We start from the raw sequence: 57,521 nt of genomic DNA, 5'->3' as shown, positions 1-57,521 counted from the left end.
GGCGGGCCAGCTGCGGTGCGGTGAGGGCGACGAAGCCGATGGGCCCCGCCGCGCCGGTCGCCGTCGCGGCGAGCACCACGCCGAGCACAGTGAGGCCGAGCCTGACCCGGTCCACCCTTACGCCCAGAGCCGCCGCGGTGTCCGGATCGAGGCCGAGCGGCCGCAGCGCCCGGCTCGCCCACACCAGCGCCGGCAGACACAGCACCATGACGGTCGCGAGCGGCCCGGCCTGCTCCCACCCACGCCCGTTGAGACTCCCGGTCAGCCACAACTTGACCTGCTCGGCGGCCTCCAGCTCGCTGTCGGTGACATAGAGCTGCACGACAGCGGAGAGCGCGACACCGATCCCCACCCCCGTCAGCACGAACCGACTCGGCTGCATCCCGCGCCGCCACGCCAGCACGTACACGAGCGCCGCCGCCGCGAGCCCGCCCGCGACGGAGACGACCGGCATCGCACCGGGGGAGGCGACCACGCCGGTCGCCAACGCCACCACGGTCGCGGCCGCCGCCCCATGCCCGACCCCGATCACATCCGGACTGGCCAACGGATTCCGCGTCACGCTCTGCACCAACGCCCCCGCCACCCCGAGCGCGGCCCCCACCAGCCCCCCGACCACGATCCGCGGCACCCGCAACTCATTCACGACAAGCTCATGGGCCCCCGCCCCGCTCCGAACGGTCCGCCACACCTCCCCCGGCGACACGAACGTCTGCCCCACACACGCGGACACGACCATGACACCCCCGAGCACCAGGAGCAGGACGACACCGACAACAGCGGACCGACGATGCAGAAGAAGCGAAACACCGGGCCAGGGACGGAGCGGGCTCCATCCACGGGGGGCCGATCCCGCCCAGCAGCGGTCACTGGGCCCCGTCAAGCTGCGCGCACCCCGCCCCGCCAAGCTGCGGGCATGCGTGCCGCCTGGGGCGGCACGGGTGGGCGCAGGCGGCACCCCGTCAGCGCCGGGTTGCGCGTCCCACCCCCGGCTGGCATCAGCGCGCGGCGCCCCGTCAGCGCCGGGCTGCGAGTCGTGCCTCTGGTCGGCACCAACACGCCGCACCCCGTCACGCCGGGCCCCGCGCCCCACCCCCGGCCGGCCCCACCGCCGCGCCCCGCTCAAGACACCGCACCTCTCCGACGTACCAGCACCACCAGCACCGGCACCCCCACCAACGCGGTCATCACCCCGGCCGGCACCTCCGCAGGAGCCCGCACCACCCGCCCCACCACGTCCGCACCGAGCAGCAACCCCGCCCCGAGCAACGCGGACAACGGCAGCACGCTCCGATACCCACCCCGAGGCACAAGCCGTCGCGCGACATGCGGCACCGCAAGCCCCACGAACGCGATCGGCCCCGCCGCGGCAACCGCCGCCGCGGTCAGCAGCGTTGCCCCCAAAGCCGCCGCCACCCGCACAACCCCCACCCGGTGCCCCAACGCCCGCGCGGTCTCGTCCCCCAGCGCCAGCGCATCCAGCCCCCGCGCACAGCCCACCACCAGCACCGCACCCCCCACGAGGAACGGCAGCATCTGCCCCACGGTCCCGGCGTCCCGCCCACTGAGCGCCCCCACCTGCCAGAACCGGAACTGGTCCAACGTCGAGGAACTGGACGTGAGGACGACGGTCGTACCCCCCGCGGCCATCGCCGACAACGCGGTCCCGGCCAACGCCAGCTTCACCGGCGACGCCCCACCCCGCCCGCGCGCGGAAATGCCGTACACCAGACACGCGGCCAGCACGGCCCCGGCGAAGGCGTACCAGACGTACCCCCCGAACCCGTTCGCGAGCCCGAGGACGAGCGCGAGCACCACCCCGGCCGCCGCCCCCTGGCTGAGCCCGAGGATCCCGGGGTCGGCGAGCGGATTCCGGGTGACCGCCTGCAACGCCGCCCCGGCCATCCCGAGCGCGGCCCCGGCGGTCAGCCCCACTTCGGTCCGCGGCAGCCGCAACGACCGTACGACGAGCGCGTCGGCCGAACCCCCGCCGTGCAGCAGCGCGTCGACGACCGCGGACGGCGGCACCGCGCGGGTGCCGACGGCGAGGCTGAGCACGCCGACGGCGGCCACGAGGAGCGTGACCGCCGGCCAGACGAGACAGACGCGCCAGACGCGACGGGGCTTCACTTGCCTATGTGCTCGGCGAGCTGTCGTACGACCAGACGCGCGGCGGTGGGACCGGCGTTGAGGTACCAGGGGTCGTCGTCGACCTTCACCGCGTGCCCGGCCGTCACGGCCTTCATCGACTTCCACAGCGGCCCGGCCAGCACGCTCGCCGCGTCGGTCTCGCCCGCGTCACCCTGCACCGAGTAGAAGATCCAGTCCCCGTCGGCGACATCGACGCTCTCCGGCCCGATGTCCTCCGAAATGCCGTTGAACTGCTGCGACTTGGGCCGCGACAGCCCCATGTCGACGGCGATGGACCCGGTGAAGGAGGAGATGCCGAACATCCGCGTACGGTCGGGCGTGAACCGCACCATCGAGACGGTGGGATCCCCGAGGTCCGCTCCCTTTTCGCCGGCCTGGGCGGTGATGTCCCGCACCAGCTCCTGCGCCTGCTGCCCCTTGCCGACCGCATCGCCGACCAGCAGCAGATCCCGCTTCCAGTTGATGCCGTTGCCGGCGGTGACGACGGTCGGCGCGATCTTCGACAGCTTGGGGTAGAGGTCGCCGAGCGAGTCGTTGACCAGGATCAGATCGGGCTTCGCCGCGGCGAGTGTCTCCAGATTGGGCGCCTGCCGGGTCCCCGCGTCGGTCATCGCGGCGAGCTTCTTCTTGTACGACGGGAAGGCGTCCGCCAGATAGTCCGGTACGAGCCCGGCGTTGTCACCGCGGGTGGCGGCCGTCGGGACGACACCGAGGGAGAGCAGGTCGTCGAGCTGCCCGGTGCTGAGGACGGCGATCTTCTCCGGCTCGCTCTTGATGGTCGTACTGCCCTGGAAGTGCTTGACCGTCCGCGGGAAGGCGCCGTCCTCGTCGGTGTCGGAGCCCATGCCGTCGGCGAGAGCGCTCGGCGCGGCGGACGGCCCGTCGGTGTCCGAGGAGGCGCCGATGACGGGGTTGCGCGCCCCGTCGGCAGCCGTCTTGGCATCGTTGTCGGAGGCCGAGGAGCAGCCCGCCATCAGCCCTCCGACGAGGGTCGCGGCCATGACGGCCTTCCACTTCAACGTACGCACGATCTTCTCCGACCTGAACAGGGCACAGTCACCGACTCGCTAAGGCAAGCCTTACCTTAAATGACCTCGGAGTATCTTGGTGCGTGAGGCTGCGTGAGGAGGCCCACACGATGACCGTCGAGCTGAACCACACCATCGTCGCCGCACACGACAAGAAGGCGTCGGCCCAGTTCCTCGCCGACATCCTGGGACTGGAAGTCGGCCCGCCCTACGGCCCGTTCATCCCGGTGCAGATCCCCAACGGCGTGACCCTCGACTACCTGGAGACATCCGGCGAGATCACCCCGCAGCACTACGCCTTCCTCGTCTCCGAGGACGACTTCGACACGATCTTCGCCCGCATCCAGGACGCCGGCCTGGCCTACTGGGCCGACCCGTTCCACAGCCGTCCCGCCGAGATCAACCACAACGACGGCGGCCGCGGCACGTACTTCGACGACCCGAACGGCCACAACCTGGAAATCATCACGAGGCCGTACGGCAGCGGCGGCTGAGGCTGCCGCAGCCCCACTTGGTCGCCTCCATACTTGGTCGCCTCCATCGCCCGAAAGGAACTTGGCCGAGAGGTCAGAAAAAAAGTTCGGCCGATGATGTCGAGAACCCGCGACCGGCTCCGTCCCCGCAGTGAACGCGACCACGATGGGTTGCACCGGTACCAAGGAGAACCACCATGGCCAAGTACCTGCTGCTCAAGCACTACCGCGGCGCCCCGGCTGCGGCCAACGACGTGCCCATGGACCGGTGGACGCAGGAGGAGATCTCGGCCCACCTGAAGTACATGCAGGACTTCGCGGACCGGCTCGAGAAGACCGGCGAGTACGTCGACGGCCAGGCGCTGGCTCCCGAGGGCACCTGGGTGCGCTACGACGGTGAGGGGCGCCCGCCGGTCACCGACGGGCCGTTCGCCGAGACCAAGGACCTCATCGCCGGCTGGATGGTGATCGACGTCGACACGTACGAGCGTGCCGTCGAGCTGGCCGGGGAGCTGTCGGCCGCTCCCGGGGCGGGCGGCAAGCCGATCCACGAGTGGCTCGAACTGCGCCCGTTCTACGGCGTGCAGCCCACCATCACGGAGTGACCGAGTGACTTCTGAGGTGAACGAGGTCCTGCTCAGGAGCCTCACGCCGAGCGTGCTCGGGATCCTCGTCCGCCGCGGAGCAGAGTTCGCGGCGGCCGAGGACGCCGTGCAGGACGCCCTCGTCGAGGCGGTCCGCGTATGGCCGGCCGACCCTCCGCGGGACGCGAAGGGCTGGCTGGTCACCGTGGCCTGGCGCAAGTTCCTCGACGCGAGCCGGGCGGAGGCCTCCCGTCGGCGGCGCGAGGACCTCGTAGACGAGGAACCGGCGCCGGGGCCCGCACCCTCCACGGACGACACACTCCACCTCTACTTCCTGTGCGCCCACCCCTCGCTCACCCCGTCGTCCGCGGTCGCGCTCACACTGCGCGCCGTCGGCGGGCTGACCACCCGCCAGATCGCCCAGGCCTACCTGGTTCCCGAGGCGACCATGGCGCAGCGCATCAGCCGGGCCAAACGCACCGTCTCCGGCGTGCGGTTCGACCGGCCCGGCGATGTCGCCACCGTGCTGCGCGTCCTCTACCTGGTCTTCAACGAGGGCTACTCCGGCGATGTCGACCTCGCCGCCGAGGCCATCCGGCTCACCCGGCAGCTCGCGGCCGCGATCGACCACCCCGAGGTGGCGGGGCTGCTCGCGCTGATGCTGCTCCACCACGCCCGGCGCGCAGCCCGGACCGCGCCCGACGGCAGCCTGGTGCCGCTCGCCGAGCAGGACCGCGGCCGGTGGGACACGAAGTCGATCGCCGAGGGCGTCGAGATCCTCCAGACCGCCCTCGCCCGCGACCGGCTGGGCGAGTTCCAGGCCCAGGCCGCCGTCGCGGCCCTCCACGCCGACGCGCTCACCGCCGAGGAGACCGACTGGGTGCAGATCGTCGAGTGGTACGACGAGCTCGCGCGCCTGACCGACAGCCCGGTCGTCCTCCTCAACCGCGCCGTCGCCGTCGGCGAGGCCGACGGACCGCGCGCCGGTCTGGCGGCACTCGCGGCGCTGGACGACTGCCTGCCCCGCCACACCGCGGTGGCCGCCTACCTCCACGAACGCGCCGGCGACCTCACGACGGCGGCCCAGCTGTACACCGAGGCCGCCCAGAAGGCCCCCAACCTCCCCGAACACAACCACCTCACCCGCCAGGCCGCCCGCCTCAACGCGGGGCGGGGGCGCTGAGGGGGCGGGCGCGGAGACGCGCGCGGAGACGGGTGCGGAATCGACGGGGACGCTCACGCGTTGAGGCCAGTGGGTAGGGGATGCCGGTGGTGTGTGGGCCGAGCAGCCCGAGCGACCGAGCTGACTGATACCCGAGTGACCGAGCTGAGAGATATTGGAGGGGTCGCAATGGCTGCGCAGACGCAGAGGGCCGTGCTGGCGGGCGGATGCTTCTGGGGGATGCAGGACCTGATCCGCCGGCTTCCGGGAGTGACCGCGACCCGGGTCGGATACACCGGTGGTGACGTGCCGAACGCGACCTACCGGAACCACGGCACGCACGCCGAGGCCATTGAGATCCTTTTCGACCCCGAGAAGACCGACTTCCGCGCGCTGCTGGAGTTCTTCTTCCAGATCCACGACCCGAGCACCAAGAACCGCCAGGGCAACGACATCGGCCTCAGCTACCGCTCGGCGATCTACTACGTGGACGACGAGCAGAAGCGGATCGCCGAGGACACGATCGCGGATGTGGACGCCTCCGGACTGTGGCCGGGCAAGGTCGTCACCGAGGTGGAGCCGGTCGGGCCCTTCTGGGAGGCCGAGCCCGAGCACCAGGACTACCTGGAGCGTTACCCCGACGGCTACACCTGCCACTTCCCGCGCCCGGGATGGCGGCTGCCCGCCCGCGCGGAGAGCTGACCGGCGGAGGCCGGGGCGGCTGAACCGGGGGCGACGTGCAGGCGCGTCGCCCCCGGTGTTGCGTCAGCGCGGCAGCGTCGCCGGGGTGCCGCCGTTCGCCTCGTAGCCCGCCACCGCCAGCGCCCGGTACACCGCGAACTCCGCCGCCGGGTCGCCGGACAGGGTCCAGGGCAGGGCACCCACATGGCCGTCGACGTGTATCAGCTGGTTCATGGCCTCGGCCCAGCGCTCGGAGCGGACCAGGAAGAAGACCAGCAGATGGCGGACGTGGGCCAGCATCGGGTCGTCGTGGCGGGCCGAGTGCACCGCGAACAGCGCGCCGTGGACCGCCTTCGTCACGACCTCGCTCTGGTAGAAGCCGCTGACCAGGTTCACCTCGGGGAGGTGCTCGAAGACCGCGAAGAGCGGCATGGCGGCGAGGAGTGAGCCCCGCGGCGCCCGGGCCGCCGCCGCCTCCGTGAACGACATCGCCAGCTCGCGCGAGCCGTGCCACTTCTCGCACCAGTAGTGCAGGGCGGCCAGGTGGGCGCCCATGTGGGACGGTGCGCGGTCCAGGATCTTCAGCCAGAGCTGCTCGAACTCCGCGCGGGGGTACGCCAGTCCGCGGGCCACCGACAGCTCGATGATGTACGGGACGGGGTCACCGGGAGCAAGCAGGGCCGCGTCGCCGCACGCCGCCTTCGCCTCCTCCATGATGATCCGGAACTCGTCCGTGCCGGGCGTCGAGGTCCGCCACGCCTGCTGCACCAGGAACTCCGCCTGCACCGCGGCGCCGCCCGCGTCCTTGGGCGCCTCGGCCCGCCACACCCGCAGCCACTGTCCGCCCGGCGTCTCGCCGACCCCGCCCGGCCGCTGGGCCAGCTCCAGCGACGCGGCGCCCGCGAAGGCCTGCACACGCTGCCAGCGCCGCTCGCCCTCCGCCTCCGTGCCCGCGAGGAGCTGCGACGCCGACCGGTGGTCCTGCGTGCGCTGCACCAGGTCCAGGACGTCCAGCAGGTCCTGGTCGGGGCCGGGCATGCGGATGTCCAGCTCCTCCTGCCGCACGAATCCGTAGTTCTCGGGGTCCGCGGCGTCAGGGTGGCCCGGCGCGACCTGTTCGATCATGCCGCGCCTGCGCCGCAGGAACGGAAGCAGCACGAAGCCGAGCAGGACCAGCGACATCAGGACCCAGAGAATCTCCATGCCTCCAGCGTTCCAGACGCCGCCGACAATTGGCGAACCTGCTCCGCAGCCCTGTGGAAAACTCGCGCGCCCGGCCACGCACGGCCCGCGGACAACACACGGCATTCCGGCGGAGCGCTTAGGCTCGGTACCCATGAGCGACAGGCACATCAGTCAGCACTTCGAGACCCTCGCGATCCACGCGGGCAACACCGCCGATCCCCTCACCGGCGCGGTGGTCCCGCCGATCTACCAGGTCTCGACCTACAAGCAGGACGGCGTCGGCGGTCTGCGCGGCGGCTACGAGTACAGCCGCAGCGCCAACCCGACCAGGACCGCCCTCGAGGAGAACCTCGCCGCCCTGGAGGGCGGCCGCCGGGGCCTCGCTTTCGCGTCCGGACTGGCGGCCGAGGACTGCCTGCTGCGTACGCTGCTCAGCCCCGGCGACCACGTGGTCATCCCGAACGACGCGTACGGCGGCACGTTCCGCCTCTTCGCGAAGGTCGTCTCCCGGTGGGGCGTGGAGTGGTCGGTCGCCGACACCAGCGATCCGGCCGCCGTACGGGCCGCCATCACCCCGAAGACCAAGGCCGTGTGGGTGGAGACCCCCTCCAACCCGCTCCTCGGCATCACCGACATCGCCGCCGTCGCCCAGATCGCCCACGGAGCGGGCGCCCGGCTCGTCGTCGACAACACCTTCGCCACGCCCTACTTGCAGCAGCCTCTGTCGCTGGGCGCCGACGTCGTGGTGCACTCACTGACCAAGTACATGGGTGGCCACTCGGACGTCGTCGGCGGTGCGCTGATCGTCGGCGACACGGCCCTGGGCGACGAGTTGGCCTTCCACCAGAACGCGATGGGTGCGGTCGCCGGGCCCTTCGACTCCTGGCTGGTGCTGCGCGGCACCAAGACGCTGTCGGTGCGCATGGACCGGCACAGCGAGAACGCCACGAAGATCGCCGACATGCTGACCCGGCACGCGCGCGTGACGCACGTGCTGTATCCCGGGCTGCCCGATCACCCCGGTCACGAGGTCGCCGCCAAGCAGATGCGGGCGTTCGGCGGCATGGTCTCCTTCCAGGTCGAGGGCGGCGAGGAGGCGGCCGTCGAGGTCTGCAACCGCGCCAAGGTGTTCACGCTCGGCGAGTCCCTGGGCGGCGTCGAGTCGCTGATCGAGCACCCCGGCCGGATGACCCACGCGTCCGTCGCCGGCTCGGCCCTGGAGGTGCCCGCCGACCTCGTGCGCCTCTCCGTGGGCATCGAGAACGTCGACGACCTCCTCGAAGACCTCCAGCAGGCGCTGGGCAAGTAGGTCGGGGTCACCAGCCCGTGAGCGGTGGAGTCGTCTCCGACGGCGGCTCCACCCACGGGCGGGCCGTCAGCGCCCACACCAGGAACGCCACCGACGCCGCGAACAGCAGCAGCCACATCACCCGCCGGGCCACGATCCTGCGGCGCAGCATGCGGCCGCCGCGCCGCACGACGTCCGCGTAGAGCTCGGGCGGCACGGGCGGCGGGCTCTGCTCCAGGAGCTGCCGTGCGGCGGCTTCACGATCGGGGCGGATCATGACTGCGTCACCTTCGCTCCCAGGGCCGCAGGTGCCGGTCCGCGTGGTGGATGGAGCAGTGTCGTCGTCGCGCGGTTGCAGATCGCGCGGACGCGTTCCGTGGGCAGGCCCAGCAGTGCCGCCGTCTGCTCCTCGGCGACCCCCTCGTACAGCCTGAGGACCAGGATCAGCCGTTCCTGCGGAGTGAGGTGGGCGAGCCGGCTGCCGGGGTGCGGGCGGGCGCGGCCGAGTCCGCCGTACTGGTGCCAGGCCCCGCGCGCGAAGCGGGTGGCGAGGTACAGGCGGGTGCGGTCGTACGGGTCCTCGCCGCGCAGCCGGTCCCAGGACGCGTAGGTGTGGGCGAGGGCCAGGGTGAGCAGGCGTCGCGCGCGTGGGTTGTCGCCCGGGGCCTCCGCCGTGAGGAGCGTGGCGGCATGCAGCAGCCGCCCTGCCGCGCCCGCGACGAACGCCTCGAACTCCCGGGCCCGGCGGGCGCCCTGGGACGCCTGCCCTTGTCGCACCACGCCTCCCGCCCCTGAGGAATGACGGGGTCCGGGCCACGTACGGCCGGCGAAGCCGGGTACGACGACGAGGCCCCGGTCTCATATGAGGCCAGGGGTGGCCCCACGGTCAAGACTCAGGCGGCACGCGCGCGTGGACGCGGCGCGGCAGAGGGCGGTACGCGGTTCAGGAGGCCGTCGGCGGCTCGGCGCCCGGCAGGCCCTGGAGGGCCATCCGCGCGGAGAGCGCGCTGTTGAAGCGCGTGAGGAGCGTGCAGAACGCCTCGCGCTCCTCCGGCGTCCAGTCGTGTGTCAGCTCGTCCATCAACTGACGCCGTGACGAGCGCACTTCCTCCAGCCGCGACAGTCCGCGCGGGGACAGCTGGAGCACCACGGCCCGTCCGTCCTCCGGATGAGAGGTGCGCTTGACGAGCCCGGTGTCGACGAGCGGTGCCACCTGCCGGGTCACCGTGGACGAGTCGATCCCCATGCTCGCGGCGAGCGCCTTGACGCCCATGGGGCCTTCCTTGTCGAGACGGTTGAGCAGCAGGTATGCGGCGCGGTCCATGGAGTTGCGCACCTGCCCGACGCCGCCGAGCCGGGTCTGCTCGGCACGGCGGGCGAACACCGCCACCTCGTGCTGGAGCGCGTCCAGGAGACCGCTGTCACCGACGGTCGTCATGTCCATCGACATTTCAGGTGTTGTGGGCATGGCCGGGGGCTCACTTCATGAAAGGGGTGCTGGGTTGGGGGACAGGGTACGCGGCCGGGCGGCGGGTCGTACCGGCGCTGCGCAAACCGGTCTCGGAGGTTGGTCACAGCTCAGTCCCGCGGCTGTGAACTGCGATGCTTGAGTCATGAGCTACAGCACGGCTGACTCCTTGTGGCCCGTCACCCTCGACGATGTACGCGGCGCCCAGAAGATGCTCACGGGCGTGGCGCGGGTGACCGTGATGGAGGGCAGCAGGCATCTGACCCAGCTGGTCGGCGCTCCGGTGCACTTCAAGTGCGAGAACCTCCAGCGCACGGGCTCGTTCAAGCTGCGCGGCGCGTACGTCCGTATCGCCGGGCTGCTGCCCGAGGAGCGGGCGGCCGGTGTCGTCGCCGCGAGCGCCGGCAACCACGCACAGGGCGTCGCCCTGGCGTCCTCGCTGCTCGGCGTGGGTTCCACGGTGTTCATGCCGAAGGGTGCCCCGCTGCCGAAGATCAGCGCCACCCGGGAGTACGGCGCCGAGGTGCGCCTGCACGGCCAGGTGGTCGACGAGACGCTGGCTGCCGCGGAGCGGCACGCGGCCGAGACGGGCGCGGTGTTCATCCACCCCTTCGACCACCCGGACGTCATCGCGGGCCAGGGCACGGTCGGGCTGGAGATCCTGGAGCAGTGCCCCGAGGTGCGCACGATCGTCGTCGGTATCGGCGGTGGCGGGCTCGCGGCCGGCATCGCGGTCGCGGTGAAGGCGCTGCGTCCCGACGTACGGATCGTGGGCGTGCAGGCGGCGGGCGCGGCGGCGTATCCGCCCTCGCTGGCGGCCGGGCGGCCGGTGGCCGTGGAGAAGCCGGCGACGATGGCCGACGGCATCAAGGTCGGGCGGCCCGGCGACGTGCCCTTCGGGATCATCGGAAATCTGGTGGACGAAGTCCGCACCGTCACCGAGGATGAGCTGGCCACCGGGCTGCTGCTGTGTCTGGAGCGGGCCAAGCTGGTCGTCGAACCGGCCGGGGCGAGCCCGGTCGCGGCGCTGCTGAGCGATCCCGGCGCCTTCGAGGGCCCGGTCGTCGCGGTGCTGTCCGGGGGCAACGTCGACCCGCTGCTGTTGCAGCGCGTCCTGCGGCACGGCATGGCGGCGCAGGGCCGCTTCCTGGCCGTACGGCTGCGGCTGACGGACCGGCCGGGGGCGCTCGCGACGCTGCTGGGGGTGTTGTCAGTGGTGGACGCTAACGTCCTCGATGTGAGCCACGTACGGACCGATCCACGGCTCGGGCTCACGGAGGCGGAGGTGGAACTGCACCTGGAGACGAAGGGCACGGAGCACTGCACCGAGGTTGGCCAGGCCCTGCGTGAGGCGGGCTACACGGTCATCGGCTGAGGTCGGAGCCGGTCGCTCACTCGTCCGAGTAAATCCCTTGAGAGACGCGATACATCGCGTTATGGTGTGTCTCGGGTCACTCGACAGGCGCCGCCGACCGGTCATCAGGCGGAAAGCAAAGCGCGCATACCCAGTCTTTTCGAAGAACTCGAACTGACAAACCCCTGACTTGTCCCCAACGACGTGGAGAACTCACATGCCAGGCGCCATCTATGCCGAAGGCCTGGTAAAGACCTTCGGTGACGTAAAGGCACTGGACGGCGTCGACCTCGATGTCCCCGAGGGCACGGTGCTGGGCCTGCTCGGGCCGAACGGCGCGGGCAAGACGACGACCGTCCGCTGTCTGACGACCCTGCTGCGCCCCGACAGCGGCTCCGCGGTCGTCGCCGGCATCGATGTGCTGAAGCACCCCGACGCCGTACGCCGCTCGATCGGCCTGTCCGGCCAGTTCGCCGCGGTCGACGAATACCTGACCGGCCGCGAGAACCTCCAGATGGTCGGCCAGCTCTACCAGATGAAGGCCAAGGCCGCCAAGGCCCGGGCCGGCGAGCTGCTCGACCAGTTCAACCTCGCGGACGCCGCCGACCGCACCGCGAAGACCTACTCCGGAGGCATGCGCCGCCGCCTCGACCTCGCGGCCGCCCTGGTCGTCTCGCCGCCCGTGATGTTCATGGACGAGCCGACGACCGGCCTCGACCCGCGCAACCGCCAGCAGCTGTGGGAGGTCATCAAACAGCTCGTCTCCGGCGGTACGACGCTGCTGCTGACCACCCAGTATCTGGAGGAGGCCGACCACCTCGCGCACGACATCGCGGTGGTCGACCAGGGCCGTGTCATCGCCCGTGGCACCTCCGACCAGCTCAAGGCCCGCACCGGCGGCGAGCGCGTCGAGGTCGTGGTGCACGAGCGCGAGCACATCACCACCGCCGTCGAGGTGCTCGCCGGCTTCGGCAAGGGCGAGACCACCGTCGAGGAGCACACCCGCAAGCTCACGGTGCCCGTCACCGGCGGCGCCAAGCTCCTCGCCGAGGTCATCCGTGAACTGGACGTCCGCGGCATCGAGATCGACGACATCGGCCTGCGCCGCCCCACCCTGGACGACGTGTTCCTCTCCCTGACCGGCCATGTGGCGGAGGTCAAGGACGAGGGGACCGCCACCGAGGGCCCCAAGGACCGCCGTAACAAGAAGGAGGCAGCCAAGTGAGCGCCGTCACGGACGCCGCGCCCGTCGCGGCCCCCGCCCACCCGTTCGGCCAGTCCCTCCGGGACTCGCTGGTGGTCGGCAAGCGCAATCTGATCCGGATGTCCAGGATCCCCGAGATGGTGATCTTCGGACTCATCCAGCCGATCATGTTCGTGGTGATGTTCAGCTACGTGTTCGGCGGTTCCATGAACATCGGCGGCACCACGGACTCCGGTGTCTACCGCGAGTTCCTGATGGCCGGCATCTTCGCCCAGACCGTCACGTTCGCCACCGCGGGCGCCGGCGCGGGCATCGCGGACGACATGCACAAGGGGCTCATCGACCGCTTCCGCTCCCTGCCCATGGCGCGGGGCGCGGTGCTGACCGGGCGGACCTTCGCCGACCTGGTGCAGACCGCGCTCACACTGCTCGTGCTCGCGATCGTCGCCCTGCTGGTCGGCTGGCGCACGCACACCAGCATCGGTGAGGTGCTCGGAGCCTTCGGGCTGCTGCTCCTGCTCGGATACGCGTTCACCTGGATCGGCGCGCTGATCGGCCTCTCCGTGAGCACGCCCGAGGCGGCCACCTCCGGCGGACTGATCTGGCTCTTCCCGGTCACGTTCATCTCGAACGCGTTCGTGGACTCCGGCAATCTGACGCCCTGGCTTCAGCACGTCGCCGACTGGAACCCCTTCAGCGCCACGGTCCAGGCCTGCCGCGAGCTCTTCGGCAACCCCGGGGTCTCCACCTCGGACGCCTGGCCCATGCAGCACCCGGTGTGGGCGTCGCTGATCTACTCGGTCCTGATCATCGTCGTCTTCCGGACGCTGGCGGTGCGCAAGTACCGCTCGGCCACCGCCTGAGCGGCACAGGGATGAACCCCGACCGGGCATGACGAAGCCCCCGGCGCTTCAGGGCAGCAGCCGGGGGCTCGTCGAAAAATCCGGTCCTGAGGGTGGGCGATCCGACCGGGTCAGCCGTTGTACGGCTCGGCCTTGAGGATGGTCACGGAGGCCAGCTTGCCGTTCGGCAGCTCGTACTCCGCATCCTCGCCGACCTTGTGGCCGATCACGCCGGAACCCAGCGGGGACTGCGGCGAGTACGTCTCGATGTCGGCGCTCGCATACTCGCGCGAGGCGAGCAGGAAGGTCGTCGTGTCGTCCTCGTCGCCGTCGAAGGCGATCGTCACGACCATGCCGGGGGCCACCGCACCGTCCGCCGATGCCGGCGCCTCGCCGACCTTGGCGTTCTCCAGGAGCTGGGTCAGCTGGCGCACACGGAGCTCCTGCTTGCCCTGCTCCTCCTTGGCCGCGTGGTACCCGCCGTTCTCGCGCAGGTCGCCCTCCTCGCGCGCGGCCGCGATCTTGGCGGCGATCTCCGTGCGCGCAGGACCAGACAGGTACTCCAGCTCGGCCCTCAGCTGGTTGTACGCCTCCTGGGTCAGCCAGGTGACGTTCTCGCTGGTCTGGGTCACAGGTGCTCCTCGTAGGTACTGGGAATACAAAGCATCGCCCTACCCAGAAGAATGTTCCTTCTCGGAGGGGCGAAACCACGAGCCTAACAATTCAGCGGCGGAAGGGGGAGGACATAAGGCATCAGAATCACGTCAACGCAGGTCAGCCACTACGTATTGAGAGTGACCTCAGTCGGAGTGGCAGCCCAGAAGCTCCGCGGTGGTGCCCTGCGACGTGGTACGGAGCGTGACGACCTTGTCGATGCGGGTGGCGTCCCCGTCGAAGTGGAAGTCCGCCCGGCCGACCTCGGCGCCGTTCTCCGCCTGGGAGCGCACGGTGCAGTAGCCGTCGGTACCGGCGTCCTTGTGCACCTCCAGATGCACCTGCACCGTGTTCTTCGTGTGATCGAACTCGATCACCTCGGCGCTGATCTTGTTCTGGCCGACGTAGTAGTACGCGAAATACCCGATCAAGGCGACCAGCGCCGCGCCCAGCACCAGGGCTGCGACCCTGAGCTTGCGGTCGGCACGCTCGTCCGAGGAGCGGCCGTAGCGGCCCTCGGGAAGCCGCGTGCTCGCCGTGCTCATGATCGTCCTCTCGCCGGGGGACGGGACGAAAGTCCCGCATGGGGCTCCGGGACGGGGCTCCGGAATTTTTCGCCCTCCGATTCGGTCACTATAGAAGCCTCCGATTGCGCCCCCACACACCGGGCGCCGACTTGACTTGAGGATTGAGTCTTGACTGACCAGTTGCGACTGATGGCCGTTCACGCCCACCCCGACGACGAGTCGAGCAAGGGCGCGGCCACCATGGCCAAGTACGTGTCCGAGGGGGTGGACGTGCTGGTCGTGACCTGCACGGGCGGGGAGCGCGGCTCCATCCTCAATCCGAAGCTCCAGGGCGACAAGTACATCGAGGAGCACATCCACGAGGTGCGCAAGAAGGAGATGGACGAGGCCCGCGAGATCCTCGGCGTGAAGCAGGAGTGGCTCGGCTTCATCGACTCCGGCCTGCCCGAGGGCGACCCGCTGCCTCCCCTCCCCGAGGGCTGCTTCGCCCTGGAGGACGTCGACAAGGCGGCCGGCGAGCTGGTGAAGCAGATCCGCTCGTTCCGTCCGCAGGCCATCACGACGTACGACGAGAACGGCGGCTACCCCCACCCCGACCACATCATGACCCACAAGATCTCGATGGTGGCGTTCGAGAGCGCGGCGGACACCGAGAAGTACCCGGAGCAGGAGTTCGGTCCGGCGTACCAGCCGCTGAAGCTCTACTACAACCAGGGCTTCAACCGCGCGCGCACCGAGGCGCTGCACCACGCGCTGATCGAGCGCGGCCTGGACTCGCCGTATGGGGACTGGCTCAAGCGCTGGGACGACTCGGAGATGAAGGACCGCACGCTCACCACGCATGTGCCGTGCGCCGAGTTCTACGAGATCCGCGACAAGGCGCTCATCGCGCACGCCACGCAGATCGACCCCGACGGCGGCTGGTTCAAGGTGCCGCTGGATCTCCAGAAGGAGGTCTGGCCGACCGAGGAGTACGAGCTCGCGAGGTCTTTCGTCGATACCTCCCTCCCCGAGGACGACCTCTTCGCGGGCATCCGCGACAATGCCTGACATGAGCGCAAGCGCAAGCCAGGCAATGACACACCTCGCCACCCTCGCCGCCGAGGTCGACGAGGACAAGGTCACCCCCGGCGTCCTCGGGTTCATCGTCTTCGCGGCGATGGCCCTGGCGGTGTGGGCCCTGATGAAGTCGATGACCCGCCACATGGGCCGGGTCACCTTCAAGGAGTCCGGGGAACCGGGGACCGCGGAGGCCGGCTCCGAGGCCACCGCCCCGGCCGGACCGAAGGCCGAGTAGCAGGGCTGACGTCCCGCGCGGAGCCCGTCCGCCCTCACCGGCAGTGGTCGGCCAGGGACAGCAGCAGATGGGCGGACTCCGGCCGCAGATGGTCGGAGTGGGCACCCGCGGGACCGCGCCCGCGGACGAAGACGTCGCTCGCGTCGACGCTGACGAAGCGGTGGTCGAGCGCCGCGAGCGGATACGGCTCCCCGGGCGGCAGCATCCGGATCGCCGACACCGGCACCGGAGCGGTGCCGATACCGGCATGTCCGACGCCCGCCCGCTTCTCGGCCCGCAGATGCCAGAACCCGGTGGCGCGGTCGTGCTGTGAGTACGTCGCGACCACCGGCCCGCGCAGGGGTGCCTCGGCGAGTGCGGTGAACGTGGCGGCGAAGGCGTCCCGGCCCGCGGCCATCTGCAACAGCAGCATCGAGTCCACGGTGAACGGCCGCCCGTGCGGCCGCGGTGTGCTCCACCCCAGGGTGAGCGGCTCGTCGCCCGCCGCCCACTGCACCGCCTCGCACAGCAAGCGGCAGCCGAAGGAGTGGCCGACCAGGTGCAGATACTGCCCCTCCCGGTTGGCGAGCACAGGCGGGGCGGCCGGGTCGGGACGACGGGCGTCCAGACAGCCCAGGAGACGGCCGATGACGCGGGCCGCATGGCCCCGCGTACTCATGGCATGGGCCCGGTCACGGATACGGCGGTAGCCGCCGAGGGACGGCCATGAGCGCGAGGGCCAGCGGATCACCAGGACCCAGGGGACCCAGGACTCCAGGCGCCGGTAGGGGCGGGGGTACGAGGTGTACTGCTGCGCCGCCAGCGTCAGCAGCTGCCGGCCGGCCGTGAGTGCCGCGTCCGGCCTGGTCTGCCAGCCGTGTACGTAGACGAGCAGATCGGTGGCCCAGCTCGGCGGGGCGAGTTCCTCGGCGAAGTGGTCGTCGAGACGGTCCTCGGGGACCGGGCGCGGCCCCCGCGCGGTGTCCTCCAGAAGCCGGCCGTCCGGGTCGAGGTCGACGACGTGCGCGTCCGGAATCATGCGGGCGTCCCCTCGGGCGCGGCCCGCTCCAGACGGGCGTCCATGCCGCAGTGCAGGGCGTAGCCGAAACCCAGCGGATTGCGCAGGTGGTCGGCGAAGTGCCGGGCGACGGCGTGGGCGACCGCGCCCGCCGTCTCGGTGCCGGGCAGATAGCGGGTCAGGAACTCCAGGGCGTACTCGGCGGCGAAGGCCTGCGGCATCTCCAACTGCGGGCCCAGGATGCCGCGCGCACCGGTCTCGATGAGCGCCCGTCCGAGATAGGCGAGGTCGGCGTTGCCGGGCAGGCCCGCGTAGCAGGCGTTGAGCAGGACGAACGGCTGGAAGGGGGCGCATTCGGTGCGGGGCGGGCGGTGGGCGCGGACCGTGTAGGCGTCGATGGGACGCCGATCGGTCAACCTCACGACCAGGTACGGAGGTTCGGGTTCGGCGGTCTCGAAGTGGCCGTGGCACCAGAAGTACATGAGCTGCTCGTCCAGCGAGGAGTCGGCGAGGGCCTGCTCCAGTTCCCTGCGGGTGGTCCGCTCGGCGAGGGTGGTGTTGCGGGCGAGCAGCTCCGCCACCTCGGCGGCCCGGGTTCTGCCCCTCGGATCGACATGCGTGTCGTGGTTGAGGCTCACGGCCGGGACGGCGGGAGGGAGATGCTCGCGGGTGTCGGCGATGCCCGCGTAGTAGCCGCCGGTCTGCTCGATGTGATGACGGTGACCGAGGAAGCGGTGGAAGACGCCGGGGAGCCCGGGTTCGTCCGTCGCGTCGGGCGGGAGGCAGAGCATCGGCCAGGGAATGAAGAGATCGGAGTCGAAACGGACCCGCAGGGGGGGCTCGGTGCGCAGGGCCTCGATGAGGAAGCCGCGGAAGAGCTTGACCGGCTCACCGACCCCGCCGAGCAGTACGTCCAGGAACAACTGGGTGCCGTAGGCCGCGAGTTGGGACACCGCCGCCAGCAGCTCGTCCTGGGGCTCGCCGGTCAGGTCGACGAGGGTCGCGTACGGGTGCAGGGAGCGGCCCGACGCGTCGAGCGCCGCCACTGCGACGAACTCCTCCCGCCACAGACGGCGCAGCCGCGCGGTGACGGAACGTACCTCCGTCGGTGACGCCTCCAGGAACGTCTTGTGCTCGGTGCCGCTCAGCGCGGGCACCGCCGGGCCGTGCATCCGGGCGAGGATCCGGTCCTCGCCATGGACGTCGAGCCCGATGACCAGGTCCGGGGGCGGGACACGGGCGGGCAGGCGGGTGAAGCCCTGGCTCGGATCCTGGACGATACGGACGGGGAGTTCGCGGGCCACCTGGTCAGGCCCTCCGTCCGGGTGCGGACGACAGGTACGGGGCGCCCTCGAGGGTGCGGGTGACGTCGATGTCCGTCTCGATCTGCTGAAGGACCGTGCTGGTCTCCGCGTCCTCGATGGTGAAGCGGATGCGGTGGTGGCCGACGATGCGGGGAGTGAAGCGGAAGAGCGTGGTCGAGTCGACCGGGACGGCGTGCACGGGTTCGACCTCGGCGTACGTCAAGGGGGTCGCACGAGCCGTCAGAGGAGGGGTGGTCCAAGGGTGTTCCGGGTCGGTCTCGATCCGGAGGGTGACGCGGGCCGCCGAGCCGACGGCGGGCGAGTCGTCGAGGAGCGTGAGACGGACGTGGGCGGCGGGACGTAGGTCCTCGGGTTGGGCGCGGTCGGTGAAGACGCCGGGTTCGGGGACGAGATGGCGGATGGTGTGGGGAGCCATGAGCAGGCCGGTACGCCCCTCGACGCCGGCGAGGACATGGCGCGGGTAGAAATCCGCGAGCCTGCGCAGGACCTGGAGCGGAAGCGTGCCGTCCTCGCCCACAGCCGCCCACTGCACACCCGCGACATCGCCGATCGCCTCGAAGAGCCGGGCCGCACGGTCGAGCAGCGGTCGGGACTTCACCGCGTCGCGATTCCGGAGCGCCGTTTCGAGCAGCCCCCAGGCCTCTCCGTTGCTGCACCCGGCGCGTGTGAACTCGTCCGGGACCCGAGAGCTCCTGCCGGGGCCGGGCGACAGCGTTCCACGATGGTGCGCCGTCCAGGCAGAGCCCAGCAGGTCGGGCAGATCCTCGAACAGGCGGGCCGCCCGGTCCAGAGCATCCCGTGCCGCACGACGGTCATGGTGGGCATCCGCGTGGGCCACCCCGAGCAGGAGCCACGCCCAAGCGGCCCCGCGCACGTCATCGTGCTTCTCGTGAGCCCCGGGCAGCGCTTGTAGCTCTCGCAGTACGTCCGGTTGCGGGCCCCGCACGAGGAGGTCCACCCGGCACAGCTCCGTGTGCGCCCACGCCGTACCCACCACGTCGCCCACGTCGCGGAACATGTGCCAGGCCGCTTCGAGGCGTTTGCGGGCCTCCTCCATGTCACCCCGCATCAACCGCAGCCGCCCGTAGTGGAAGACGGCCCAGGCTTCGCCGGAGATGTCGCCGCGCACCTGGTGGGTCTCGATCGCGCGGCGCAGCAACCGGCCGACGTCGCTCGGCTCACCCCGGTCGATGCGGATCGCCGCACGCGTGTGCAGGGCCCAGCCGTCGAGCACATCGGCCGGGAGGGTGTCCAGCGTGGCCTCGGCCTGGAGCAGCCGGCCCATGTGGTACTCGGTGACGGCCAGTTCGCGGACGGCCTCCGGGGTGCCGATGCCCGTCAGCACCTCCGCCGCTTCCTGCAGCTTTCCCTCCCGCCTGGCGGCCATGGCGAACGGGATCCTCAGCGCGTCCGGTGAGCTGTCCGTCTCCCGGAGCCCGGCCCGCAGCATCAGCAGCGGAATCCCGGCGTCCTCCAGGACGAGTTGGTGCGCCAGCCGGACAGTGAAGCGCGGGGCGTTGGGATCGTCCGCGCGCAGAAGCCGTAACGCGAGGTCGACGTAGGGTTCGGCCGCGTCTGCCAGCATGCCGGGAACGTCCAGCAAGGAATCGGCGAGTGCGGAGTCCAGCAGTCGGCTGGTCTCCTCGGCCCAGTGGCGGCCGTGAATACGGGTGGGACGCGCGCGCACGCTCGGACGGATCGCGTACCAGCCGGCGCGGGGCTGGTGCAGGAAACGATGGCGGAGAAACCGGTCGAGCGTCTCGCGCCACTCGGTGCGGGTCAGCTCCCCGCGAGGAGCGAAGTCCGCCGAGAACTCGGCTCCCTCCCATGCCACGAGGGCATGGAAGAGGTCCGCTTCCTCGGGTTCGAGCTGTGCGAGACCGCGCCTCACGACGGCCCGGTCCGCGGCCTCCTCGACCCCCGCGGTCACCTTCCGGCTCAGCACGCGCGGACCGCCGACCGCCTGGGCGGGGGGTGCCAAGGACGTGGCGAGTACGAGCCCGTCCGTGCCCGCGACCCACCGGGCGGCCATCCGCAGCAGTCCCTCGCCCAGCGGGCCGACCGGCAGATCGTCGAGGACGATCACCGCGGACTCGTACCGCAGACGTTCCCTGCAAGCCCACACGGCATCGCCGCCCGGATGCGCGGAGGGCATGTCCAACAGTCCGTCAGTCAGACGGAGTCGAGACTCTCCCATGGCCAGGCACAGCCGCAGTGCCACCCGTTCCGGATCGGCGGACCGGTTGTCGAGGTCGAGCCAGTGCACGGACAGACGGTGCGCCGAGGCATGCTCCTGCGCCGTCTTCCGGGCCAGCACGGACCTGTCGGCGCCCGGCGGCCCGTACAACACGATCACCGGCGGGTCGTCGGCGTGCTCCCCGAGATCAGCTGCCCACGGCTCGCTCACCCGCTCAGGCCTCCGTCCGCACAGCCACCCCCATGACCTCCCGAGCATGCCTCCCCGGCACCATGCCCAACCGCCAAGCCTGCCAGCCGGCTTCGAGGTTCACGCCCCGTTCCAGCAAGAGGGTGTACGCCTCGACATAGTCGTCCAGTTTCTCGTCGCGACCCGTGTGCCTTGAGCGGGACAGCTGGGCCAGCTCCTCCTGGGCCACGGCCGTGCCGATCTCCACCCCGCCCGGAGCGGCGTACGGCAGCAGCGTGCAACGCAGGAAGCGGGCCCAGTCCTCGCCGCGGCGGTCGCCGTACGACGTGAAGAGGCCCACGGCCTCGTCGCACAGGGCCAGCGCCTGCTGGGTACGGGTGTTGCCCGCGTCCACCACCGCCAGCTCCAGACAGGTCCATGCCTCGCCGTGCGCGACGCCGATGCGCTGGAAGTCGGCGCGGGCGTCCACCAGGAGCTGGCGGGCGAAGCCGGAGTTGCGCAACGAACCGGTCTGGGCGGCCCGTTGGTCCCGGGTCGCCCGCGCCGAGTGGTGACGGGCGCAGGCCAGCCCGTACACGTCCCGCATCCGGGAGAACATCGTCCGGGAGCGCTCCAGTTCGCGGACCGACAGGTCCAGGTTGCCGGTCTCCTCCAGGGCCTGGCCGAGGTAGTACACCGACCACGCCTCGCCCCGCGCGTCCTCGTTGTCCCGGTGCCGTGCCGCCGCCTGGCGCAGGCCGTCCACCGCCTGGGACGGGTCGCCGGCCACGAGCCGGGCGCGGGCCAGCTGGGTCAGCGCCCAGGCCTCGCCGCGGGCGTCGTGGGTGCGGCCGTAGAGGTCGAGGGCCGTGCGGAGTTCCGACTCCGCGCGCGGTACGTCGCCCATGCGCAGCGCCAGTTGGCCGAGCTGGAAGTGGGCCCACGCCTCGCCGTGCACCGACTCGCCCGCGCGGTGCAGGACGAGGGATTCATTGAGGAGCTCCATCGCCTGGGACAGATGCGCCCGGTCCCGCTCCACCGCGGCCAGCGCGTGCATCGTCCAGGCCCGGTCCGTCGCCAGCTCCGCGGACGCCTGGAGGTCCAGGGCCTCCTGGAGCTTGGCCGCGGCATCGGTGAGGTTGCCCTGGTGATGGAGGGTGATGCCCAGCGAACACAGGGCCCGGGCAGCGCCCGCGTCGTGATGCGCCTCCATATAGAGGTCGACCACCGAGGCAAGGGTGGTGCGCGCCTTGTCCAGCTCGCCCAGCTGGCGGGCCGCGATACCCGTACGCCACTGCACCGACCGCACCAGCAGGCCCTGGTCGACGGCCTGCGCCAGCTCGCTGATCTCACCCAGGCGGTAGAGGTCGCCGCGCAGCAGGCAGTAGTCGCACAGGGCGCCCAGCAGATTCAGCACCGCCGCCTGGTTGACGCCCTCCGCCTGCCGCAGGGCCGCCGTGATGAAGCTCGACTCGTCGTCCAGCCAGCGCAGCGCCTCGTCGAGGGAGGTGAAGCCGTGCGGGCTGAAGCGGTCCGAGCGGGTCGACATGTTGCCGTCGACCAGGCGCAGCACCGAGTCGGCCAGATCGGCGTAGTTCACGATCAGGCGCTCCTGCGCCGCCGTACGCTCCGCGGGCTCCTCCTCGTCGAGGAGCCGGGCCTGCGCGAAGGCGCGGACCAGGTCGTGCAGGCGGTAACGGTTGCCGCGCACGTGATCGATGAGGCCCGAGTCGGAGAGGGCGACGAGATGGCGGGTCGCCTCCGCCTCGCCCGTCGCCAGCAGCGCCGCGGCCGCCGCCGCGCCCAGGGACGCCCGGCCCGCCAGCGCCAGCCGGCGCAGCAGACGGCGCGTCGCCTCGGGCTGGTCGGTGTAGCGCAGCCACAGCACCCGCTCGACCGGTTCCACCGGGCCGTACGCCGCCAGGTCCGCCGCCAGCGCGCGCGGTGAACGCGGGCCGAGCGAGGAGCCCGCGACACGCAGCGCCAGTGGCAGTCCACCGCACAACTCCCGGATCCGGTCCGCCGATTCGGCGTCGTACGGGCCGGAGGCGTCCTGCGCCGTCGCGCCCAGCAGCTCCTCCGCGCCCGCCGAGTCCAGCGCCTCGACCGGCAGCTGATGCACCCAGGCCGGCAGATCGGCGGGCAGGTCGAGGGCCTTGCGGGCGGTGACCAGGACCAGGCTGTCGGAGCGCTCGGGGATCAGCGTGCGGACCTGCTCGGGATCCGAGGCGTCGTCCAGGATCACCGTGACGGGCAGGCCGGTCAGATGCTGGTGGTACAGCTCGGTCAGCCGCTTGAGGTGCTGGTCTGGGGAGGAACGCTCCCGGAACAGCAGCTGCTCGCGCGGCGCACCGAGACGATTCAGCAGGTGCAGCAGGGCGTCCCGGGTGGTCAGCGGCGGCTCCTCCGCGGTGTCGCCGCGCAAGTCCACCACGCAGGCCCCGCGGAACTGGTCCTTCAGGTCGTGCGCCGCCCGGATCGCGAGAGTGCTGCGACCGCTGCCGGGCGCCCCGTGCAGCACGACCACCGTCGGCCTGGTCTGCGTACTCGCGCGGGCCGCCTGCACCCACTGCCGGATCCGCGCCATGTCGGCCCGGCGACCCGCGAACGGACCCACCGGCTCCGGCAGTTGACCGAAGGACTGCTCCAGCACACTCCGCCCGCGCGCCGCCGCGCTCTTGTCCGTACCGCGCAGCTGCGGCCCCTTCTTCTTCGGGCCGGTGGACGCGGTGATCACCCGCTGCTGGTCGAGCCACGGGCGGATACCGCGCACCTCCAACGCCGTCAGCCACTGCAACCGCAGCTGCTCGGGCCCGCCCGGCTGACCGACGGCGCCCGCGCGATGGTGCGCGGCCGGCAGATGCGACCCGGCGACCTTCACGACGGTGGCCGCCGCACCCACCACCCCCACGGCCACACCCGCGCCGATCGCCGTCCCGGTGTCCGTGCCGAGCACCAGGTCGGCGACCGCGGCGGCGACCGCGGCGACACCGGCCACCATCAGCGGCGTACCGCCACCCTCCCGCGCATACCGCTGCCCGAACCCGATCCGCCCGGCCTCCGCCTCGTCCAGCGCGCGCGTGTACGCCTCGTACTCCTCCACGGCCTTCTGCGCCATGGCGTCCAACGCCCCGCGCGCCCGCGTCATCAGCACCTGACCGTCGGTACGCCCGCCCGAGCGCCGTACCTCTTCCTCCACGGCCCGAGCCAACAGCCGCTCGGCCTCCACCCGATGGCTGTCCCGCATGTCATGTCCCCCTCCGGCGGCAATGGTTCTTGGTCAAGTGTGCTGCGGACCGGGCTCCCTGGGGAGAGGGCCGGGAGATCAAGCTCAGGTTGTGTGCTGTCCGGTGTTCCCCGGGTACTGCGGCAGGATGGACCACATGCCGAACCGACTGGCCCAAGAGACGTCCCCCTATCTCCTCCAGCACGCCGAGAACCCCGTCGACTGGTGGCCCTGGTCGGCCGAGGCCTTCGCGGAGGCCCGGGAGAGCGGCAAACCGGTCCTGCTCAGCGTCGGCTACAGCAGCTGCCACTGGTGTCACGTCATGGCTCACGAGTCCTTCGAGGACCAGGAGACGGCCGACTATCTGAACACCCACTTCGTCAACATCAAGGTCGACCGCGAAGAACGCCCCGACGTCGACGCCGTCTACATGGAAGCCGTCCAGGCAGCCACCGGTCAGGGTGGCTGGCCCATGACCGTGTTTCTCACACCCGAGGCCGAGCCGTTCTACTTCGGTACGTACTTCCCGCCCGCGCCCCGGCAGGGCATGCCGTCGTTCCGGCAGGTGCTGGAGGGGGTGCGCAGTGCGTGGGCGGACAGGCGGGACGAGGTGGGGGAGGTTGCCGGGAAGATCGTGCGGGACCTTGCGGGGCGGGAGATCTCCTACGGCGACAACCAGGCGCCCGGTGAGGCGGAGCTGGCGCAGGCGCTGCTCGGGCTGACCAGGGAGTACGACGCGCAGCGCGGGGGATTCGGCGGTGCGCCCAAGTTTCCGCCGTCGATGGCCGTCGAGTTCCTGCTGCGTCACGCGGCCCGCACCGGTTCGGAGGGCGCGCTCCAGATGGCGGCCGACACTTGCGAGCGCATGGCGCGCGGTGGGATCTACGACCAGCTCGGCGGCGGGTTCTCCCGGTACTCCGTCGACCGGGAGTGGGTCGTTCCGCACTTCGAGAAGATGCTCTACGACAATGCGCTTTTGTGCCGTGTCTACGCCCATCTCTGGCGCGCCACCGGCTCCGAGCTCGCCCGTCGCGTCGCTCTCGAAACGGCCGACTTCATGGTGCGTGAACTGCGCACGAACGAGGGTGGGTTCGCCTCGGCGCTGGATGCCGACAGTGATGACGGGAGCGGGAAGCATGTCGAGGGTGCCTACTACGTCTGGACCCCCGACCAGCTCAGCGAGGTGCTCGGTGAGGACGCCGACCTCGCCGCGCACTACTTCGGCGTGACGGAGGAGGGGACGTTCGAGGAGGGCTCCTCTGTTCTCCAACTGCCGCAGCGCGAGGGTGTTTTCGACGCGGCGAAGGTCGACTCGATCAAGCAGCGGCTGCTCGTTGCGCGCGGGAACCGGCCCGCTCCGGGCCGCGACGACAAGGTGGTGGCCGCCTGGAACGGGCTGGCGATCGCCGCGCTCGCCGAGACCGGCGCCTATTTCGACCGTCCCGATCTGATCGAGGCCGCGGTCGGTGCCGGCGATCTCCTTGTGCGGCTGCACTTGGACGACCATGCGCAGATCGCCCGTACCAGCAAGGACGGGCGGGTCGGGGCGAATGCGGGGGTGTTGGAGGACTACGCGGATGTGGCCGAGGGTTTCCTCGCGCTGGCGTCCGTGACGGGGGAGGGGGTGTGGCTGGAGTTCGCCGGGTTCCTGCTCGATCATGTGCTCGCCCGGTTCGTCGACCCGGAGTCCGGCGCGCTGTTCGACACGGCCTCCGACGCCGAGCGGCTCATCCGCCGGCCGCAGGATCCGACCGACAACGCCGCGCCCTCCGGCTGGACCGCCGCGGCCGGTGCCCTGCTGAGCTATGCCGCCCAGACGGGCGCCGAGCCCCATCGCGCCGCCGCCGAGCGGGCGTTGGGTGTCGTCAAGGCGCTCGGGCCGCGGGTGCCACGGTTCATCGGGTGGGGGCTCGCCGTCGCCGAGGCTCTTCTCGACGGGCCGAAGGAGGTCGCGGTCGTGGGTCCGTCCCTCGACGACGAAGCCACAAGGGCCTTGCACCGTACGGCACTTCTCGGCACCGCCCCCGGTGCGGTCATCGCCGTGGGCACTCCGGAGAGTGACGAACTCCCGCTTCTGAAGGGCCGGCCGCTCGTCCAGGGCGAACCGGCGGCATACGTCTGCCGTAACTTCACCTGTGACGCGCCGACGACCGATGTCGAGCGGTTGCGCGCCACGCTGAACGGCTGAAAAAGGAGCAGAGGGGTGCATTTCGGCGCGGTCGGATTGCGTACGTGTTCGGATGTGTCCCGCTAGTGGCACCCCCGTTCCGAAACAAGCTATTTATCGGAGCAAGCTTCTGGCTTCACAGTTCCCCCCTAACCTCTCCACAGTGACGCGGCGGGAGTGACTCACCGTCGCGACAGGGGGTTTGGGGATCTGGGGGGATCTGGTGCTGACGTCTGTCTTCATCGCTGCCGTTTCACTGGCCTTGTTCTGGATGGCGGCCTTCACCTTGTGGTGGCAGATGCACGCGTGGCGTACGCCCGAAGTGCTTGCCTCCACCCGATTCAGCAGACCGGACGGTGGCGATCACCGCTCGTTCTCGCTACTGCTCCCGGCACGGCACGAGCAGGCCGTGCTGGACCACACCATCCAGCGGCTGCTGGAGTCCACGCACACCGACTTCGAGATCATCGTCATCGTCGGGCACGACGACCCGGAGACCACCGAGGTGGCCGACCGGGCGGCGGAGCGCGATCCGCGCGTCCGCGTGGTGGTCGACACCCACGAGAAGAAGAACAAGCCGAAGGCCATGAACACGGCGTTGCCGCACTGCCGCGGTGACATCGTGGGGGTCTTCGACGCGGAGGACCAGGTCCATCCGGAGCTGCTCGCCCATGTGGATCACGCCTTCCGGACGACCGGAGCGGATGTCGTCCAGGGTGGTGTCCAGCTCATCAACTTCCACTCCAGCTGGTACAGCCTGCGCAACTGTCTGGAGTACTTCTTCTGGTTCCGCTCCCGGCTCCATCTCCATGCGCAGAAAGGGTTCATCCCGCTCGGCGGCAACACCGTCTTCGTACGGACGCACGTGCTGCGGGAGGCCGACGGCTGGGATCCCGACTGTCTCGCCGAGGACTGCGACCTCGGGGTGCGGCTCTCCAGCGTCGGCAAGAAGGTCGTCGTCGCCTACGACTCCGACATGGTCACCAAGGAGGAGACCCCGGGCTCGCTGGTGTCGCTCCTGAAGCAGCGCACCCGCTGGAACCAGGGCTTCCTCCAGGTCTACCGGAAGAAGGACTGGAAGCAACTCCCGGGCTTCGGGCAGCGGTTGCTCGCCCGCTACACGCTCATGACGCCGTTCATGCAGGCCTTCACCGGCGTCGTCATCCCGCTGAACGCCGCGATCGCGATCTTCCTCGACGTACCGGTCGGCATCGCCTTCATCACCTTCCTGCCGGCCGTGACGGCGTTCGTCACCTTCGTCTTCGAGGTCGTCGGACTGCACGACTTCGGCAAGCAGTACGGGCTACGCGTCCGCCCCGTCCACTACATCAAGCTCGTCGTGGGCGGTCCCTTCTATCAGGTCCTCCTCGCCGGGGCCGCCGTCCGCGCCGTCTGGCGTGAGCAACGCGGCCGGAACGACTGGGAGTTGACCACGCATGTCGGCGCGCATCTCACCGAAGTGATCCGAGAGGACGTTCCTGCGTGACCTCCACTCTTCCCGCGGTGACCACCCCTACGGTCCCCGCGCAGCGGCAGCCTGCGCCTCACGCCGGTTCGACCGGTCGAACAGCCCCGCCGAAGAGGCTGCGTTCCTCCCGTCCCGACCTCCTCCTGTGCGGTGTCCTCCTGGTGGCGATCCTCGTCGTCCAGGGCTGGAACATCGCCGACTACCCGACGCTCAGCGACGACGAGGGCACCTATCTCGCCCAGGCCTGGGCGGTCCAGCAGGGCGAGGGCATCGCCCACTACACGTACTGGTACGACCATCCGCCGCTGGGCTGGATGCAGATCGCCCTGCTCACCTGGATACCGTCGGCGCTCAGCCCCGAGTCGATGACGGTCGGCTCGATGCGCGTGATGATGCTGCTGGTCAGCGCCGTCAGCGCGGTCCTCGTCTACGCCCTGGGCCGGCGTCTGTCCCTGCCGCGCTGGGCCGCCGGCCTCGGTATGGCCCTCTTCGGGCTCTCGCCGCTGTCCGTCGTCCTCCAGCGTGAGATCTTCCTCGACAACCTCGCGGTGATGTGGACGCTGCTGGCGTTCTGCCTCGCCGCCTCCCCGAGCCGGCACCTCTGGCACCACTTCGGTGCGGGCATCGCCGCCGCCACGGCGGTGCTCACCAAGGAGACGATGCTCGTCGTCCTGCCGGCGCTGTTCGTCACCATGTGGCGCCACAGCCACCGCGACACCCGCAAGTTCGCCCTCACCGGCGCCGTCACGGCCTGCGCCCTGATCGGCTTCGCGTACCCGCTCTTCGCGCTCTTGAAGGGCGAACTGCTCCCGGGCGGCGGCCATGTCTCCCTCTGGGACGGCATCAAGTACCAGATGACCAGGCCGGGTTCGGGCTTCGTCCTGGACCGGGGCTCCGGCTCGTACGGCGTCCTTCAGTCCTGGCTCTACTACGACCGTGTCCTGCCCCTCGGCGGACTCGCGGGCGCCGTGCTGCTGCTGGCCACCTGGCGCTGGTCGGTCACCGCCCGCGCACTGGCCGGACCGGCGCTCACCGTGGCGATCCTCGCCGGGCTGGCGCTGCGCCCCAATGGCTATCTGCCCGCGATGTACGTCATCCAGGCCCTGCCCTTCCTCGCCCTGCTCCTCGCCGGAGGCGCCGCCAGTGTCGCGCACGCCGTGCTGCGCAGATGGCGGCCGCCGGACGAGAAGCGGTATCTGACCAGGGGCCGGTACGCACTCGCCGTCGTCCTCGCGCTCGCCGCCGGCGCCTACGTCGTACCGCGCTGGTACGACGGTGACCGCACCGCCGTCACCGCCGACGCCAACGCGCCCTACCGGGCCGCCTCGAAGTGGCTCAGCAGCGAGGTGGCGGACCCCGGGGACACGCGGGTACTCGTCGACGACGCGCTCTGGCTGGACCTGGTGCACGCCGGGTACGAGCCCGGGCTCGGCGTCATCTGGTTCTACAAGGCCGACCTGGACCCGGCGGTGACGAAGACGATGCCGCGGGGCTGGCGGGACATCGACTACGTGGTCGCCTCGCCGACGGTACGGCGGGACGCGGTCGACCTGCCCAACGTCAAGGCGGCCATCGAGCACTCGACTCCGGTCGCCGTCTTCGGCAAGGGCGAGGACCGCATCGAGATCCGGCAGATCCAGACCGCGGGAGGCGTCCGATGAGCCAGGAGTACACCACACCCGTACCGGACGTGGAGGCCTCCGAGGTTCCGGAGCCGGGCGCCGTCACCATCGTCGTACCGACGTTCAACGAGTCGGCGAACGTGAGGGAGTTGCTGCGCCAGATCACCCAGTCGGTGCCGTCCCGGCTGCCCTGCGAGGTCGTCTTCGTGGACGACTCCACCGACGACACCCCCGAGGTGGTCGAGGAGGCGGCGCGGGACTGTCCGTTCCCGGTGACCGTGCTGCACCGCCGGGAGCCGGTCGGCGGGCTCGGCGGCGCGGTCGTCGAGGGCATCAAGGCCGCCACCTCGGACTGGATCGTCGTCATGGACGGCGACTGCCAGCATCCGCCGTCCCTGGTGCCGGAGTTGGTCGCCACCGGCGAGCGGTCGAACGCCGGTCTCGTCGTCGCCTCCCGGTACATCAAGGGGGGCAGCAGAGCCGGGCTCGCGGGCAGTTATCGCGTGGCCGTGTCCCGAGGGGCGACCTGGCTGACCAAGTCCCTCTTCCCGCGCCGGCTGCACGGCATCAGCGACCCGATGAGCGGCTTCTTCGCCATCCGGCGCAGCCTCGTCACGGCCGAGGTCCTCCAGCCGCTCGGCTACAAGATCCTCCTCGAACTCGCCGTCCGCAGCCGCCCGCGCGAGGTCTCCGAGGTGCCCTTCGTCTTCCAGGACCGGTTCGCGGGGGAGTCCAAGTCGACCGCGCAGGAGGGCTTCCGCTTCCTGCGCCACCTCGTGGGCCTGCGCTCGGCCTCGCCGGTCGCGCGCATGGTCGGCTTCGGACTGATCGGCGCGACCGGTTTCGTCCCGAACCTGCTCGGCCTGTACGTCCTCACCGCCCTCGGCATGCACTACCTCCCCGCCGAGATCGTCGCCAACCAGCTCGGCGTCGCCTGGAACTTCCTGCTCATCGAGCATCTGCTGTTCCGCGACCGGCGCCGGCACCGGCGTCTGTGGGACCGCGCCGGACGGTTCGCCCTGCTCGCCAACGCCGACCTGGTGCTGCGCATCCCGCTGATCGCACTGTTCGTGCACCGGTTCGGGATGGGTGCACTGTCCGCCACCGCGCTCGCGCTGGTGACGACGTTCGTCCTGCGTTTCGCAGGGACCGAGGCTCTGGTCTATCTCCCGCGCAGGGGACTGCGCGGGAGCCGCACGGCGAGGAGAGGCGCGTGACCGGACACCGTAGAAGAACCGCGATCCTGGCCGTGGTGGGCCTCACCTCGGGGCTGCTGCTCACCACGCCCCAACCCGCCTCCGCCGCCAACCTCGTCAAGAACCCCGGCTTCGAGACGGCCGGCAGCGGTGACATGCCCTACTGCTGGGAGAAGTCCGGCTGGGGCGACAACGACTTCACCTTCGAGACCGTGGGCGACGCCCACTCGGGCGGCAAGGCCATGAAGGTCGAGCTCACCCGTCGCGCCGAGGGCGACCGCAAGGCGCTGATCACGGAGTCGGCGGAGTGCGCGCCCGTCGTCACCGCGGGCAAGCAGTACGACCTCGGCCTCTGGTACAAGACCACGACTCCCGACGCGTCGCTCACCCTCTTCCGCCATGACGCCGCGGCCGGCTGGCAGTACTGGACCGACCTCAAGACGCTTCAGACGGCGGGCAGTTGGACGGAGGCGACGGTTCGCACACCCGAGGTCCCGGCCGGCACCGACCGGATCTCGTGGGGCGTCTCCGTCTACGGCACCGGTTCCGCGACCACCGACGACTACACGATGGAACAGGTCGCCGACCCGGTCCCTGACCCGGTGTGCACGGGCACGCCCCAGGAGTGCGCCGACGGCCGCTGGGACGTCCTGCCCACCCAGAACCCGGTCCGCTCCATGCACTCCGTCGTCCTGAACAACGGCAAGGTGCTGCTGATCGCGGGTTCCGGCAACGACGAGTCGATGTTCGAGGCGGGCACGTTCACCTCGGCCGTGTACGACCCGGCGAACGGCACCTACAAGGTCATCCCCACGCCGAAGGACATGTTCTGCGCGGGGCATGTCCAGCTCCAGGACGGGCGGGTGCTGGTGATGAGCGGCAACAAGGCGTACCCCGTCGCGGGCGGACATGGCTACGAGGGGTTCAAGGACTCGTACGTCTTCGACCCGGTGACCGAGACGTACTCGAAGACGAACGACATGAACGACGGTCACTGGTATCCGTCGGCGACCGTCCTCGGCAACGGTGACGTCATCTCGTTCGGCGGTCTGCGCGAGGACTCGACGGGCTCGGTGACCGCCGAGCTGTGGTCGGACGCGGAGCAGCAGTGGCTGCCGTTGTGGCGGGTCAACCAGACCTGGTCGTACTGGGGTCTGTACCCGTCGATGATCCTGATGCAGGACGGGCGGCTCTTCTACTCGGGCAGCCATGTCTTCGGCAACAACATCCCCGGCACGGGTTCGGCGATCTACGACTACTCCGCCAACACGATCACCCAGGTCCCGGGTTTGCAGAACAAGGACGAGCGGGACCAGTCGGCGAGTGTGCTGCTGCCCCCGGCACAGGACCAGAAGGTGCTCACCCTCGGCGGCGGCAACATCGACTCCAACCCGGACGCGGGCCGGCTGACGGACGTCATCGACCTGAAGTCCGCCAACCCGTCGTACGTCGCCGGACCGCCGATCCCGCAGGGCACCGTCGACCTCGGCAACGGTCCGGTGGCCCAGACCGGTGCCCAGGGCAAGATGTACGTCTCCGCCGTCCTCCTGCCCGACGGCAAGGTCCTGGAGACGGGCGGCGCGCTGCACAACAGGGCCGACCCGGTCTACGAGTCGTCGATCTACGACCCGGCGGCCAACACCTTCGACCCGGTCGCCGTCGACCCCGAGGCCCGCGGCTATCACTCCTCCGCGTTCCTGCTGCCCGACGGCCGGGTGATGACGACCGGCGACAACCCGGGCAACGGCACCTGGAACCACGACGTGTCGATCTACACGCCGCCCTATCTCCTCAAGGGCGAGCGTCCGACGATCACTTCGGTGATCGACACCGAGTGGACGTACGGCGACACCCAGCGCATCACCGTCGACCGGGCCATCGCCAAGGCGGAGTTGATCCGTCCGGCCGCGGTGACGCACTCCTCCGATCCGAACCAGCGGTTCGTGGACCTGCCGCTGTCGGTGGACGGCGACAACGTCGACCTGAACGTGACGAGCAACCCCGACCTGGCGCCGCCCGGCTGGTACATGCTCTTCGCGGTCGACGCGAACGGCGTTCCGTCGGTGGCGAAGTGGGTGCATCTCCAGGGCCCGTCGGCACTGGCCGCAGAGACCGCCTCCGCCCACGTCCACTCCTTCGCCGACTCCCTCCGGGGCAAGGTCACGGGGCCCGCCGAGAAGCGGACCTCGCAGCAGGTCGGCCCCACCGTCTCCGGCTGCGACCGGCACTACGGCTCGATCAACGTGTGCGTGCCGACCGACTTCCCGCCGACCGTGAGGGCGACGACGAAGGCCCGCTGCGACTGGCTGAAGAAGAACGACTACGGCCGCCTGAAGATCAACGGCAAGGACGACCCCCTGAAGCTCGACCGCAACGGGGACGGAACCGCCTGCGGGAAGGGCGACATCAGGTGAGGGGTTGCGGGCCTCAGGGTTTCCGGGTGGGCAGACCGTGCTCGATGACGTCCAGGGTGCGGTCGAGGAGGTCGTGGAGGTCGTCCTTGAAGTCGTTCTCGGCCCAGTACAGGGAGATCTCCGCGAGTCCGCCGATGAGGGAGGTTGTGTAGACCCGGACCTCCAGGCTGTCCCGGGCCAGGCCGGTGCGTTCGGCGACGGCCTCGGCGAGCATCCGGCCGGTGACCGACATGCTCGCCAGCATCCGGGAACGCACCGCGGGCACCTGGACCAGCAGATGCGAACGAAGCCGGACGATCTCGGGTTCCTCCGTCATCCCGGCACTGATCGCCAGTCTCATGACGTACCGCAAGGACTCCATCCACGCCTCGTCCGCCGGCCGGTTGCGCAGCTCCTCCATCAGGATCGGGTCGTACTCGTCCGTGAGGACGATGTCCTCCTTGGTCGGGAAGTAGCGGAAGACGGTCGACGGTGACACCTCGGCGCGCTCGGCGATCTGCTCGATCGTGGTGGCGTCGTAGCCCTGCTCCCGGATCAGCTCGTACGTCGCCGTGCGGATCGCCGTGCGAGTCTTGATCTTCTTCCGCTCGCGGAGTCCCGGTTGGGGGCGGTCGGCGGGGGTGGAAATGCGTGCGGCCGTCATGGAGTCATTGTCGGACATCCACCTGGGGGACCTCCACGGGCGGGGCGGACTCTTCCTTCACGCCGGTGGTGCCGGGCAGGAACGCGGCGGCCAGCAGCGCGGACGCGAGGGCGGCGATCCCGCACACCAGCAGGACCAGGCCCATGCCGTGGACGTAGGCGCTGTTCGCGGACGCGACGAGGTCGGCCGAGCCCGTCCGCTCGGCGACGACGTGCGCCGCGACCACCGACTCCCCGGCGGTGTCGGCCGCCTGCGCGGGCAGCCCGGTGACGTCGAGCCGGTCGCGGAAGGCGCCCGAGAGCAGGCTGCCGAGCAGTGCGATGCCGATCGCGGCGCCGACCTGGCGCAGCGTCATCAGCAGCCCGGAGCCGCTGCCGGCGCGGTCGCGGGGCAGGGTGCCGAGGGCGCCGTCCATCGCCGGGACCAGCGCGAAGCCGAAGCCGACGCCGGTGATGGAGAGCCACAGCGCGGTGAAGCCGTAGCCGGAGTCCACCGTCGTACGACTGCCGAGGAGCGCGGCGAAGGCCAGCACCACCATGCCCGCGCTCACCACCGCCCGTGCCCCGAACCGGGCGACGACCTGCTGCGCGACCCGTGCGGCGACCAGGAGACCGCCCATCATCGGCAGCAGCCGGAGCCCGGTGCCCAGGGCGTCGGTGCCGAGGACGGCCTGGAGGTACGGGGGCAGCACGAACAGCAGGCCGGACAGGACGAACATCACCAGCGTCGCGGCCAGGGTGTTGAAGAGGAAGCCGCGGTGGCCGAGCAGCGCCATGTCGAGCATCGGGCGCGCGGCCCGCCGCTCGCGTGCCACCAGCGCGGCGATCAGCACGAGGGCCCCGCCGAACATCCCGAGCACCAGCGGGTCGCCCCAGCCGCGCGTCGGGGCCTCGATGATCGCGTAGATGAGGGCGCCGAGCCCGGCCGCGGTGAGCGCGGTGGAGACGACGTCGACCCTGGGGGAGGCCGGATCGCGGGTCTCGGGCAGCAGGAGGACGCAGGCGGCGATGCCGAGTGCGGCCATCGGGACGTTGACGAGGAAGACCGAGCCCCACCAGAAGTGGTCCAGGAGCCAGCCGCCGATGATCGGCCCCAGCGGCAGGCCGAGCGCGGACGCGGCGGAGATGATGCCGATGGCCCTGGTGCGCTCGGCCGGGCCGAACAGCGAGGGCAGCACGGACAGGGCGAGCGGCGTGACCAGTGCCGCGCCGACGCCCATGACCGAGCGGGCCACGATCACCCAGGTCACATCGCCGGCCAGGGCGCCCATGACCGAACCGGCCAGGAAGATCCCCAGCCCGGTGATCAGCATCAGCCGCCGCCCGAACCGGTCCCCGAGCAGTCCGGCGGGGAGCATCAGCGCCGCGAAGACGACGACGTAGGAGTCGGCCATCCACTGCTGCTCGCCGGTACTGGCGCCGAGATTGCCGGCCATCGTGGGCAGCGCCACGTTCAGGATCGTCATGTCGAAGCCGAGCGTGAGCATGCTCGCGACCAGGGCGCCGAGGGCCCACCAACGGCGTGGGTCGCGGTCCACGCCTGCGTTATGAGTGACAGTAGCCATGAAATGAGAGTAACTCTCAAATGATGGTGGGTGTCAATGAATGCCGGCGTGGGCATGAAAAATGGCCGCGGCTTCAAAGCCGCGGCCACTGCGATGAACTCCCCGGAGGGCTATGCGTGCTGGTACGCCACCAGCGAGATCCCCACGTAGTGCACGACGAACGCCGCCAGCGTGAGGGAGTGGAAGACCTCGTGGAAGCCGAACCACCGCGGTGACGGGTTCGGCCGCTTGATGCCGTAGATCACGCCGCCGGCGCTGTACAGGAGGCCGCCCACGATCACCAGGACCAGCACGGCGATGCCGCCGGTGCGCATGAAGTCGGGGAGGAAGAAGACGGCCGCCCAGCCCATCGCGATGTAGCAGGGGGTGTAGAGCCAGCGCGGGGCGCCGACCCAGAAGACCCGGAAGAGGATGCCGGCGAGCGCGGCCGCCCAGATGCCCCACAGCAGCACCTGGCCCTTGGCCCCGGGGAGCAGGAGCATCGTCAGCGGGGTGTAGGTGCCGGCGATGATCAGGAAGATGTTGGCGTGATCCAGTCGGCGGAGGATGCCGTCCATTCGGGGGCTCCAGTTGCCCCGGTGGTAGACCGCGCTGACGCCGAACAGCAGGCAGGCCGTCAGGACGTAGATCCCGCAGGCGACGCGGCCTCTGGGTGAGTCGGCGAGGGCGGTGAGCACCAGGCCCGCGATGAGCACGGCCGGAAACATGCCGAGATGCAGCCAGCCCCGGAGCTTGGGCTTGATCGGATGCGGCAGTGCGAGCGCATGAGGACGGTGGCCGACGGCCGCGTTGTCCAGGGGCGCGTCGGAGGCGGACGCAGTCATGCGGGGCATCGTACCTACGTAACCGTAAGTTACGCGTCAGTCTGTCTGTATGACCGGCGCGGAGTGGCCATCGTCTCACGGCAGTTGGCGGCTCCCATGTGGCAGGTCACGCAAAGAGACGGTCAGCTGAACCCAACGTGCACACAAAGAGACGGGTTCAAGCGTGGCGATGCTCACTCTGCTCACCTGTGACGCCCTCTGGACAGATGGGCGCTCCCGTCGGATGATCAAATGAGTGCGGTCGGCACCGGATGAGCGCCAGGCAAGCCACTGGGAAGCATCCGGGTCGCAGCCCCCACGGGGCCTCCAACCAAAAATCCCTCATCAAGGAGCAATCGTGGCGCGCGACATCGCGGCTCCCCCCGTCGTACCCACCAACCACAAAGAACTGGTCTCGTGGGTGAACGAGATCGCTGAACTGACCGAGCCGGACAGCGTGGTCTGGTGTGACGGATCCGAGGCCGAGTACGAGCGCCTGTGCGAGGAGCTCGTGGCCAAGGGCACCTTCAGGAAGCTCGACCCGATCAAGCGGCCCAACTCGTACTACGCGGCCTCCGACCCGACCGATGTCGCCCGGGTCGAGGACCGCACCTTCATCTGCTCCGAGAAGGAACAGGACGCGGGCCCGACCAACCACTGGAAGGCCCCCGCGGAGATGCGGGACATCTTCGCCGGCGAGAAGGGCCTGTTCCGCGGCTCGATGCGGGGCCGGACCATGTACGTCGTGCCCTTCTGTATGGGCCCGCTCGGCTCGCCGCTGTCCGCGATCGGCGTCGAGATCACCGACTCGGCGTACGTCGCCGTGTCCATGCGCACGATGACCCGGATGGGACAGCCGGTCCTCGACGAGCTGGGCTCCGAGGGCTTCTTCGTGAAGGCCGTCCACACCCTGGGCGCCCCGCTGGCCGAGGGGGAGGCGGACGTGGCCTGGCCGTGCAACCAGACCAAGTACATCTCCCACTTCCCGGAGTCCCGCGAGATCTGGTCGTACGGCTCCGGCTACGGCGGCAACGCCCTGCTCGGCAAGAAGTGCTACGCCCTGCGCATCGCCTCCGTCATGGCCCGCGACGAGGGCTGGCTCGCCGAGCACATGCTGATCCTGAAGCTCACGCCCCCGCAGGGAGAGTCGAAGTACGTCGCCGCGGCCTTCCCGTCCGCGTGCGGCAAGACCAACCTCGCGATGCTGGAGCCGACGATCTCCGGCTGGACGGTCGAGACGATCGGTGACGACATCGCGTGGATGCGGTTCGGCGAGGACGGCCGCCTGTACGCGATCAACCCCGAGGCCGGCTTCTTCGGCGTCGCGCCCGGCACCGGCGAGCACACCAATGCCAACGCCATGAAGACGCTGTGGGGCAACTCCGTCTTCACGAACGTCGCCCTCACCGACGACAACGACATCTGGTGGGAGGGCATGACGGAGGAGATCCCGGCCCACCTCACCGACTGGAAGGGCAACGACTGGACGCCCTCCTCGGACGTCCCGGCCGCCCACCCGAACGCCCGCTTCACCACTCCCGCCGCCCAGTGCCCGATCATCGCGCCCGAGTGGGAGGACCCCAAGGGCGTGCCGATCTCGGCGATCCTCTTCGGCGGCCGGCGCGCCACCGCCGTACCGCTGGTGACGGAGTCCTTCGACTGGAAACACGGCGTCTTCCTGGGCGCGAACGTGGCCTCCGAGAAGACCGCCGCCGCCGAGGGCAAGGTCGGCGAGCTGCGCCGCGACCCCTTCGCCATGCTGCCGTTCTGCGGCTACAACATGGGCGACTACATGGGTCACTGGGTCGACGTCGCCAAGGACAAGGACCAGGCGAAGCTCCCGAAGATCTACTACGTCAACTGGTTCCGCAAGAACGACCAGGGCAAGTTCGTCTGGCCCGGCTTCGGTGAGAACAGCCGCGTCCTGAAGTGGATCGTGGAGCGCCTGGAGGGCAGGGCCGAGGGCGTCGAGACCGCGATCGGCATCCTGCCGACGAAGGACGCCCTCGACACCAAGGGCCTCGAACTGGCCGACGAGGACCTGGACTTCCTGCTCACCGTCGACAAGGAGATCTGGCGCGAGGAGGCCGCCCTGGTCCCCGAGCACCTCAACACCTTCGGCGAGCACACGCCGAAGGAGCTGTGGGACGAGTACCGCGCGCTGGTGCAGCGGTTGGGCTGACGCCCGCGGTTGTGAGTTGTGAAGGCCGCGCACAAAGGAGTGGGCGGCCTTCGCCGTTGGCGGGTGCGGCGCCGTCGTGGCTGGTCGCGCCCACGCGGCGGAGCCGCATATCGACACCGCCCCGCGCCCCTTGGCCGGCTACTGCTGGCGGTCTTCCAAGTACCGCGTGTGCGACTCCTGCCGTCGGGCCTCCGTGTCGCGCAGGCTCGCGGCCAGCCGCTCCCCCTCCTCGTGCAGCAGCGTCAGCTGTCGCTCCAGGTGGCGTTCCGGCGGTTCCTGGCCCGGGGTGAGCCGGGTCCACCACCGGGTCCGTACGAACGTGTCGACCGCCTCGGGTACGTCCTGCCGTACGGCCCGGGACACCGCGTGCACGCCCTCCGGGTCCTGGGCGAGCACCTCGGTGACCCAGCCGGGATCCAGCAACGCGGCCAGCAGCTCGGTCAGCTCGGCCAGCCGGCCCGCGGCGGCGGGCGGCAGTTCGACGCCCGCGAGGTAGGCGGTGAGCCGTTCGAAGTCGGCCCGTACCTCGTCGAGCTGGGCCGACGGGTCCGGGAAGTCGGGCAGCGGCGGCCGCTCCGGCGGGGCGATCAGCGCGCCCGCCCCGTACAGTCCCGCGACGACCACGGGCCAGTACGGCCCCGCCACGCCCGCGAAGGTGAGCGCGAGACCCAGCAGCCCGCACAGGCTGCCGGTGATGTTCTTGCGGGACTCGAGATAGCCGGTGAACCTACTGGTAGCCACGGATCTCCTCGAAGGCGCCGTCCAGCGAGCCCTGCTGGGCGTCGAAGAGACGGCCGCCGGTCAGCTCGGCGATGTGCGCCAGCTCGGAGCGGTCGGAGTCGCCGAAGAGGATGGGGAAGACGGGGATCTCCTTGCCGTCCCGGTCCAGTCCGGCGTAGAAGGCGTCGAACTCCGAAGCCTTCGCGCCGGTCGTGTTCTCGCCGTCCGTCATCAGCACGATCGACGTGAACGTGTCGCGGTCGCTGCCCAGATGGTCGTACGCCTTCTGGAGCGAGGTGAAGATCGCGGTGTCGCCCTGGGCGGTGAGCCCCGCGGTGTCCTGCCGGATCCCGTCGAGTCCGGTCCGCGGGTCGGCAGGCTCCACGACATGGGTGCGCACGCTCTTCACGTCGGACCCGAACGGCATGAGCGTGACCTCTTCCCGGTCCCGGAAGTCGCCGGTGAGAGCGGTGAGGGCCTGCTTCAGATCGGCGAGCCGGTCGCCCTGCATCGAGCCCGAGGTGTCGAGGACGTAGACGGTCCTGGACGGGCGGCGCAGTTCGTTCTCGTACGAGTCGAGCAGTCCGTCGGCCACGGAACGGCTGCCGGGGAAGGGCAGTTCGCGCCGCCGGTCGGTGTCGAGTCCGGAGGCGGGCCGCACGGAGGCGACGACGGGCCGGCGGTGGGTGCGCTCGGTGATCGCGCGCTGGATCTCCGGGGTGCGCAGGGCCTCGGTGAGACGCCGGACGTTCTCCCGGGTCTCGCTGTCCGTGGCCACGAGCGAGGAGAGCGGGTAGTCGGCGGTGACCACGCCGTCGCTCGGGCGGATCACCGTCAGGCCCGGGATGCCCTTGAGGACGGACTCGTAGTTGAGGAGCGCGTCGACGTTCCCGCGCCGGTCGTACGCCGCCGCCAGCCAGCCCGACGAACCCGAGGTCAGCTTCTGCCCCTTGAAGAACTCCTTCAGTCGCCCAGTCGCCTTGGTGACGTCCGCGTCCGTCAGCGCCGACTGGGCGCCGGAGAGGGCCGAGGCCACCGAAACCAGCGTCGAGAAGCCGGAGTTGGAGCGGGCCGGGTCGGTCATGCCGTACGTCAGTTTCCCGTCCTGCACGGCCTGTTCGAGCTGGGACCAGGTGACGTCCCCGGGCTTCCAGCCGAGCGTCCTCACCGTCGCGGACTTCACTCCGATCGCGACCGGGCTGGACATGACGGGCGTCTCGGAGACGACCCTCTTCGCCGCTTCCGGGCGCAGTCGGAGGTAGTCGTTCGAGGACAGCCACAGCGCGTCGTACCGGCCGTCGGTCGTCCCCTTCGCCAGCATGTCCACGGCGTCCAGGGTGCCGATGTACGTCGGCCGGACCTTGATGCCGGTGTCCTTCTCGACCTGGTCGAGGACCGGGGTCATGTCGCTCAGTTCGCTGGAGGCGAGGACGCGGAGGGTGCCGGGCTCGGCGGGGCCGGGGACACCGGGAGTCGAAACGCCGTCGATGCCGTCGTCCTGTGCCGTGCAGGCGGTGAGCAGGCCGAGAGCCACCAGACAGGCGGCCAGTGTGCGTCTCGTCATCCGAGGCCCCCCTCCAGCGCACCCTGGGACCGGCTGCGCTCCAAGTAGGCGCCGGCGTTCTGGAGTTCGGAGGTCAGGGACTCCACGGTCGACGCCATCACCTCGGTGGCCTGCACCTTGTAGGTGTCGATGGCGTCGAGGGTGCGGTAGATCTGCTGGAAGGCGCCGCGGAGTGTCTCGGCGCCGACGGCCGGGTCGGCGGCGATCCGCTGGATCTCGCCGCTCTGCGTGGCGAGCATCTCCGCGTTGCCCCGGATGAGGTCCTCGGTGGTGCCGCGCAACGCGTTGACCTGGTCGACGACCTTCTTCTGGTTGTCGAGCGCGGAGGCGAGCATGACCGAGATACGCAGCGCCGAGACGGTGGTCGTGGCCGCCCGGTCGACGCCCTTGATCAGCTCCTCGTTGTTGCGTCGTACGACGTCCATCGCGAGGTAGCCCTGTGCGCACACCGCGAGCTGGGTGAGCAGGTCCTGGTGCTTCTGCCGGACGGGGAAGAGCACGTCGGCACGGAGACTGTCGGCCGCCTGCGGATCGGTGGCCTCCACCCCGCCGATGTGCTGCTCGACGGCGGTGTCCAGCGCCTGGGTGAGGACGACGTACTCCTGGAGCTTGCCCATCGTCTCCCACAGGCGGACGCGCTCGGTCTGCAACGCGGCGTTGTCGCGGCGCAGTTCGTCCTGGCCGCCGCGCAGCGAGCCCACGATCTTGTTCAACGTGGTCTGCGAGGAGGCGTACTTGGCGACGTGGTCGCGCAGCTTGTTGCCGCCGGGCAGCCTGGAGAGGAACTTGCGTCCCTTGCTCGCGGGCAGGTCACGCGGGTCCAGGTCCTCCACCACCCGCCGCAGCTCGACCAGCGAGCCCGCCACCTGCGAGTGGGCGTCGCCGCCCTTGTCGGGGAGGCTGCGGACGGTGCGCTCCAGCATCCGGTTGGACTGGGCGGCGGCGCTGCGCATCTCGCCGGCGCCGAGGTTGGTGATCTCGCCGACCTTGCCCGCGAATTCCGGGGACCGGGCGTCGAGCGCGGCGAGGCCCTCGACGTACCCGGCGGCCTTCCGCGCCATGTCGTCCCGCACGCTGTCGTCGACGGGGACGAGTCCGCCGGCCTTCTCCCGGAGCACGGCGGCGACGGGCTCGGGCGGAGTGAGGACAAAGGTTTCGTCATTGCCGGTCATGTACTGCTTCCCCCTTTATCCGCGCGCCCGTCGCGCCAGCTCGTGCAGCACCTCGGAGGTGGGCACGGGCGCCTGGCGGACGCCGGTCAACTGCTGCTTGAGGTAGGTGGCGTCCGAGGTGAACTCCGTGGCCTCGCCCTGGGGGCGGAACCCGTGCCGGACCTCCAGCTTGCGCAACTGCGGGTCCGTGGAGAGGAGTTCGGCGACGGCCTTGCCGTCGTCGGTGAGCGGTACGACGGTGTGGTCGCTGTTGACCGTGGTGTCCGGGTAGAGGACGACCAGGTCGTCAGGGTGCTGTCCCGCCGTCAGCAGGGAGGCGACCTGGGATTCGTAGACCACGACGAGCGGGTTGCCGGCGCCGCTGACGAAGTCCCGGAAGACGGCGTCACTGCCGGACTGCTGAGCGCCCTGCACGCTGACCAGCTTGCGCAGCAGCGGTGCGGTGCGGTCGATCTCGGCGTCGGTTGCGACGACCTTGCCGCCGTTCTCGACGTAGGAGGCGGCCGCGAGGTAGAGGGCGCCGGAGTTGGAGGTCTCGGGGTCGGTGCTGGACAGATACAGGGTGCCCGTCAACTCCCCGTACTTCTCGGCCCCCTTGAGCTGCTGCCAGGTGCGGTCGGCCCGAGCGGCGTCCAGATAGGCGCGCATCCTCAGCGTGCCTCGGTGCGACGCGTCCAGCGTGGCGAGTCCGTTCGCCTTGAGCACCTCGGCGGCGTTCTTGTGCGCCACGACGACGAGGGGGGAGTAGAAGGGGCGCGGGAGGGTTCCCGACACCTTGTATTTCGCGGCCAGTTCGACGGCCGGCGCCTGGCTCGACGGCAGCGCGAGGTCGTACCCCTTGAGGTCGAGCCCTTCCATGGCCCACGACCCGGAGGTCTCGGGCTGCACGGTGTAGCCCTTGGCGGCAAGGGCGTCCACCACCTTGGGGTCGGCGAAGAACTCCGCCTTCTCCGACCCGATCACCGCGCGCACGGTCTTCGTTGCCGTGCCCTGGTCCTCACCTTGTCGGCCCGCTACGACGGCTGCCACCACTCCGCCGATCAGCAGAACCGCGAGGACTATCCCTGCGATACGTCTCACGCCGAGGAGAGTGCTCGCGGAATCCAACGTTCCCGGTCGTCAGGGGTGAACAGGGGGTGTCCGACCGTTCCCGGTATCAAACGGGACGACAGGATTCCGGTTGTGCCGACGAAGACGTCAGTTCGCGCTGTCTCCGGCCTTGCCGTAGCGGCGGAAGGCGGCAGTCTCCACCTGCCATGGGCCGAAGGGCACCAAGTCTCCGTAGATGTACGGCTCTTTGTGGGCGTAGCCGTTCCTGCACGGGTCGGAGTGCACCTCGATGGTGCCGGTGCGCGGATCGACGATCATGTAGTGGGCGATGCCCATGGCCGGGTATTCCGTGAGCTTCTCGACGTAGTCGTTGTCCGGGTTGGACGGCGAGACGATCTCGATGACGGCCAGTACCTCGGCTGCATCTACGGCCAGGCCCTCTTCGTCAAGGACGTGCTCGGGGATGACGACGGCGTCGGGGCGGCGCATCCGGGCGAGTGCGGGATGCTCGACCTCGGGGCCGGGCACGCAGCCGTAGCCGGGGTGCGTGGTGAGGAGCTGTTCGTCCAGCTGCTTGCTGATGCGGCGAATGGTGCCCTCGTGTCGTTTCGACGGGCACATCATGGCCAGTATCGGACCGGACGGGCCGATCTCGACGCTCCACGTACCTTCGAGCTGCTCGGCGTAGGCTCCGAGCTCCGCGGCGATCTCGCGCATCTTCGCGTACTCCATGACCTCAGAGTACTGAGAAACGTGGCGCCCGGTCCGCGCGTCGCTGCGGGTGCGCGCGGGCCGGGGCCGATCGAGTGCCCTTCTCAGGGCTCAGTGGGATGCGAGTTCTCTGGGATCGAGCGCTGCCGCGTGGGCGTCCATGCGTTCGGCGGCCAGGATCGCCGATGCCGTGTCCGCGCGGGAGGCGGCGACGAGCAGCGCGCGGCCCGCGAGGGCATGGGCACGCCTGTGCAGGGCGATGGCGGGCTGAGGGTCGGCGGTGGGCAGGGCCCGCATCGTCGCACCGCCCCGCAGCCGGGTCACCCGCTCGGCCAGCCGCTCCGCCGCCGCGTCCAGGTCGGCCGAAGGTGCCGACATCCGCAGCTCGTCCGTGATCGCGAGGAGCGCGGCGAGATGGCCCGCGAGCTGGATGTCCAGCTCCTCCTCACGGGACCGGTGGGGGAAGTCCGAGGTGGCGCCGGCCATCGAGCTGTGGACCGACTTGGTGCGGATCGGTTCGTACATGGGATGGCCTCCTGTGTTCTGACAGAAGTCATCCTAGCTTGGATTTCGTCTAAAGTTGAGCACTTCACAAAACAGGACCGCGCGTCCACGCAGGGTGAGCGTCAGGTCTGGCTGTAGCCGTCCAGGAAGTTCCCGATCCGCCCCACCGCATCCCGCAGATCCCCGACCGTCGGCAGGGTCACCACGCGGAAGTGGTCGTGTTCGGGCCAGTTGAAGCCGGTGCCCTGGACAACCATGATCTTCTCGCGCCGGAGCAGGTCCAGGACCATCCGCCGGTCGTCCTTGATCTTGAAGGCCTGGGGGTCGAGCCGCGGGAAGAGATACAGCGCCCCCTTCGGCTTCACGCATGTCACGCCCGGAATCTGGGTCAGCAGCTCGTACGCCACGTCCCGCTGCTCGCGCAGCCGCCCGCCGGGAAGGACCAGGTCGTTGATCGTCTGGCGGCCGCTCAGTGCGGCCACGACGCCGTGCTGTCCCGGCATGTTCGCGCACAGCCGCATGTTCGCCAGGATCGTCAGACCCTCGATGTACGAATCGGCGTGCGCCCTCGGGCCCGAGATCGACATCCAGCCCACCCGGTAGCCCGCCACCCGGTAGGCCTTCGACATGCCGTTGAAGGTGAGCGTCAGCAGATCGGGGGCGACCGCCGCCGTCGGTGTGTGGGTGGCACCGTCGTAGAGGATCTTGTCGTAGATCTCGTCGGAGCAGACCAGCAGATTGTGGCGGCGGGCGATGTCGGTCAGGCCCTTGATCATCGCCTCGTCGTAGACCGCGCCCGTCGGATTGTTCGGGTTGATGATCACGATCGCCTTGGTGCGGTCGGTGACCTTCCGCTCCACGTCCGCGAGGTCGGGCATCCAGTCGGACTGCTCGTCGCAGCGGTAGTGCACGGCCGTACCGCCGGACAGTGAGACGGCCGCCGTCCACAGCGGGTAGTCCGGGGCCGGTACGAGCACCTCGTCGCCGTCGTCCAGCAGGCCCTGCATCGCCAGCACGATCAGCTCGGAGACGCCGTTGCCGATGAAGACGTGTTCGACGTCCGTCTCGATGCCGAGGGTCTGGTTGTGCATGACGACGGCCCGGCGTGCGGCCAGCAGGCCCTTCGCGTCGCCGTAGCCGTGGGCCGACGACACATTGCGGAGGATGTCCTCCAGGATCTCGGGAGGGCACTCGAAGCCGAACGCCGCCGGGTTGCCGGTGTTCAGCTTGAGGATCCGATGCCCGGCCGCCTCGAGCCGCATCGCCTCCTCGAGCACCGGGCCCCGGATCTCGTAACAGACGTTGGCGAGCTTGGTCGACTGGATCACCTGCATGTCAGGGAGCTTACGGCCGGGTAACGCCCCGTGGACCGTGTTTTCCACCACGTGAGACGCGGCGGTTTGGGCTGTTATCGCCGGTAGCTGTCTCAGGGTCCCCATGCGTCTCTATAATCCGCGGTCATGTCCAGGCCATCGGAGTACGGAAGCGCCCAGCCGGAGGGGGAGGACCCTCAGGAGGCGCCGAACGTGTACCACCCGCAGGCGCCTGCGTCCCCGGCGTACGACGAGTACGCCGACCCGGCGTCCGCACACGGCTGGCAGGACGGCGCCTTCGACGACACGGCCCAGCTGCCTCCCGTGGCCGACGGCGCGTCCGCGGGTCGGTCCGGTCACCGCGGTCGGCACCGGCCGCTCGGCCTCCGCTCACGCCGCGTGATGGTCGCCGCGGGTGCGGTCGGTGCCGTGTCGGTGGCCGCCGTGATCGCCGCGTTCTCCTTCTCCGGGTCGCCCTCGGGCGGGGCGCAGGGCAAGCCGGAGCGGACCAGCCCCACGGCCGGGGATCCGTCCGCGTCGACGGAGGCCGCCACGGACAGCCCGGTCGCGGGAGGTCCGTCGAACGCCGCGGGGCCGTCCGCCGGCGCGTCCCGGAGCCCGAGTGCGTCGCAGAGCGGTTCCGCGTCCGGCGAGGACACGGAGAAGCCGTCGGCCGGAGCCTCGGCGACCACGACGGCCGGTTCGACACCCTCGGGCGATCCCGCCCCGACCACCTCCGACGACAAGCCGGGCCTCGGCCGCGGCAACACGAAACGGCCCAAGCAGCCGTAACGCCAAGGGCGTTGAATGACGAGTCGGTGCCCCTTCCCGAGGCCGATCTGCTGAGTACCGGCCGGGCGGCGCGCGAACTGGCCGAGCTGCTGCGCGATTCCCGGACGGCGACTCCTTTCCCGCTCGCGGTCGCGCCGGGTGGGGCATGGGCAAGGGAGTTCCCGGAGTACCGGATGGCCCGGCGGGTGCTCACCCGGCTTGAGGATGAGCTGCCCACCGAGTTGCGGGAGGGCGGGGCGGTCGGGACGAGGGCGCGGGGTTCACCGATCTCGCGCGGTCACGCCCGCCCGGGAGCGGCGGTGCCGGGAACTCGGCGCGCGTATTGCGAGCGGCTTCAGCACGCTCCTGCAATACATCGACGAGGCCGTCGCGGAAATCCGCCAACGCCCGTCCTGAAGAAACTTCTTGCTCGCCCGCCCCTCTGCACTCAGAATGCGCATGACAAGACGGGGTGACGGGAAGGCCTCCGGTCACCTACGCCTCAAAGTCTCAGAGGGGACCCCCACATGAACAAACCTCTCGTTGCCGTGCTCGCGGCCCTGGCACTCGCCGGGGTCGGCGCGGCTCCCGCCGTCGCGGCCGAGCCCGCCGCCACGGGCGCGGAGACGGACACCCTCACGTCCGTGGTCCATGACGCGGTCACGTCCGCCACGGCGAGCCTCAACCGGCTCACCGCGCCGAAGGCGCAGGCCGTCACCTTCGCCGGCACCGTCTCGCTCAGCAACTGCTCCGGCTCGGTCGTGCGCTTCCCGGACTCGGAGGACAACGACCCGGCGCTGGTGATGTCCAACGGCCACTGCCTGGAGTCCGGCTTCCCCGAGCCCGGCGAGGTCATCGTCGACCAGGCCTCCAGCCGCACCTTCGGCCTGCTGAACCCGGCCGGCACCCGCGTCGCGACCCTGCGCGCGAGCAAGATCGCGTACGCGACGATGACCGACACGGACGTGTCGATGTACCAGCTCACCACCACCTACGCGGCGATCAAGAGCTCGTACGGCATCGACCCGCTGACGATCAGCGACGCGCACCCCACCGCCGGCACCGCGATCACGGTCGTCTCCGGCTACTGGAAGCGGACGTACGCCTGCAACGTGGACGGCTTCGTGCACCAGCTCAAGGAGGGGAGCTGGACCTGGAAGGACTCGGTCCGCTACACCTCCGCCTGCCAGACCATCGGCGGCACCTCGGGCTCGCCCGTCATCGACAACGCCACCGGCCAGGTCGTCGCCGTCAACAACACCGGCAACGAGGACGGCGGTCGCTGCACCGACAACAACCCCTGCGAGGTCGACGAGAGCGGCAACGTCACCGTCCGCCAGGGCATCAACTACGGCCAGCAGACCTACCAGATGGCGCCCTGCTTCGGCGTCGACAACAAGCTCGACCTGAGCGCGAGCGGCTGCACCCTGCCCAAGCCGTGACTCAAGCGAGGGCGGGCGGAGTGCGACGGACCGCCCGCCCCGCGAGTACGTCCGTCCGTCGCCCGTCCTCGATCACGAACCGGCCGTCGATCAGCACGTACGGGATGCCGTCCGGCAGTGCGCGCGGACGCTCGAAGGTCGAGCCCGCCGCCACCGTCGCCGGGTCGAACAGCACCAGGTCCGCCCGGTAGCCCTCGCGGACCAGCCCGCGGTCCGGCAGCCGGAGCCGGGCGGCCGGGCGTGAGGTGAGGTGGGCGACGCACTCCTCCAGGGACAGCACGCCCAACTCCCGTACGTACCGGCCGAGATACTGCGGGAACGTCCCGTACGCGCGCGGGTGCGGCTTCATCCCCTGGAGGATGCCGTCGGACCCGCCCGTGTGGACGGGGTGCCGCATGATCGCCCGGACGTTCTCCTCGTGGCCCACGTGCTGGAGGATCGTCGAACCGAGCCGGTCCTCCAGCAGCAGGCGCCGGGCGGTCACCCAAGGGGCCTCGCCGCGCAGCTGCGCCGACTCCAGGACCGTACGCCCGACATGGTCGTCGAGCGCTGCCTCGCTCACACCGGAGATCTCGATCGTGTCCCACTCGATGGGCACGCCATGGCAGCCGTCCGCGCCCACGACCTCCATGTGATGGCGGATCCGCTCGGCCGTCTCCTCGTCCGCCAGCCGCTTGAGGATCTCCTCCGGCCCGCCCTCGCTCGCCCAGCTCGGCAGCATGGCGACCAGGGTGGTGCAGCCGGGTGTGTAGGGGTACGTATCGAGGCTGATGTCGGCTCCGGCGGCCAGCGCGTCGTCCAGCAGCGTCAGCAGCTCGGGTGCCCGGCCCTTGTTCACGCCGAAGTTCATGGTGGCGTGGGCGAGATGGAGCGCGCAGCCCGCCTCCCGGGTCAGGGCCACCATCTCCTCGTACGCCTGGAGGGCGCCGGCGCCGTACGAGCGGTGGTGCGGGCAGTAGTAGCCGCCGTACCGGGCCACCACCCGGCACAGCTCGGTGAGTTCGGCGTCCTCGGCGTACATCCCGGGGGTGTAGGTGAGCCCGGACGACATGCCGACCGCGCCCTGCTCCAGCCCCTCCGCGACCAGCCGTCGCATACGATCCAGCTCTTCGGGCGTCGCCTCCCGGTCCTCCCACCCGACGGCGAGCATACGGACCGTGCCCTGCGGGATGAGATACGCGGCGTTCACGGCGATCCCGCGATCCAGCCGGTCCAGGTACTCGCCCACCGACCGCCAGTCGAAGTCGATGTCGTCGCCGTAGCCGTTCCACCCGGTGATCGCACGGCGCACCTCGGCGAGCGTGCGGTCGTCGACGGGCGCGTACGACAGCCCGTCCTGGCCGATGACCTCGAGGGTGACGCCCTGCGCGGCCTTGGCGCTGTGGTCGGGGTCGCGGAGCAGGGCGAGGTCGCTGTGGGCGTGCATGTCGATGAAGCCGGGGGAGAGGACGAGCCCTTCGGCATCCAGCTCCCGGGTCGCCGTGGGCCGTTGGCAGCCCGCCGCCGCGGCCTCCTTGACGATCGACACGATCCTGCCGCCGTCGACGGCCACATCGGCGCGGTACGAGGGCCCGCCCGAGCCGTCGACCACGTCCGCGTCACGGATGACGAGATCTGCCATGGCCGGGCCTCCTAGAAGAACGTGCGGATGTAGTCGACGACCGTCCCGTCCGCCTCGGCGACCGGGATCAGCTGCCACTTGTCGAACGACGTGCACGGGTGCGACAGACCCATACCCAGCCAGTCGCCGACCTCCAGATCCGCCTCCGGGGCCGTGCGGATCCACGCGTGCTGGTCGGAGAGGCCGGTGACCTCGATACCGCTCGCCGGCCGCTCGGTGTCACCCCGGCGCACGACCTGGGCGAAGGGCAGATCCAGGTCGTACGCCGCGTCCCGCTTGCCCGCGTTGGCGAAGGCCTGCTCGGGCGAGGGGCGGGAGACGACCTGCGCCCACAGACGGAACGCGGGCTCCAGCGCGCCTTCTTCGGGGACGCGGGTGAAGGGGGTCAGCTTGCGGTAGTGGCCGTCGTCGTGCGAGACGTAGGCGCCCGAGCGCAGCAACTTCAGTACGGGGGAGCCGAGTTCGGGGATCTCCGCGAAGACGTCGGCCACCGCGTCGAACCAGGCGCTGCCGCCCGCGCTGACCACGATCTCGTCCAGGCCCTTGAACCGCCCGGCCCGGTCGAAGTCGACGGCCAGGGCGACGAGCCGCCGCAGCCAGGCGTGTACCCGCTCCGCATCGGCCTGCGGGACCTCGCCCTCGTACCCCGCGACGCCGACGAGCCGCAGCGTGCGCGTGGCCGCCACCGCGTCCGCGACCGCCGCGCACTCCGCCTCCGTGCGGACGCCGGTGCGGGCGCCCTCACCGGCGGCGAGCTCGATGACGACCTCCACCGGGCGGCCGGCTCCCTGGAGCGCCGCGTCCATCAGCTCGACGCCCCGCACGGAGTCGACGTAGCAGATGAACCGGAAGTCGCCGTCCGCCGCCAGCTCTCCGGCGATCCACCGCAGAGCGGCCGGGTCCACCAGTTCGTTGGCCAGGAAGATCCGCCGGCTGCCGAAGGCCCGCGCCACCCGCACCTGGTGCGGCACCGCGAGCGTGATGCCCCAGGCGCCGTGCTCGATCTGGCGCTGGAAGAGCTGCGGGGCCATGGACGTCTTGCCGTGCGGGGCGAAGGCAAGGCCGTGGCGGACGGTGTACGTCTCCATGAGCGCGAGGTTGTGCTCCAGCCGCTCGGCGGAGAGGGCGAGGACCGGGGTGGCGAAGCCGTCGGTGAAGAGGTTGCGGCGCTGGTCCGTCAACTCGGCGACGGTCAGTCCGGCGGCGTCCGGCGGGAGGCCCTTGAAGCGGTGGTCGACGCGTTCCTCTGCGAGGCGGGCGAGCGCTTCGGTACCGGTTTCGCGGGCCACGGGACCTCCCCGATCTGGAGCGTTGCAATCACTGCAACGTTCATTGCGTATGTCGCTTACCGCTGTCTAACATCTCGGCCAACGCGGGGTCAACGGAGCCGCCCACCCCGCACCACCCGAGGAGCTACGACCATCGTGACCGTCACCGGACCCTGCAATGCCCCCGACGTCGTCGACGTCGTCGCGCTCGGCGAGTCCATGGTCACGTTCCTGCCCACCCGACCGGGCCGCCTCGCCGACGTCCCCTCCTTCGACCGCGCCATCGGCGGCGCGGAATCCAACGTGGCGTGCGTGCTGGCCGCCGCCGGCCACTCCACCCGGTGGGTGAGCCGGGTCGGCGCCGACGGGTTCGGCGACCACCTCGTCGAGGCGATCGGGGGGTTCGGCGTCGACGTGTCGGCCGTACGACGGGATCCGGCGCGGCCGACGGGCGTGTACTTCCGTACGGCGGGGGACCGGGCGACCGACGCGCACGAGGTGGCGTACTACCGGACGGGGTCGGCGGCGTCGGCGATGACGGCGGAGAACGTGGACATGGAGGCGGTGCGGGCCGGACGGCTGCTGCATCTGTCCGGGATCACCGCAGCGCTGTCGGACGACTGCCTGGGCCTGCTGCGAGAACTGACCGCTCCTGGAGAGGGGCGCCCGGTGGTCTCGTTCGACGTGAACCACCGCCCGGGGCTGTGGGCCGACGCCGATGGCCCGCGGGTGCTTCTCGAACTGGCGCGGGGCGCCGACATCGTCTTCGTGGGCGAGGACGAGGCGGAGGAAGCGTGGGGGGTCACGGGCGGCCCGACGGCAATCCGGGAGCTGCTGCCCGAGCCGGAGGTGCTGGTGGTGAAGCAGGGATCGCGGGGAGCAACGGCGTTCTCCCAGGCGCGGCCTGCGGGCAGTCGTGCCGCTGGGGCGACACGGGTGGGCGCAGGCGGCACCCCGCAAGCGCGGGCGGGTGAAACCCACCCCCGCCCAGCCCTCACCCAGGGCGCCGTCACATTCGCCCACGCCCTGAACGTAGACGTCGTAGCCCCCGTCGGCGCCGGCGACGCCTTCGCCGCCGGCTTCCTCTCCGCCACCCTGCGCGAACTCCCCGTCCGGGACCGGATACGGCACGGCCACCTCATGGCCGCGGCCGTCCTCACCGCCCCCGGCGACCTCGCACCCCCGCCCCGCCGCGCCCACGCCGACCGCCTCGCCTCCCTCGACGACAACGCGTGGGGGACACTTCGACTCGGCCCGGGCTGGACGACCCAGCAGGCCGAGGAGGAGGTACGTACGCCATGAGCCAGACCGTCGACCGCGCACTGAGCATCCTGCCGCTGCTCGCCGAGGGCCCCGCCGACCTCGGCCAGGTCGCCGAGCGCCTGGGCGTGCACAAGTCCACGGCACTGCGCCTGCTCCGCACGCTCCACGAACACGGCATGGTCTACCGCCAGTCCGACCAGCGCTACCGCCTCGGCGCCCGCCTCATCGCGCTCGCCCAGGAGGCGATGGAGAACCTCGACATCCGCGAGATCGCCCACCCCCACCTCGCACGCCTCAACGAACAGTGCGGGCACACCGTCCACCTCGCGGTGTACGAGGAGGACGAGGTCCTCTACATCGACAAGGTGGAGAGCCGCTACCCGGTGCGCATGTACTCACGGATCGGCAAGCCGGTCGCCATCACGGTCGCCGCCGTCGCCAAGCTGCTGCTCGCCGACCTTCCGGAACCCGAGCGCCGCGTCCTCGCGGAGAAGCTCGACTACCCCATGTACACGGCCCGTTCGACACCGCATTCGGAGGCTTTCCTCAGGGAACTGGCCAAGGTGCGCGAACAGGGCTGGGCCACCGACCTCGGTGGCCACGAGGAGTCCATCAACTGCGTCGCCGCGCCCATCCGCGGTGCCGACGGCCGGGTCGCCGCCGCGATGTCGGTGTCCGCCCCCAACGTCGTCGTCACCGGCGACGAACTCCTCACCCTGCTCCCGCTGGTCCGCCGTACCGCGGACGCGATCAGCGGAGAGTACTCGGGCAGAACCACGACGAAGGACTTCGCATGACCGAGAAGATCGCCCTCACCCCCAAGACCCACACCACGCCGCCCGCGAAGTTCTCGCACGGTGTGAAGAAGGGCAACATCCTCCAGGTCGCCGGCCAGGTCGGCTTCCTGCCCGCGGTCGAGGGCGAGCCCCCGACGCCGGCCGGCCCGACCCTGCGCGAGCAGACCCTCCAGACCCTCGCCAACGTCAAGGCGATCCTGGAGGAGGGCGGGTCCTCCTGGGACGACGCGATGATGATCCGCGTCTATCTCACGGACGTCGCCCACTTCGCGGAGATGAACGAGATCTACAACGCGTACTTCGAGGAGCAGGGCCTCACCGTGCCGCCCGCCGCACGCACGACGGTGTACGTCGGCCTGCCCGCGGGACTCCTCGTCGAGATCGACGCGCTGGCCGTCCTCGGCTGACCGCCCGACACCCCCAACTCCCGCACTCCGTACGCCATCCCGGCACGGCGCCCGTCATCCCCCAGGGCGCCGTGCCGCGATCCCCCCTGCCCGAAAGCTCAATGCATTTAAGTAGAGGACCCCCCGAATGTCCCTTCCGCTCGCCGCCACCGCCCCAGCCGAAACCCCACCCCATACCGGAGGGCTGCTCCTCCTCATCGACGGCACGGCCGGTCTCCTCACCGTCGCCGCCATCGGCATAGCCCTGCTGCTCTTCCTGATCATCAAGGCGCGGCTCCAGCCGTTCGTCGCGCTGCTCGCGGTCTCCATAGCCGTCGGCCTGCTCGCCGGTCTGTCGGTCACCGAACTCTTCGGCACGGTCCAGCGCTCGGACGCCGTGTCCACCATCGAGACCGGCATGGGCGGCATCCTCGGCCATGTCGCGATCATCATCGGCCTGGGCACCATGCTCGGCGCGATCCTCGAAGTCAGCGGCGGCGCCGAGGTGTTGGCCTCCCGGCTGCTGAACCTCTTCGGCGAGAAGCGGGCCCCGCTCGCCATGGGCGTCACCGGCGTGATCTTCGGTATCCCGGTCTTCTTCGACGTGGGCATCTTCGTCCTGGCGCCGATCGTGTACGCGGCCGCCAAGCGCAGCGGCAAGTCGATCCTGCTCTACTGCCTGCCCCTGCTGGCCGGTCTGTCCATGACCCACGCCTTCCTGCCCCCGCACCCGGGCCCGGTGGCGGCGGCCGGACTCCTCAACGTCGACCTCGGCTGGGTCATCCTCATGGGCGTCGTCTGCGGTGTCCCCGCGGTGCTGGCCGCCTGGGTGTTCTCGGCGTGGATCGGCAAGCGGATCTTCGTCGCCGTACCCCAGGACATGGTGGAGGCGGCGGCCGAGGCGAAGCTGGCGGTCGTCAACGAGCAGCGCGAGTCGGGCGTGGAGCCCCAGGAGAAGCCGGTCCCGCTCGGCACGGTCCTGGCCATCATCGGTACGCCCCTGGTGCTGATCCTCGCCGCGACCTTCTCCTCGATCGCCCTGGACCCCTCCACCGGCCGCTCGGTGATCGAGTTCTTCGGCAGCCCCTTCGTGGCCCTCACCATCGCCCTGCTGCTCGCGTACTACCTGCTGGGCATCCGGCGCGGCTGGTCCCGCAAGTCCCTGGAGACGGTGTCGACATCGTCCCTGAAGCCCGTCGGCAACATCCTGCTCGTCGTCGGCGCCGGCGGGATCTTCGGCGCCATCCTCAAGGGGAGCGGAGTGGCCCAGGCCCTCTCCGACACCTTCAACGACGTCGGCCTCCCCGTGATCGTCCTCTCCTACCTGATCTCGGTGGTCCTGCGGGTCGCCCAGGGCTCGGCGACGGTCGCCATCGTCACGACGGCCGGCATCGTGGCCCCGCTCCTGTCAGAAGGCGACCACTCCCAGGCCTTCATCGCCCTCGTCATCATGGCGATCTCCGCGGGCTCGATCTTCGCCTCGCACGTCAACGACGGCGGCTTCTGGATGGTGGCCAAGTACTTCGGCATCAGCGAGCGCGACACCCTCAAGACCTGGACCGTGCTGGAGACGGTGCTGTCGGTGGCGGGGTTCGTGGTGGCGGCGGTGCTGAGCTTGTTTGTGTAGGCGTCTGATAACAAAGTCGGGGCTGGCTGTGTACGGCACAGGATCGTCGACCATACTGCCCGCTGTGGAGCAGCGCATAGGTTCGAGCAGCCAGCCCCTGGACGGCGCCGGGGTCGACCCGGCCTTCATCCCCGGGCTCACCTCACCCGTGTCCAAGGACCCGGAGGACGTGAAGCCGGAGAAGTCGGAGAAGGCGGAGTCGTCGCCCGAGACGGAGACGCCCGAGACGGAGACACCCGAGACGCCCGAGGAGGCCGTCGAGGAGACCCTCGACGAGCCCCCGGCCTCCGAAGACACGGAGTCCGAAGAGCCGGCCTCCGAAGAAGCGGAGTCCGAAGAAGCGGAGCCCGCGGAAGCGGAGTCCGACGAGGAGGAGTCCGAAGAGGGGGAGGAGTCCGAAGAGGAGGAAGCTTCCGACGGACCCGTCTTCGAGGCCTCCGACCGCCGCGCGAAGATCATCGCCGACCACAGCGGCGTACGACTGTTCCTCGACGACCAGGAGTGCGAGTTCCGCTGGGACGAGATCGGCGCCGTGGAGACGGAGTCGCCCCGCTTCGGCAAGCGTTTCACCATCACCGTGCACACTCCTGACCGCCGCTGGTACCCGATCGAGATCGAGGCGACGGCCAGGAGCAGCTTCACCGAGTGGGACGAGCAGCTGGACGCGGTCCTGGACTCCTACTTCGAGGAGTCCGACTAGCCATCCGGCCGGCTAGCTGCAGTACTGGGCTTCCTTGCCGATGGACCGGTACATACAGTCCGAGTTCTCCAGCAGCTGCAACACCGCATCCCGGTTACGAGAGGTCTCCCGCTCGATCACCTCGTCGGGCGGGTAGAACCCTCCACCCCCGGACCGCGGATACATCTCGTAGGTGTAAGCGAAGATCTTCTGGTTGCCCCACAGCCAGTCGTCGATCGACCCGTCGGTGATGTACAGGTCACTGGACTGCTCCGGCGTATAGCCGTTGCTGGCGGCCATCTTCCCGCCCACCGTGGCGAAGGCGTTCCGGTCGTCGGCCGTCATGCCGGTTGTGGTGTCGGCGGTGGTGTACCCGAAGGGCCACAGCACCAGCTCGCTGTACGTGTGGAAGTCGATCGCCGACTTGATCTGCTGCACACCGCCGACGACCCGGCTGCGCACGAAGTTCGCGACCACCTTGGTCTCGGGCGCGGACTCGGCGGCGGCGCCCCGGTACGTCTCCGAGGACGTCGACCCGGACGACCCGCCACAGCAGCCCCACCGGTAGTTCCAGTTCCGGTTGAGGTCGGTACCGACGTACGAGGAACCGGAGTTGGGCTGCCGGTTCTTCCGCCAGGACCGGTAGGCCCCGGTCGCGATGTCGTACTCGCCGCCGTCCGGGTTGAGGTCGGGGACGATCCAGATCTCACGGTTGTTCACCATGCTGGTGACGCGGGAGTCCGTGCCGTAGTCCTGCGTCAGTTCGCGCAGCAGGTACAGCGCCATCTCGACGGTGAGATGCTCACGCGCGTGCTGGTGGTGGGTGAACAGGACCTCCGGCTCGGCCTCGTCGGTGCCGACGTTGTCGCTGATCTTGATGGCCACGATGTTCCGGCCGCCGTACGAGGTGCCGATGGTCCGCTGGCTGGCGATGCTCGGGTTGGCCGAGATGAGGGAGCTGATCTCGCTCGTCATCTCCGCGTAGTTGTGGTAACGCGAGTCGGCCGACGGGAAGTCGAGGAGCCGTACGTCGTCCGCGCTCGCCGACCGGTCCGGGGCCGCGCCCAACGACGTGACCTCGTAGCCGAGTTGACGGAGCTTCTTGACCTGGTCGGCGCGGCCCGAGATCACCACGCCGTGGTCGTCGGCCTCGTCCACCGTCACGCCGACCTGCTGGATCGCCGTACGGTCCTTGACGGTCGAGTGCATCTGGATCTCGTACTGGCGGATGTCGTCCGCCGAGGCCTTGGGGCGTGCGCCGCCGTCCGCGGTGGCGTTCGTCGCCGTCGCGGCGAGGGGAGCCGCGAGTGCGAAGGCGGCCAGGGCGGCCAGGGCGGCGGTTCGTCTGCCGCCTCGCGCGCCTGAGCCGCGTATGCGAAGTCGCATGAAATCTCCTATTTTCTCCAGGAATTCCGGGGTCTCCGGAGTGGGGAGTGGAGCTGGGGGGTGTCTCTCTGCGACGTACTTGGTGCGGGTGTGGCGCTCATGGTGCGGGTATGGCATGGCCCGGTCAAGTACGCCAAGGAGGCATGGCCAAAATCGGCCGCGCAGTGTACGCGTGGGCGCCGGTACAGGCGCGGACCCGGGCGAAGTGCACCCGACGGTGTGACCGCGGCGTGCAAATATGCAATCTGCCGGGGGAGAGTGGGGAGTGCGCGCAAGAGGAGTCACACCCTCCGGCTCTCCTCGGACCCCCACACCCCAAGGACTGGCTGATCATGGGCGGATCAGCGCCACGAAGGGACCGCCGGCTGCCGGTCGAGACGACCAGCTTCGTCGACCGCCGTGACGAACTGGCCCAAGGCCGGGAGCTGTTGGCCCGCGCCCGGCTGGTCACGCTCACCGGCCCCGGCGGCGTCGGCAAGACCCGGCTCGCCGCGCGCCTCGCCACCCGGATCGCCCGCGCCTTCCCGGACGGCGTGCGCTTCGTGCACCTCGCGGGCCTGCACGACCCGGCGCTCGTCCCGCTCGCCGCCGCCGACGCGCTCGGCCTGCACGACCACTCCACGCAGCCGCCGCTGGACGCCCTGGCCGAGCATGTACGCGACCGGCGGCTACTCCTCGTCGTCGACAACTGCGAGCATCTGCTGCCCGCCTGCGCCGACCTCGCCGCCGCCCTGCTGCGCGGCACCATGGGCGTCCGCGTCCTCACCACCAGCCGCCACCGCCTCGGCCTCACCGAGGAACACCTGCTGGACGTACGGCCGTTGCCGGTTCCCGACCCGGACGGCGACCTCTCCGCCGCCGACGGCTACGCCGCCATCGCCCTCTTCGCCGACCGCGCCGCCGCCGTCGTCCCCGGCTTCCGGCTCACCGCCGCCAACCGCGCCGCCGTCGCCCGGCTGTGCCGGCGCCTCGACGGCCTCCCGCTCGCCATCGAACTCGCCGCCGTCCGGATGCGCGTCCTCGGCGTCGAACAGCTCCTCGACCGCCTCGACGACCGCTACCGGCTGCTGAACGCCGGCAGCCCGTCCGCCCTGCCCCGGCACCGGACCCTGGGCGCCGCCGTCGACTGGAGCTACGAACTGTGCACCGAACGCGAACAGTTGGTGTGGGCGCGCGCCTCGGTGCTGGCCGGCAGCTTCGACCTCGACACGGCGGAATCCGTCTGCGCGGACGGCGAGCGCAGCGAGATGGGGGTCCCCTCGGTCGGTGGCTGGGGGGAAGGCGAGTCGGGGCTCCCTCCGGTCGGTGGCCGCGGGGGAAGCGAGTCGGGGGTTCCTCCGGTCGGTGGCCGCGGGGGAAGCGAGTCGGGGGTTCCTC

At 70.4% G+C, this 57,521-nt stretch carries 50 protein-coding genes (1 of these 50 cut by a window edge); 24 read left to right on the top strand and 26 right to left on the bottom strand.

Translation table 11 applies throughout. The annotated features are described in order from the left end of the window. The 3 genes from ACIHFB_RS44290 to ACIHFB_RS44280 form a co-directional block, all read right to left on the bottom strand. Positions 1-883 carry the 5' portion of a FecCD family ABC transporter permease gene (locus tag ACIHFB_RS44290; RefSeq protein WP_400129825.1) on the bottom strand. Its footprint begins 191 nt before the window's first position, so 883 of the gene's 1,074 nt are visible here — the first part of the coding sequence; its start codon is at positions 881-883; the stop codon falls past the left edge of the window. Positions 884-1,122: 239 nt separating this feature from the next. Beyond that, on the bottom strand, positions 1,123-2,130 hold the full coding sequence (locus ACIHFB_RS44285) for a FecCD family ABC transporter permease (protein ID WP_400129824.1): 1,008 nt from the start codon (positions 2,128-2,130) through the stop codon (positions 1,123-1,125). Continuing rightward, a complete protein-coding gene (locus ACIHFB_RS44280) occupies positions 2,127-3,179 on the bottom strand; it encodes an ABC transporter substrate-binding protein (protein WP_400129823.1) in 1,053 nt (350 codons plus the stop codon). The genes ACIHFB_RS44285 and ACIHFB_RS44280 overlap by 4 nt, the downstream gene beginning before the upstream one ends. Before the next feature lie 110 nt (positions 3,180-3,289). Between ACIHFB_RS44280 and ACIHFB_RS44275 the strand changes: the two genes are divergently transcribed. From ACIHFB_RS44275 to msrA, 4 genes are all read left to right on the top strand, one after another. After that, positions 3,290-3,673 (top strand): VOC family protein, encoded by a 384-nt coding sequence (locus ACIHFB_RS44275; RefSeq protein WP_365284094.1) that lies wholly within the window; start codon positions 3,290-3,292, stop codon positions 3,671-3,673. Between the two features lie 176 nt (positions 3,674-3,849). Then, entirely contained in the window at positions 3,850-4,257 is a 408-nt protein-coding gene (locus tag ACIHFB_RS44270; protein ID WP_400129822.1) for a YciI family protein, read from the top strand. 16 nt (positions 4,258-4,273) lie between these two features. Continuing rightward, a complete protein-coding gene (locus ACIHFB_RS44265) occupies positions 4,274-5,419 on the top strand; it encodes an RNA polymerase sigma factor (RefSeq protein WP_400129833.1) in 1,146 nt (381 codons plus the stop codon). A 168-nt stretch (positions 5,420-5,587) separates the two neighbouring features. Beyond that, a complete protein-coding gene (msrA, locus tag ACIHFB_RS44260; protein ID WP_365284098.1) occupies positions 5,588-6,100 on the top strand; it encodes a peptide-methionine (S)-S-oxide reductase MsrA in 513 nt (170 codons plus the stop codon). Positions 6,101-6,163: 63 nt separating this feature from the next. Here msrA and ACIHFB_RS44255 read toward each other — a convergent pair whose 3' ends face one another. Continuing rightward, a complete protein-coding gene (locus ACIHFB_RS44255) occupies positions 6,164-7,282 on the bottom strand; it encodes a hypothetical protein (protein WP_400129821.1) in 1,119 nt (372 codons plus the stop codon). A 133-nt stretch (positions 7,283-7,415) separates the two neighbouring features. On the opposite strand from ACIHFB_RS44255, the gene ACIHFB_RS44250 reads away from it, so the two are divergent. Further along, on the top strand, positions 7,416-8,573 hold the full coding sequence (locus ACIHFB_RS44250; protein WP_365284102.1) for a cystathionine gamma-synthase: 1,158 nt from the start codon (positions 7,416-7,418) through the stop codon (positions 8,571-8,573). Between the two features lie 7 nt (positions 8,574-8,580). On the opposite strand, the gene ACIHFB_RS44245 is transcribed toward ACIHFB_RS44250, so the two are convergent. The 3 genes from ACIHFB_RS44245 to ACIHFB_RS44235 all read right to left on the bottom strand — a co-directional run bounded on the left by ACIHFB_RS44245 (position 8,581) and on the right by ACIHFB_RS44235 (position 10,002). Then, the gene (locus ACIHFB_RS44245; protein ID WP_365284104.1) at positions 8,581-8,829 is read right to left on the bottom strand and encodes a hypothetical protein; all 249 of its coding nucleotides are present in this window, start codon (positions 8,827-8,829) and stop codon (positions 8,581-8,583) included. Further along, entirely contained in the window at positions 8,826-9,329 is a 504-nt protein-coding gene (locus ACIHFB_RS44240; RefSeq protein ID WP_365284106.1) for a sigma factor-like helix-turn-helix DNA-binding protein, read from the bottom strand. The genes ACIHFB_RS44245 and ACIHFB_RS44240 overlap by 4 nt, the downstream gene beginning before the upstream one ends. Positions 9,330-9,495: 166 nt before the next feature. Beyond that, positions 9,496-10,002: a MarR family transcriptional regulator gene (locus tag ACIHFB_RS44235; protein WP_365284561.1), complete on the bottom strand. Its 507-nt coding sequence runs from the start codon at positions 10,000-10,002 to the stop codon at positions 9,496-9,498. Positions 10,003-10,165: 163 nt separating this feature from the next. On the opposite strand from ACIHFB_RS44235, the gene ilvA reads away from it, so the two are divergent. From ilvA to ACIHFB_RS44220, 3 genes are all read left to right on the top strand, one after another. Then, the gene (gene ilvA / locus ACIHFB_RS44230; protein ID WP_400129820.1) at positions 10,166-11,395 is read left to right on the top strand and encodes a threonine ammonia-lyase; all 1,230 of its coding nucleotides are present in this window, start codon (positions 10,166-10,168) and stop codon (positions 11,393-11,395) included. Between the two features lie 196 nt (positions 11,396-11,591). After that, positions 11,592-12,599 (top strand): ATP-binding cassette domain-containing protein, encoded by a 1,008-nt coding sequence (locus ACIHFB_RS44225; RefSeq protein ID WP_365284110.1) that lies wholly within the window; start codon positions 11,592-11,594, stop codon positions 12,597-12,599. Next, entirely contained in the window at positions 12,596-13,441 is an 846-nt protein-coding gene (locus ACIHFB_RS44220; protein ID WP_365284112.1) for an ABC transporter permease, read from the top strand. The genes ACIHFB_RS44225 and ACIHFB_RS44220 overlap by 4 nt, the downstream gene beginning before the upstream one ends. Before the next feature lie 110 nt (positions 13,442-13,551). Here ACIHFB_RS44220 and greA read toward each other — a convergent pair whose 3' ends face one another. Together greA and ACIHFB_RS44210 are read right to left on the bottom strand one after the other, a co-directional pair. Continuing rightward, positions 13,552-14,052 (bottom strand): transcription elongation factor GreA, encoded by a 501-nt coding sequence (gene greA, locus ACIHFB_RS44215; protein ID WP_365284114.1) that lies wholly within the window; start codon positions 14,050-14,052, stop codon positions 13,552-13,554. A gap of 168 nt (positions 14,053-14,220) precedes the next feature. Continuing rightward, entirely contained in the window at positions 14,221-14,619 is a 399-nt protein-coding gene (locus ACIHFB_RS44210) for a DUF4307 domain-containing protein (RefSeq protein ID WP_365284116.1), read from the bottom strand. A gap of 171 nt (positions 14,620-14,790) precedes the next feature. On the opposite strand from ACIHFB_RS44210, the gene mca reads away from it, so the two are divergent. Together mca and ACIHFB_RS44200 are read left to right on the top strand one after the other, a co-directional pair. Beyond that, positions 14,791-15,651 carry a mycothiol conjugate amidase Mca gene (mca, locus tag ACIHFB_RS44205; RefSeq protein ID WP_365284563.1) on the top strand — a complete coding sequence of 287 codons (861 nt, stop codon included), beginning with the start codon at positions 14,791-14,793 and terminating at the stop codon, positions 15,649-15,651. Then, positions 15,644-15,898 (top strand): hypothetical protein, encoded by a 255-nt coding sequence (locus ACIHFB_RS44200; protein ID WP_365284118.1) that lies wholly within the window; start codon positions 15,644-15,646, stop codon positions 15,896-15,898. The genes mca and ACIHFB_RS44200 overlap by 8 nt, the downstream gene beginning before the upstream one ends. A 34-nt stretch (positions 15,899-15,932) precedes the next feature. Here ACIHFB_RS44200 and ACIHFB_RS44195 read toward each other — a convergent pair whose 3' ends face one another. Genes ACIHFB_RS44195 through ACIHFB_RS44180 form a run of 4 tightly spaced genes read right to left on the bottom strand, consistent with a single transcriptional unit; the run spans position 15,933 to position 23,832 of the window. Then, positions 15,933-16,916, bottom strand: a complete 984-nt coding sequence (locus ACIHFB_RS44195) for a hypothetical protein (protein ID WP_365284120.1) — start codon at positions 16,914-16,916, stop codon at positions 15,933-15,935. Further along, a complete protein-coding gene (locus tag ACIHFB_RS44190; protein WP_400129819.1) occupies positions 16,913-18,199 on the bottom strand; it encodes a CHAT domain-containing protein in 1,287 nt (428 codons plus the stop codon). The genes ACIHFB_RS44195 and ACIHFB_RS44190 overlap by 4 nt, the downstream gene beginning before the upstream one ends. Positions 18,200-18,203: 4 nt before the next feature. Then, complete coding sequence (locus tag ACIHFB_RS44185) at positions 18,204-20,627, bottom strand: hypothetical protein (protein WP_365284124.1); 2,424 nt, start codon at positions 20,625-20,627, stop codon at positions 18,204-18,206. Between the two features lie 4 nt (positions 20,628-20,631). Then, positions 20,632-23,832, bottom strand: a complete 3,201-nt coding sequence (locus ACIHFB_RS44180) for a tetratricopeptide repeat protein (RefSeq protein ID WP_365284126.1) — start codon at positions 23,830-23,832, stop codon at positions 20,632-20,634. Positions 23,833-23,968: 136 nt separating this feature from the next. Between ACIHFB_RS44180 and ACIHFB_RS44175 the strand changes: the two genes are divergently transcribed. The 5 genes from ACIHFB_RS44175 to ACIHFB_RS44155 all read left to right on the top strand — a co-directional run bounded on the left by ACIHFB_RS44175 (position 23,969) and on the right by ACIHFB_RS44155 (position 32,678). Continuing rightward, positions 23,969-25,999 (top strand): thioredoxin domain-containing protein, encoded by a 2,031-nt coding sequence (locus tag ACIHFB_RS44175; RefSeq protein ID WP_400129818.1) that lies wholly within the window; start codon positions 23,969-23,971, stop codon positions 25,997-25,999. Between the two features lie 202 nt (positions 26,000-26,201). Then, complete coding sequence (locus ACIHFB_RS44170; protein WP_400129817.1) at positions 26,202-27,464, top strand: glycosyltransferase; 1,263 nt, start codon at positions 26,202-26,204, stop codon at positions 27,462-27,464. Then, positions 27,461-29,107 carry an ArnT family glycosyltransferase gene (locus tag ACIHFB_RS44165; protein ID WP_400129816.1) on the top strand — a complete coding sequence of 549 codons (1,647 nt, stop codon included), beginning with the start codon at positions 27,461-27,463 and terminating at the stop codon, positions 29,105-29,107. Before ACIHFB_RS44170 ends, ACIHFB_RS44165 begins: the two co-directional genes overlap by 4 nt. Further along, positions 29,104-30,285, top strand: a complete 1,182-nt coding sequence (locus ACIHFB_RS44160) for a glycosyltransferase (RefSeq protein WP_400129815.1) — start codon at positions 29,104-29,106, stop codon at positions 30,283-30,285. Before ACIHFB_RS44165 ends, ACIHFB_RS44160 begins: the two co-directional genes overlap by 4 nt. Beyond that, complete coding sequence (locus ACIHFB_RS44155; RefSeq protein WP_400129814.1) at positions 30,282-32,678, top strand: galactose oxidase-like domain-containing protein; 2,397 nt, start codon at positions 30,282-30,284, stop codon at positions 32,676-32,678. Before ACIHFB_RS44160 ends, ACIHFB_RS44155 begins: the two co-directional genes overlap by 4 nt. A gap of 13 nt (positions 32,679-32,691) precedes the next feature. Here the strand turns inward: ACIHFB_RS44155 and ACIHFB_RS44150 are convergent, their stop codons facing one another. From ACIHFB_RS44150 to ACIHFB_RS44140, 3 genes are all read right to left on the bottom strand, one after another. Further along, positions 32,692-33,321 (bottom strand): TetR family transcriptional regulator, encoded by a 630-nt coding sequence (locus ACIHFB_RS44150; RefSeq protein ID WP_365284139.1) that lies wholly within the window; start codon positions 33,319-33,321, stop codon positions 32,692-32,694. 4 nt (positions 33,322-33,325) lie between these two features. Then, a complete protein-coding gene (locus tag ACIHFB_RS44145) occupies positions 33,326-34,885 on the bottom strand; it encodes a DHA2 family efflux MFS transporter permease subunit (RefSeq protein WP_400129813.1) in 1,560 nt (519 codons plus the stop codon). Positions 34,886-34,995: 110 nt separating this feature from the next. Continuing rightward, positions 34,996-35,709: a hemolysin III family protein gene (locus ACIHFB_RS44140; protein WP_365284143.1), complete on the bottom strand. Its 714-nt coding sequence runs from the start codon at positions 35,707-35,709 to the stop codon at positions 34,996-34,998. Between the two features lie 337 nt (positions 35,710-36,046). On the opposite strand from ACIHFB_RS44140, the gene ACIHFB_RS44135 reads away from it, so the two are divergent. Then, positions 36,047-37,870 (top strand): phosphoenolpyruvate carboxykinase (GTP), encoded by a 1,824-nt coding sequence (locus ACIHFB_RS44135; protein ID WP_400129812.1) that lies wholly within the window; start codon positions 36,047-36,049, stop codon positions 37,868-37,870. A gap of 138 nt (positions 37,871-38,008) precedes the next feature. Here ACIHFB_RS44135 and ACIHFB_RS44130 read toward each other — a convergent pair whose 3' ends face one another. The 7 genes from ACIHFB_RS44130 to ACIHFB_RS44100 all read right to left on the bottom strand — a co-directional run bounded on the left by ACIHFB_RS44130 (position 38,009) and on the right by ACIHFB_RS44100 (position 44,925). Then, on the bottom strand, positions 38,009-38,611 hold the full coding sequence (locus tag ACIHFB_RS44130; protein WP_400129811.1) for a hypothetical protein: 603 nt from the start codon (positions 38,609-38,611) through the stop codon (positions 38,009-38,011). Beyond that, positions 38,598-40,154, bottom strand: a complete 1,557-nt coding sequence (locus ACIHFB_RS44125; RefSeq protein WP_400129810.1) for a substrate-binding domain-containing protein — start codon at positions 40,152-40,154, stop codon at positions 38,598-38,600. Before ACIHFB_RS44125 ends, ACIHFB_RS44130 begins: the two co-directional genes overlap by 14 nt. Then, positions 40,151-41,326 (bottom strand): toxic anion resistance protein, encoded by a 1,176-nt coding sequence (locus tag ACIHFB_RS44120; RefSeq protein ID WP_400129809.1) that lies wholly within the window; start codon positions 41,324-41,326, stop codon positions 40,151-40,153. The genes ACIHFB_RS44125 and ACIHFB_RS44120 overlap by 4 nt, the downstream gene beginning before the upstream one ends. A gap of 15 nt (positions 41,327-41,341) precedes the next feature. Further along, entirely contained in the window at positions 41,342-42,406 is a 1,065-nt protein-coding gene (locus ACIHFB_RS44115; protein WP_400129808.1) for a hypothetical protein, read from the bottom strand. A gap of 117 nt (positions 42,407-42,523) precedes the next feature. Next, positions 42,524-43,108, bottom strand: a complete 585-nt coding sequence (locus ACIHFB_RS44110) for a Uma2 family endonuclease (RefSeq protein WP_365284155.1) — start codon at positions 43,106-43,108, stop codon at positions 42,524-42,526. Positions 43,109-43,198: 90 nt separating this feature from the next. After that, on the bottom strand, positions 43,199-43,612 hold the full coding sequence (locus ACIHFB_RS44105; RefSeq protein WP_365284157.1) for a hypothetical protein: 414 nt from the start codon (positions 43,610-43,612) through the stop codon (positions 43,199-43,201). 101 nt (positions 43,613-43,713) lie between these two features. Then, positions 43,714-44,925 carry a pyridoxal phosphate-dependent aminotransferase gene (locus ACIHFB_RS44100; protein ID WP_365284159.1) on the bottom strand — a complete coding sequence of 404 codons (1,212 nt, stop codon included), beginning with the start codon at positions 44,923-44,925 and terminating at the stop codon, positions 43,714-43,716. A gap of 126 nt (positions 44,926-45,051) precedes the next feature. Here ACIHFB_RS44100 and ACIHFB_RS44095 point away from each other — a divergent pair, with 126 nt between their 5' ends. Together ACIHFB_RS44095 and ACIHFB_RS44090 are read left to right on the top strand one after the other, a co-directional pair. Continuing rightward, positions 45,052-45,696 carry a hypothetical protein gene (locus tag ACIHFB_RS44095; protein ID WP_400129807.1) on the top strand — a complete coding sequence of 215 codons (645 nt, stop codon included), beginning with the start codon at positions 45,052-45,054 and terminating at the stop codon, positions 45,694-45,696. 506 nt (positions 45,697-46,202) lie between these two features. Further along, the gene (locus ACIHFB_RS44090; protein ID WP_400129806.1) at positions 46,203-47,117 is read left to right on the top strand and encodes a serine protease; all 915 of its coding nucleotides are present in this window, start codon (positions 46,203-46,205) and stop codon (positions 47,115-47,117) included. A 1-nt stretch (position 47,118) separates the two neighbouring features. Here ACIHFB_RS44090 and ACIHFB_RS44085 read toward each other — a convergent pair whose 3' ends face one another. Then, positions 47,119-48,738, bottom strand: a complete 1,620-nt coding sequence (locus ACIHFB_RS44085; protein WP_400129805.1) for an amidohydrolase family protein — start codon at positions 48,736-48,738, stop codon at positions 47,119-47,121. 11 nt (positions 48,739-48,749) lie between these two features. Then, a complete protein-coding gene (locus ACIHFB_RS44080) occupies positions 48,750-50,027 on the bottom strand; it encodes an amino acid deaminase (RefSeq protein WP_400129804.1) in 1,278 nt (425 codons plus the stop codon). Between the two features lie 135 nt (positions 50,028-50,162). Between ACIHFB_RS44080 and ACIHFB_RS44075 the strand changes: the two genes are divergently transcribed. The 5 genes from ACIHFB_RS44075 (at position 50,163) to ACIHFB_RS44055 (ending at position 54,779) form a co-directional block, all read left to right on the top strand. Next, positions 50,163-51,308 (top strand): sugar kinase, encoded by a 1,146-nt coding sequence (locus ACIHFB_RS44075; protein ID WP_365284170.1) that lies wholly within the window; start codon positions 50,163-50,165, stop codon positions 51,306-51,308. Continuing rightward, a complete protein-coding gene (locus ACIHFB_RS44070; RefSeq protein WP_365284172.1) occupies positions 51,305-52,066 on the top strand; it encodes an IclR family transcriptional regulator in 762 nt (253 codons plus the stop codon). The genes ACIHFB_RS44075 and ACIHFB_RS44070 overlap by 4 nt, the downstream gene beginning before the upstream one ends. After that, a complete protein-coding gene (locus ACIHFB_RS44065) occupies positions 52,063-52,473 on the top strand; it encodes a RidA family protein (RefSeq protein ID WP_365284174.1) in 411 nt (136 codons plus the stop codon). The genes ACIHFB_RS44070 and ACIHFB_RS44065 overlap by 4 nt, the downstream gene beginning before the upstream one ends. Positions 52,474-52,600: 127 nt before the next feature. After that, entirely contained in the window at positions 52,601-54,079 is a 1,479-nt protein-coding gene (locus ACIHFB_RS44060) for a gluconate:H+ symporter (protein ID WP_365284176.1), read from the top strand. 64 nt (positions 54,080-54,143) lie between these two features. Then, entirely contained in the window at positions 54,144-54,779 is a 636-nt protein-coding gene (locus ACIHFB_RS44055) for a hypothetical protein (RefSeq protein WP_365284178.1), read from the top strand. Positions 54,780-54,791: 12 nt separating this feature from the next. Here the strand turns inward: ACIHFB_RS44055 and ACIHFB_RS44050 are convergent, their stop codons facing one another. Further along, on the bottom strand, positions 54,792-56,144 hold the full coding sequence (locus ACIHFB_RS44050; protein WP_365284180.1) for a M14 family metallopeptidase: 1,353 nt from the start codon (positions 56,142-56,144) through the stop codon (positions 54,792-54,794). Between the two features lie 332 nt (positions 56,145-56,476). Here ACIHFB_RS44050 and ACIHFB_RS44045 point away from each other — a divergent pair. Beyond that, the coding region (locus ACIHFB_RS44045) for an ATP-binding protein (RefSeq protein ID WP_400129802.1) at positions 56,477-57,521 on the top strand (1,045 nt) is incomplete at its 3' end.

This window comes from Streptomyces sp. NPDC051963, assembly GCF_044593495.1.
GTDB lineage: Bacteria > Actinomycetota > Actinomycetes > Streptomycetales > Streptomycetaceae > Streptomyces.
This window is presented reverse-complemented; position numbering and strand designations above follow the sequence as displayed.

Coding starts and splice junctions, on each gene's coding strand:
- ACIHFB_RS44095 (WP_400129807.1), top strand. CDS start 45,052: ATGTCCAGGCCATCGGAGTACGGAAGCGCCCAGCCGGAGGGGGAGGAC.
- ACIHFB_RS44270 (WP_400129822.1), top strand. CDS start 3,850: ATGGCCAAGTACCTGCTGCTCAAGCACTACCGCGGCGCCCCGGCTGCG.
- ACIHFB_RS44175 (WP_400129818.1), top strand. CDS start 23,969: ATGCCGAACCGACTGGCCCAAGAGACGTCCCCCTATCTCCTCCAGCAC.
- ACIHFB_RS44210 (WP_365284116.1), bottom strand. CDS start 14,619: ATGAGCACGGCGAGCACGCGGCTTCCCGAGGGCCGCTACGGCCGCTCC.
- ACIHFB_RS44180 (WP_365284126.1), bottom strand. CDS start 23,832: ATGCGGGACAGCCATCGGGTGGAGGCCGAGCGGCTGTTGGCTCGGGCC.
- ACIHFB_RS44250 (WP_365284102.1), top strand. CDS start 7,416: ATGAGCGACAGGCACATCAGTCAGCACTTCGAGACCCTCGCGATCCAC.
- ACIHFB_RS44070 (WP_365284172.1), top strand. CDS start 51,305: ATGAGCCAGACCGTCGACCGCGCACTGAGCATCCTGCCGCTGCTCGCC.
- ACIHFB_RS44160 (WP_400129815.1), top strand. CDS start 29,104: ATGAGCCAGGAGTACACCACACCCGTACCGGACGTGGAGGCCTCCGAG.
- ACIHFB_RS44195 (WP_365284120.1), bottom strand. CDS start 16,916: ATGATTCCGGACGCGCACGTCGTCGACCTCGACCCGGACGGCCGGCTT.
- ACIHFB_RS44060 (WP_365284176.1), top strand. CDS start 52,601: ATGTCCCTTCCGCTCGCCGCCACCGCCCCAGCCGAAACCCCACCCCAT.
- ACIHFB_RS44105 (WP_365284157.1), bottom strand. CDS start 43,612: ATGTACGAACCGATCCGCACCAAGTCGGTCCACAGCTCGATGGCCGGC.
- ACIHFB_RS44125 (WP_400129810.1), bottom strand. CDS start 40,154: ATGACGAGACGCACACTGGCCGCCTGTCTGGTGGCTCTCGGCCTGCTC.
- ACIHFB_RS44150 (WP_365284139.1), bottom strand. CDS start 33,321: ATGACGGCCGCACGCATTTCCACCCCCGCCGACCGCCCCCAACCGGGA.
- ACIHFB_RS44140 (WP_365284143.1), bottom strand. CDS start 35,709: ATGACTGCGTCCGCCTCCGACGCGCCCCTGGACAACGCGGCCGTCGGC.
- ilvA (WP_400129820.1), top strand. CDS start 10,166: ATGAGCTACAGCACGGCTGACTCCTTGTGGCCCGTCACCCTCGACGAT.
- ACIHFB_RS44145 (WP_400129813.1), bottom strand. CDS start 34,885: ATGGCTACTGTCACTCATAACGCAGGCGTGGACCGCGACCCACGCCGT.
- ACIHFB_RS44050 (WP_365284180.1), bottom strand. CDS start 56,144: ATGCGACTTCGCATACGCGGCTCAGGCGCGCGAGGCGGCAGACGAACC.
- ACIHFB_RS44255 (WP_400129821.1), bottom strand. CDS start 7,282: ATGGAGATTCTCTGGGTCCTGATGTCGCTGGTCCTGCTCGGCTTCGTG.
- ACIHFB_RS44100 (WP_365284159.1), bottom strand. CDS start 44,925: ATGCAGGTGATCCAGTCGACCAAGCTCGCCAACGTCTGTTACGAGATC.
- mca (WP_365284563.1), top strand. CDS start 14,791: ATGGCCGTTCACGCCCACCCCGACGACGAGTCGAGCAAGGGCGCGGCC.
- ACIHFB_RS44225 (WP_365284110.1), top strand. CDS start 11,592: ATGCCAGGCGCCATCTATGCCGAAGGCCTGGTAAAGACCTTCGGTGAC.
- ACIHFB_RS44275 (WP_365284094.1), top strand. CDS start 3,290: ATGACCGTCGAGCTGAACCACACCATCGTCGCCGCACACGACAAGAAG.
- ACIHFB_RS44065 (WP_365284174.1), top strand. CDS start 52,063: ATGACCGAGAAGATCGCCCTCACCCCCAAGACCCACACCACGCCGCCC.
- ACIHFB_RS44085 (WP_400129805.1), bottom strand. CDS start 48,738: ATGGCAGATCTCGTCATCCGTGACGCGGACGTGGTCGACGGCTCGGGC.
- ACIHFB_RS44090 (WP_400129806.1), top strand. CDS start 46,203: ATGAACAAACCTCTCGTTGCCGTGCTCGCGGCCCTGGCACTCGCCGGG.
- ACIHFB_RS44245 (WP_365284104.1), bottom strand. CDS start 8,829: ATGATCCGCCCCGATCGTGAAGCCGCCGCACGGCAGCTCCTGGAGCAG.
- ACIHFB_RS44235 (WP_365284561.1), bottom strand. CDS start 10,002: ATGTCGATGGACATGACGACCGTCGGTGACAGCGGTCTCCTGGACGCG.
- ACIHFB_RS44200 (WP_365284118.1), top strand. CDS start 15,644: ATGCCTGACATGAGCGCAAGCGCAAGCCAGGCAATGACACACCTCGCC.
- msrA (WP_365284098.1), top strand. CDS start 5,588: ATGGCTGCGCAGACGCAGAGGGCCGTGCTGGCGGGCGGATGCTTCTGG.
- ACIHFB_RS44120 (WP_400129809.1), bottom strand. CDS start 41,326: ATGACCGGCAATGACGAAACCTTTGTCCTCACTCCGCCCGAGCCCGTC.
- ACIHFB_RS44110 (WP_365284155.1), bottom strand. CDS start 43,108: ATGGAGTACGCGAAGATGCGCGAGATCGCCGCGGAGCTCGGAGCCTAC.